Origin of the sequence: Bacillus sp. RC242, assembly GCF_044908245.1 — a bacterium.
Lineage (GTDB): Bacteria > Bacillota > Bacilli > Bacillales > Bacillaceae_G > Bacillus_A > Bacillus_A mycoides.
In genome coordinates, this window is record NZ_JBIYCZ010000002.1 from 230687 (window position 1) to 288357 (window position 57671).

Consider the following 57671-nt stretch of genomic DNA (forward strand, 5'->3'; position numbering starts at 1 on the left):
ATGATAACTTTGTATGATCATCAATAATATTATGAAGTTCCTTCTTTAATTCTAAACCCGTTTTTCCTATTGCGTTATTATAATATGTATCATCATAGCTTTTTACAGTAATCTCTTGTGGTGATGCAGAAGCTACTTCACCGTGTATGATATCTGTGAATGATAGAGATGCAGTACCTAAAATAAAAAATGAAGATAGTGTAACCATAGCAAGCTTTGTATTTCGAAACTTCATATACCCATTTCCCCTTTAAAATATAATTTGAAGCTATTAACTAAAAAATGCTTTCTAACCCCCAAAAACTTTTAGAAAGCCATACCCATCCTTTTCTTTTTATTTAATACAAAACTCTATTGATTCTGTATTATTTCCACACTTTTTGTTTATCTACTTTTCACAAGGAATATCCTTCTCTAGTAAAGATTATTAAAATATTCTTTACAATTAAAAAGTAGTTTAATGTTAACTTATAAATTTCAATTTTTTTATGCAATTATGCATATTTGATAAATCGTTCGACTTTTCTTTTTTCTATAACTGTCTTTATTTTTTGGTGTAAAACCCTTCTTCCTCTGAAAAATAAGTACAAAAATAGATTGGATACCATGTAAGGAACCAATCTATTTTAATTAAAGAAATTTTGGTAATTCTGAGTTCACAACACATTGTGCAGTAATGATAACATTTTTATATTGAGACAGAACTACTACTATTTATTTGGTATCGAATCTATATACTTTTTAACTACTTCATATACATATTCTTGATTTGCCGCCGCTGTATTTGGATTGTATTTTCCGCCGTTTGTTTTATTGTTAGATAATACGCGAATCCCTAAAAATGGTACGTCATAAGATTTTGCAATTTGCGCCGCTGCAGCACCTTCCATTTCTTCTACAGATGTACCGTATTTTGTATGGAACCACTTAATTCTATCAACTTCATTATTCCAAACGTCTGCTGAACCTATAGTACCTTCCACCACTTTACCTTTTGTATATTTATCTTTCACTGCATTAGCTGCTGCAAGTAAATCCTTATCTCCCTCATAGTATCGGATTTTCTCAGCATTTGGATCTTCTCCTGCACTTCCTTCAGAAGCCATTAAGTCCATAGATATCCATTTTGCCGGTTCAATCCCTTGGTTCTCATCCATATTTGTTGTTTTTAATGACCCTATATTCGCGACTTGTTTTCCTAAAACAATATCAAATACGTTTAAATTAGGATCATGTCCACCTGATGTTCCTTGGTTAATAATCGCTATAGGCTTATATTTTTCAATAGCCACTGCTGTAGCGGCTGCTGTATTTTCCATTCCTTTACCTGTTTTCGCAACGATTACAGGATAATTGTCTACAGTTCCTTTATAAAATACGAAACTCCCAGATTTTTCTTCTTTCACATTTTTTAACCTTTTTGCAAATTTTTCAGCTTCTATTGGCATTGGGCCTTGAATTAAAATAGGGTTTTGATTACTTTTTGCCTCAGCTACTTGTTTTGGACTAGCATTACATCCTGCAAGTATTGCGAATGACAATGCGATAGTAGTTGCTAGGGCACCATATTTTTTTAACAGATTTTTCTTCATAAATAATCTCTCCTCTTTCTCTTGTTGTTTTCTATACTCGAGGTTTTGGTCCAAAGAAAAAAGCTCTAGAAATTGTAGAAGAATCTCTACTTTCTAGAACTACGGTAGTCAAAGTTAATTAAGCAAAAGATGAGGCCATTGCTAAATTATAGATCGGTAGCGTCTCAATACACCGAACGACCGAATACTTTAACCCGTAGTCCAGTTCTTTCATTGGGAACTAGGTAGAAACGCTCGGACCATATTACCGAGTATATACGAGTGATGTTATTTAAAATTATTATATTGGTAATATAACAAACTATTAGTGTATACGCAATCTGAAAGTTAACATTTTTAATAAAAATAATAAGAATGTTCGCTTTTACAACTTAGATAGTTAGGATTTATCATCCCTAAATGGATAACGACGCTAAAAAACTCATAACCCATATACTAAACTAGATTAACCTACAACAACCGATCTTTTACAGACAATTACTCTCCCTTCCAACTTCCTCACCTTCGCCTAATATTGAGCTGAGAGTCTTACTGCCCGCATATTGCGAGATAAAACGCGCATCTATCCAATTCACAATTATTTCTTCCAACTCTGGATGAAGCAGCTTATCTGCACTTTCCGCATAAATCTTTTTAAATTCTAACGCTTTAAAATCACCTTCAAAATATTTTAAGGTATGATCCATATTTTTTATTACATGTACTTCGGAATCACCTTTAACATAATCACCAATTCGCTTCGCTTTTTCAGGATCTGTCTGAAAGTCTTTATCACCAGCAATTGCTAGTACTGGACATTTTACTTTCATTAAATCTTTATAAATGTCATGCTGAAAATGCTCTCTAAGCCATTTTGCATTCATTGGCTTAAAACCAATTTTAACAATATCTTTTTTGGAGTTTATCATTTTCTCTGTTGCTTTTTGCGCCTGCTTTTCTCCCCGTTTCTCAATATTGAGAAGACGCATTAACTTTCCTTTTATTCCTTTTTGCTCTTTTAACTCTTTATAAATAATCTCTCTTTGTCTTTTAGTAGCTTCTTCTAACGATTCCGCAGCTCCTGTAAGAAGTATGAGTCCATTAACTGGTGTTCTTGCGTTTACTACAGTCGCTAACATACACCCTTCACTATGACCAGCTAAAATGATATTTTCCGGATCAACAAATGGTTGCTCTTTCAAATACGCAATAACAGCTTCTATATCGGATACTAAATCCCACATCCCAGCTTTCATAAATTCACCCCTACTTGCTCCAACACCACGTTTATCAAAACGTAATGTAACTACTCCGAGGTTTGTAATTAGATGTGCCAAGTCTTTATACATATTCCCTTTCATATTCAGTGGCACTATCGTTCCATCACGATCAACTTCTCCAGATCCAGCGATAATGACAACAGCAGCATACTTCCCGTCAGCTTTCGGTTTAGTAATCGTACCGCGCAAAGTAAATTCACTATTTATCGCTACTTCATATTCATCAAAAGTCATTATATTTATCCTCCCTCTATTCTTTTATATCCAATTTAAACTTCAAACTCGCTATTATATTTTTGTACTCTCTTACATCTTTCATCGATGCGAAAATCGGGTTCTCTGCAATACCTTGTAGCATGCTTCGCTTTATAATATCCTCATTTCTAACCGTTTTAGCGCCAAGCGGAAATTCTGCAAACCATCCATCAATCGCATCAAAATATGAATCGCCGTGTAAATGCAGGCTATTTACTGTAAAGCTATCCGCACAAACTGCTGCATACTTCCGTAGCATTTCTAATGAACCTTCAAAATTTTCTTGCATGCAATATACTTGTGCAGCAGCATAGTATACTTTTAAAGTCATATTAGGATGTAGTTTTTCTATTTCATACATGTCTATTAACATGAAAGCTCTATTTAAAATTACCTCTACCTTTTCAGCGTTTGAGGCATTTACTACTACATAATTCGGTATTGTCGCAACGAGTTGTATTAAATGTTGATACATACTAATTTGCATCATTTCATTCGCCTTCTCAGTATTTCCAAGCATTTGATACGCCTTCGCGATTAGATCTTCCTCTGGAAAGTTAGGACGTATCGTTTCGCCAAGTAATTGAAGCACCTCATTTGGTCTATTGAGTATAAGATAGCAAGTTGCTTGAAACGATACCGCCTCTTTCACAAGAGAAACATCTTCACTTTCTTCCTGCACTCGGCTAAAGAGATACATTGCCTCTTCTAAAATTTCAGTTCTTTTATCCGTATCCTCTGTTAACATATGGTGGTTAATAAAAAGTAGCCCCATTTGAAGTAATAATGGAAAACAAGAATAATATTTTTTAATCATTTCTCTGCACTCCATCATTACTTCATCAAACGGTTCTTCACTAAAAGCTTCCGCTAGTCTATGATATAAATTTTTAATATCTTCCTGTTCCATTTGTGGTGTATAACAGATTAATTCATCTATACTTATGTTAAAGTACGATGCTAACAGTGGTAAAAATGTAATATCCGGATAACTCTGCCCCGTCTCCCATTTGGAGACAGATGCCTTCGTAATACCGATATACGTCGCTAACTCTTCCTGTGTAATTCCCTTTTCTTTTCTCTTATCCGCAATGATTTTATGAATATGAATCTCTCTCACTGTATCACCTCATACTTTTATTATATGTTCTTTATTCCACATAAAATATGGATTTAGAGTCGACTTTCGTTAACAAAATCAACTGTTAGGAAACATCTCTCTAACATAAAAAGAAGCTCCAAATTTTATTATATTTAGGTCATAGATGTTAAACTTAATAAAATCAAAGGCAGGAACATATTTGATATGTTCCTGCCTTTGATTTGTGAGGTACCGACACATAGCCATCTAGCTAAGATTTTGAAGTGCTTCAAAATCAAAAATTTCATCTCACCACAGTTTTCTATGAGAATCCAGTGAACAGCTTATTTACATAATTTTCGAAAGTGGAAGTTATTTTTCTTAAATAATAATATGTTTTTCTTGAAAATTAGAAGTAAAGCCTCCTACGTGAACATCTGTAATATTATTAAAATCAGTTGATACATTTACAATAATCTCTGAAGGCTGATCCATTACATATCCTTGCTCAAAAGTGAAGGTATTATGTTTTTTAAAATTTTTATTTTGTTTTATTAAATAACATGCTAGTGCTGCATTTGATGTACCAGTGGCACTTTCTTCTGGAACATTAAACAAAGGTGCAAAGTTTCTGCAATGAGCTGTAGAATTATATAGTGTTTCCAGTGTAAATACATGATAACCAATTACATTATATTTCTTACTTATTTCAGCAATCCTCTTCATATCAGGAATAATCTTTAACAAGTCTGAAAGTTTTCTGACAGGTATAATAATATCGTGTAAACCTGTAGATACGATTTGAATAGGCATATCAGGTATTAGTTGTTCTTCATCTAGATTTAAAGATTCAATAATTTCTTTACAAGGAAGTGTTGTAAGAAAATCAGGGAGATTTTGTTGTAAAGATATCATTTTATTTTCGTCAATTTTTACGTTAAGCATCCCCGCTTTAGTCTTTATTGTATACACTTTTGAATTTATTTCTTTCATTTGGGCTAATAAGGAAAAAGTGGCAATTGTAGCATGTCCACATATGGCAACTTCTTCATTTGGTGTAAAATATTTAATTTCGTAATCTGAATTTACAGAAGGAAGTACAAAGGCAGTTTCGGAGAAATTTAGTTTGTTTGCAATAGCTTGCATATCTTTTGTTGTAAGATCCTTTGTGTCTAAAACAACCCCAGCTGGATTCCCACCTTTTGTATTTTTAGTGAAGGCGTTTAACATATATGTTTTAATCTTCAATCCAATCACTTCTTTCCCTTTTTTCCCAGTATATCATGTTGTAGATATAAAAAGTGACATGTACATTCCATACATCCCTAATTAACATAACGTCCTATTATCGGGACTCAATGTATTTAGAAAATTATTAAAAGTCCTTCAGATTGTTTAACTGGAGGACTTAAGTGATTTTGAGTTGCAAGAGGTTTTATTTTTTCTCACTAATTTTAAGCCGTTTTGCATTTATGAAAAATGCGCTTCCAATTGTGAATATAACGGAAGAGATATACATTGTTATCCCTGAGTATTTATTATCAAACATTGTAATATTAAGTAAATTAATGAACATCATCAATATAAGTGATATGTACAATCCATTAATATATTTCACTTATGCCCCTCCTTTACTTTTTTTCTTTTTCATCTCTTTTTTTCGGTAACCTCTATGTGATAAATAGTGGTTTCTAAAGGTATTATTTAGAATACACTTCCCTTATTTTACCATTTAAGAGAGATGATATGTTGTTTGATTTTAGTTGCATATTGTATACATGATCAGTTAACGTAACGTCTCATTATCGGTAGCAAGGAAAAAGGAGAACCCTGCACTCACAAGGGAACCTTCTTTTTTAGTTCTATGAATCTATACATTTTTTTATACATTCCTATCCTGGCACGGTTTTAGGGCTCTTGTTTGTTACTGGATTAGCCAAAAAACTGTATAAAATCTTGCATGATTTTAGTTAGCGTAGGGTTTTTCCAAAATACTGGCATCCCCCAATATGTGCTTTCTTATGGGTATTTCTTGAACCCTCATTAAAACACTCTCCCGTCCTTTGTCTATCTTTAAAAGTAACTCTGCTTGTTTATTTAAAGTCCTTGCAACGAGGCATTGTACTCCTCCTAGAGCCAAACAAATGATTAAAATTACACATCCATATTATACTGATTAAACTAAAAATTCAATCTCTTTTCATTTCATTCATTATGTAAATAAAAAAGGATAATCCGCCCTCATAATGGACTAACTATCCTATAAATTATTATCTGAATTTAATAAAACTAGAACTTCTTCCTCTATGTATATTTACTTCGTTACCTCACCAAACTGCGCTCTCGTCACTTTCGCCAAGTCATCAACTTTCAGCTCAATTTGTATACCGATTTTCCCGCCGCTTACTATCATCGTTTCAAGTATTTGTGCGCTCTCATCAATGCATGTAGAAAATAACTTCTTCATTCCGACCGGTGAACAACCGCCGCGAATATACCCTGAAACTTTCGTAATATCTTTAACAGGAATCATTTCAATCTTCTTTTCACTTACTGCTTTTGCGGCTGCTTTTAAATTTAGTTCCTCATCTACTGGAATGATAAAAACATGATAATTTTTACTATTCCCTTGAGCGATTAACGTTTTATATACTTCTCTCACTTCTCGTCCAATTTTCTCGGCAACTGATACGCCATCAATTTTCCCATCGTCCGGATCATATGACATCATGGAATATTCAATTTTTTCTTTATCTAATATTCGCATCGCATTTGTTTTATCTTTTTTCATAGTGTTCTCCTTAAAAAGTTATTTCATATTATTAAGTTTTCTTTTATTATACACTCTTTTCAATTTCTCCTACATAACTTCACGTATTCTCCAAAACTGAAAATATTGATATTTCTAAATTCATCTGATATAATTTGGAAAAACTTATGTTAAGGAGAGATTTGTAATGCGAACTTTTAATACTTCTTTCCAACTTCATCATCATACGTAACGCCGTGTATCCGAAGAAAAATTTTTCTTCGTGGGTACAGGGCTATTCCTGTTGACCCACGAAGCGTTCATAAAGCTATGTGGGTATTTTTATACCTGCATAGCTTTTTTTAATTTAAAAGAGGAGTGATTATAGTGGAAATGAAAAATGTAAAAGGAACAAAAGACTATTTACCAGAGGAACAAGTACTGCGAAATAAAATTAAAAGAGCATGTGAAGATACGTTTGAGCGATATGGATGTAAACCTTTAGAAACTCCAACGTTAAATATGTATGAACTTATGTCATACAAGTACGGCGGTGGTGATGAGATTTTAAAAGAAATATATACGCTTAAGGATCAAGGAAAACGCGACCTTGCCTTACGTTACGATTTAACAATTCCATTCGCAAAAGTTGTCGCGATGAACCCAAATATCCGCCTTCCTTTTAAACGATATGAAATTGGAAAAGTATTTCGAGATGGGCCAATTAAACAAGGAAGATTCCGTGAGTTCATTCAATGTGACGTTGATATAGTCGGTGTAGAATCAGTCATGGCGGAAGCTGAACTCATGAGCATGGCGTTTGAACTATTCCGAACGTTAAACTTAGAAGTAACGATTCAATATAATAATCGAAAATTATTAAATGGTATTCTCCAGTCTATTAACATCCCTACCGAATTAACGAGTGACGTAATTTTATCATTGGATAAAATCGAAAAGATTGGGATTGATGGTGTACGAAAAGATGTATTGGAGCGCGGGATTACTGTAGAAATGGCCGATACCATATGTAATACTGTTTTATCTTGCCTAAAGCTCCCTATTGCCGACTTTAAAGACACTTTCAATAATACACTTGTCGCCGATGGAGTAGAGGAGCTACAACAACTACAGCAATACTTACTCGCTCTCGGAATAAATGAAAATACGATATTCAATCCGTTTTTAGCAAGAGGACTCACAATGTATACAGGCACTGTGTATGAAATCTTTCTAAAAGACGCTAGCATTACATCTAGCATCGGTAGCGGTGGTCGATACGATAATATCATCGGAGCATTCCGTGGTGATAATATGAACTATCCAACAGTCGGTATTTCATTCGGATTAGATGTCATTTATACAGCTCTATCACAGAAAGCAACAACATCATCTACAGCAGATCTTTTTATCATTCCACTCGGGACAGAATTACAATGTTTACAAATCGCCCAGCAATTGCGTTCTACTACTTCCTTAAAAATCGAACTTGAACTAGCCGGACGTAAATTGAAACGTGCCCTTAATTATGCCAATAAAGAAAATATCCCGTATGTACTAATAATTGGTGAAGAGGAACTATCTACAGAAACAGTTGTATTGCGTAATATGAAGGAAGGTACTGAAGTGAAGATTCCCCTCTCTTCCTTGGAAAATAACACATTTAATAACTATATATAATAAGCGCCACCCTCATTTGGGTGGTTTTTCTAGTGAAGAAATAAAGTGAAGGCTTTTACTGCCCACAAATAGCGGGATTAAAAACCATTTAGTTTACATAATATAATTATCGATTGATATAAATATGATTTTCAACCATATAAAAAAAAGAGGGCAAATATGCATCTCCCTCTTTTTGTCTAACTCTTTTTATTATTATTCTTGTTCTTGCTCGTCCATAATCTTCTCGAACGCCGCAGATACTTTTTCAAATTCCTCGTCATTCTCTATGTATGAGAATTCATTATCTTCTTCTATTTTTAAAAAGAAGATATCAATGTCTTCCTCAGTTTCTGTTTGAATGTCTTCTACAAAGGCAACCGCAATGTATTCTGCACCTTCGACATCCATCGCTCCAAGCACTTCAACTTCCTGTTCTTCATTATTCTCATCGGTAAGACTAAAAATTTCGCCTACTTCAATTGCTTCCATATTCATTCTCCTCCTATCATACTCTAAAAAATAAAACGTTCAAATTGCACACTTACTAACATATCTTTCCATAAAAAAGTTGAATTCATACAGAAAGAACAACAAATTCTTGCTGATTCAGCAAAAGTATTCAACTATAAGGATATCATTTATGAATAGGAATGAACATATTTTAAATGAGATAATTGGATTAATTAATTTAAAATCCTTCTTTAGATTTCCGAAAGACCTCCATGTCCCATAATGATTCTTTCATATAGGCAGATGGAATGCCACCTTTCAATCTGTAAGTAAATACTAAAATAGCACCTCCTATCCTGATTCCTTTCCGTACGTTTTTAGGATGAGAGATAAATCCTTCTATATAAACTAAAGAGACTTATGCAGCAATTCCAATACATCTTTCATCGCAAAAGGACCGTCTTTTTTTACATGCTCAGCGAATTCAGAAACGAGACGTAACGTTTTCACACTTTCGATTGGATGATCTCCTGACGCACTTTCAGCAGAAAGCATAACAGCATTCGTCCCGTCCCATACAGCTTGAAATACATCTGTCACCTCAGCTCTTGTAGGAATAGAATGATCTACCATAGATTGAAGCATTTGTGTCGCTGTAATGACATATGTATTCGTTCGATTGCACTCACGAATCATCATTTTTTGTAACAGTGGAATAAATTGATACGGCAATTCCACACCTAAATCTCCCCTTGCAATCATAATGCCATCCGCTTCTTTGCATATGTCTTGAAAATTCTCGATTGCTTCCAGCGTTTCTATTTTTGCAATTAAATTTGGGGAAGTTTCTTTATGTTCATGTATAAAACTTCGTATTTCCTTTATATGACTAGGTTTTCGAACGAAAGAACACGCAATAAAATCAACTTCCTCTTCTAGAAGAAATTGAATATCTTTTTTATCTTTCTCCGTAATAGCTGGCAAACTAACAATTGTACCTGGTAAGTTCACCCCTTTATGAGAGGAAATATTGCCACCTGTTTTTATTCTTGTTTCTATTTTTTCCGAACTTATCTTTTCAACGATTAACTCAACTTCTCCATCATTAATAAGAATTCTACTTCCAACTTTTACGTCATTCGCAATCCCCACATAATCAACACTTGCTTCTTCTTTATTCCCTTGCACTGGATTGGTATATAAAGTAAATAACTCCCCTGCTTCAAGTGTAATTTGTTCTTCTTTCATTTCACCCAATCTTATTTTAGGACCTTGTACATCCCCTAGAATTTTAATAGAATCGTCTAACGATTTTACTAAACGAATGATGTCTTTATGACTTTCATGCGTACCATGTGATAAATTTAACCGAACAATTTTCATACCATTGTTTATTAACTGCGCTAACGTTTCATCATTATTACTCGCTGGCCCAATTGTACAAACTCGATCAATTGTCATGTCCCCACCATCCTTTTTTAAATGTTTCCCATAAAATAAAGAGAAGATTCTTTTTATAGGAAAGACCGTGTAACTAAGGGTGCAAAGAGGTTTTATTTGAAGAGAATATTTTGCTGAAGAAATAGCTTTAATTTAACTTTTTGTGCCCAACATTTTGACTCAATCGTTATTGTTAGTTTCGTTGCAATGGGGTACTACTAATAATAAATCTTGTTTACATACGAACGTTAGATTGGGATATCGAAAACGACCTATGGAGGAACCACAATGACTACTCTTCGAAAAAAAATAATGGGACTAACATTAGCGGGAACGGTAGCACTATTTACATTAGCAACAGGAATCATAATGAACGATAATGAGGTAAAAGCTGAGGTAAAAAAAGCAGGAAAGCAACCTAAAAATGTGATTTTCATGGTTATAGATGGGACAAGTTCTTCTGCTACAACATTAGCCCGGTGGTACAAAGGTTCACCTCTTGCGCTAGATCAAATTGTATCCGGAGGTGTTCGTACATACTCAGCAGAATCGGCTATTACGGACTCTGCACCAGCAGCCACAGCTTTAGCGACAGGAAATAAATCAAATTCAGGCTACGTGGGCGTATTACCTTCTGTTGTGAATTCACCTGGCTTAGAACCAGTGAAAGAAGAATGCAAGTTTCGTCCAGTTGCCAACGTCTTAGAAGGCGCAAAACGTTCCGGCCGCGCGACAGGAATCATTGCTACATCAGAAATTCAACATGCTACTCCGGCTAGTTTCTCTGCCCACCACGTTAACCGTAAAGATTTCGAAGTACTTGGTGAACAGCAAGTGTATCAAAATATAGAAGTTGTATTAGGTGGTGGAAAAGCAGCACTTCAGCCTACGACAAGCAACGGAATTCGTAAAGACAACGAAGATTTAGTAAAAGTGATACAAGACAAAGGGTACGACTTTGTCGAAACAAAAGATGCGTTATTAAACTCCAAATCAAATAAAATCTGGGGTTCTTTCTCTAATACTGCCCTTGCGTTCGATATGGATCGTAGAATAACCAATCCTAAGCAGCCAACTCTTTCCCAGATGACGAGAAAAGCAATTCAAACATTATCAAAAGATAAAGATGGTTTCTTCTTATTTGTAGAAGGTAGTAAGGCAGATTGGGCAGCACATGCAAATGATCCAATCGGGATGATTAGCGATGTATTGGCATTTGATGATGCAGTTACAGAAGCATTAGAATTTGCGAAGAAAGACGGTAACACTATGGTCATTGCTTTAGCGGATCATGGTAATAGCGGTATTTCCATTGGTAACAGCAATACCACAAAAGGCTATGATACTACACCAGTATCAGCTTACATTGCCCCACTGAAAAAGGCGAAAATGACACTTGAAGGTGCTACAAATAAACTAAAAGATGATTTATCTAATATAAAAGAGGTCGCTGCTCTTTACGGTTTAGACGACCTAACTGAGGATGAAAGAGAAAAGTTAAACGCTGCACATAAGAAAGCTGATGTAGGTCCAATCCTTACTAAATTATTGGCCAACCGTGCGAACATCGGTTTTACAACTGGTGGTCATACGGGTGAAGATGTATTCTTATACTCTTACGGTCCTCAAAAGCCATACGGTTTAGTCCAAAATACAGACGTTGCGAAAATAATGGCCAAAGCAATGGGCTTTCAATTAGGAGAATTATCTAAGAAATTATTCTTAGATGCTGAAACATCCTTTAAACAAATTGGTGCAACTGTAACGATTGACAAAAAAGATGTACGAAACCCGGTGCTTGTAGTAAAACGCAATAATACGGCGGCCAAATTGTTTGTTAATAAAAACATTATCTATATTGGTGGGAAAGATTATGAATTAGGAGGCATCGTTGTAGAAAGCAACGGGAAATTCTATGTCCCTGAAAAAGCAATTCAACTATTCACAAAGCATTCTCGCTAAATTTAAAAACAGACATAAAAAAACGCTATCCTTTCTATAGAAAGGGTAGCGTTTTTTTCGTTATATGGATACAAATTTATCTTATTAAATCCATTCAACAATAGTATCCATAGTTTGTCTTGTTTTATTAAATTTTGGTTCTCCTTTACGGTATCCGAATGCAACCATAACTGATACCTCAAGATTATCATCTTTTAAAATTCCTTCTTGACGAAGTAAAGAATCTACTTTTTCTTTATCGAATCCTTCCATTGGACAAGAATCAATACCGATTTGAGCTGCACTAGTCATCATATTAGCTAAAACAATATAAGATTGCTTTGATGACCAATCAAATACAGCACGTTCGGAGTCTAACAATTTAAAATCCGATTCTTGGAATTTTTTGAAGAATTCATATCTCATTTGTTGGGCTTCTTCAGGCAATCCAATAATATCTTTCATCATGTGCTGAATATACTCTGCATCATAGTGCATATCTTTGATGTTTCTTGAAAGAACAATGACAAAATGACTTGCTGTTGAAAGTTGCCCACCTGCTCCCCATGAATATGGTAATAGTTTTTCTCTTAATTCTTTATTTTGTACCACAATAAATTTCCAAGGCTCATATCCAAAAGAAGAAGGAGATAATCTTCCTGTTTCTAAAATAAATTTAAAATCATCTTCTGAAATTTTCTTCATAGGATCAAATTCTTTACATGCATGTCTAAAGTTAAAAGCTTCTATAATTTTTTGTTTTGTGTTAGTCATAAAAAATCCTCTTTTCATTAATTTATTACTCAACTAAATTATATTTTTTAAGTATCAACGTTACAAGTACGCACATTTATGTGCTATAGTATCAAAAAAGATACTATTGTTAAGGGAGAGTCTTTTTATGATTAGTTCAAAAGAAGATGATGTAAATTATCCATTTTTAAATAAATATTCTTGTCCAGTAGAAGCTATGGTCGAGGTTATTGGCGGAAAATGGAAAGGTGTTATTCTTTATCATTTATTAGATGGTAAGAAACGATTTAATGAATTAAAAAGATTAAAACCTAATATCACCCAAAGAATGTTAACACTTCAACTTAGAGAACTTGAAGCAGATGGCATCGTACATCGGGAGGTATATCGTGAAGTGCCCCCTAAAGTAGAATATTCGTTAACTGAACTTGGCGAGTCATTACGTCCAATTATCCTTTTAATGATGGAATGGGCGACTAATAATATGGAGCAGGTTTTGGAAAGTAGAGATAACAATAAATAGTATTTAAAACCTGTAATTAGCCATTACAAACAACTCAAAAAAGATTGCCTCTTAGTATACAGGCGATTTTTTTTGAGTAAAAGGATTATTTTATTTAACTTTTTGTCAATATGTTGCGTTATTTGTAAATTATTGCTTACTTTTGTAAAACATAATATTTATCTATTAATCTATTCACCTTAATTGGTTGTTATGTGTTTGAGAGCAAATCTCAATTAAAAACCATAAGGAGTGTTTGTCTTGAAAAAATTCTTAGCTATCCCTGTAATTGCTGCATCTCTTATCGGCTTAGGTCAAACTTCAACATTCGCGGCAACCGAAGAAACAAAGGTAAGTCCTGCAAGTACTGAGTCTAATCAAGTGCAACTTCCACCAGTTCAATATGCTTTAGAGGCTAATGAAGAATTCGCTTTTTACGGTTCAGGAATTTACAAATTTCACCATGAAGGCGGGAAGGATCTAAGAGTTTTCCTTAAAAATATTGGTAATGAAACTTTCAGTTATGATTTATATAATTCTAAAGGTGGATGGTTATCAAACGGAAAGTTAACACCTGGACAACAAACTATTAATGAATTTAGTACTGAGTGGTCTGATTGGCTTCCTAATGGTAAATACCAGATTGTATTTAAAAATAACAGTGGTGCATTTTCTAAAGTCAAAATTGCTGCAAGAGCACTAGACGAGTTTGAAAAATAGTACTTTTGGAATAATATTACCGATTGGAGCAGTTAGCTTTTGCTAGCTGCTCTTCTATTCTTTTCGTATTGTTGCTGCCATAAAGTATGGAGGACCATTCTTTCCATATTTCATTACCTCGTCAATATCCTGCAATTGTTGGATACCTTCCTCATCGTTACGATCACCAGGAATAATAATTGATGTGCAATATAATGGTGTAACTGACTCCTCATCATATGGCGACTCTTCAGCGAGATAAAACTGAGCTACCATTGGAAGTTCTTCTCTTTTACAGATTTCAAGAATCTGCTGCATTAACGGTGCAATTTCTTCATCATAAACTTCCTCTTTATCGTACATATCAATCCATTCCCCTTTTCTACAAAATGAAATTTTTGTAGAAAATAATGAACTTTAAAAACTACTAAATTGCAAATATAAATACAAGGGAGCGTTTTATATGACTTCCTATCAAAAAATATCTTTAATAGTTATCACTCTTTTTTATCATTGTGATGTTCCTTTTAAATGAAGTCTTTATTTCTTAACACCCAACGAGAATGTACAACAAACTAAAAAGGCCTACTCACACGAGTAGGCTTTTGAAACTATGAAAGCTTCGTTAATAATTGATTTAAATCTTTTTTCGTTTTCGTCGTTAATGACTTCATTTTATTAATATCGATCTTTTCTTTCTCCGCTCCTACAATTAACGGATACATACTTTGGCCAATTGTTTTATATTCAGTCGGATGTGATGCTTCTAACTCTTTTTCAATGACATCCCACTTCTCATTAATTTGTTTTCCAAGTTTATTAACTGTTTCTAATTTAGGATTTGCAGCTAATTGCTTGTCCAAGCTTTCAATTAATGTAACGACTTCTTTTACATTTGTTTTCACAGCGACGCTTTTCTTCGGATCTTTCGTTGTTTTTCCGTTATTGTTTGTACTTGTACTTTGATCTGTTGTTTTTCCGTTGTTGTTTGTACTTGTACTTTGATCTGTTGTTTTTCCGCTAGTAGTTTGATCATTCGTTTTTCCTGTCGTTTCTTTTTCTTTTGTTGTTTTGCCGTTACTTTCTGTTCCTGATGATTCCTTTGTATTTTTTGCATCCTTATCTGTTTTTTCATTCGAAGAAGTATTTGTGTCTTTTTCAGTATCTTTCGTTGTTTTTGACGCTTCATCTGCACTTGTCGTTTTCGATTGCTCTTCATTTTGTGCAGTTGCCTGATCCTTCTTCGCTGCATCTTTATCTGTGGAGGTACTACAAGCTGCCATTGTAAGCATTGTACCAATTGCTACTGATGCGATAGCGACCTTTTTCATTTTCATAAAAATCCCCCTATGTTTACAATTTTATCCTTCTCTTTACGATTCTATTTCCCCTTAAAAAATCCCTTTTCATACGAATCACCATCTTTCCGACAGTAATCTTCATAATAATACGTACAAAAAACGATAAATTCATTTTAATATTCGAGTTTTTTCTACTACATTTTCCTCCTCTGTAGCAAAAGAAAAAGAGTATGTTGTCACATGAAGATTTACAATCTACAAATGACAACATACTCCCCTATCAATTTTTTATCTTTCTTGACATTTTATTTATACAAAAAACAAAATAATTACTAATTTTTTTATTTCTCAACAATTGTTAACATAATATTTTTATGAATAACCACCGTTCGAATGAATGACTTGCCCAGTAACCCACTTCGCTTCTTCACTTACTAAAAAAGCAATTAAGCGTGCCGCATCCACCGGTTCTCCAACTCTTCCTTGCGGGAATTTCCATACTAAATGATGCTGTAATTCCTCTGTAATCCATCCTGTATTCGTCGGTCCTGGATCAACAGCATTGACTGTAATCCCCTTCTCCATAGCAACTGGTGCAACTGACTTTGTAAATGCTTCTATTGCTCCTTTCGTTGCTACGTATGCTAGTTCATCTGGCATCGGGCCTAATGACTGCCCAGAAGTAAGATTTATAATACTTCCACTCGTTTTAAGTGAAAAATGTTTAATAAATAATGAACTTAATAGCATAGGAGCACGAACATTAACCGTATAATGTTTATCTAGCTGTTCTACATCTAACTCTTCAATTTTCGTATGAGTAGAATACGCCGCATTATTAATAAGAATAGATGGATCCCCTAAACGTTCTGATACCATATACAATACACGATTAGGCGAATAAGACTGCGATAAGTTTATTTCTGCCATTTCACATCGAACGCCGTAACTTTCAATTTCCTTTTTCAACAAAAAGGGCTCTTGATCATTCATTCTCCATGGCATCGCTTTATCATACCGAGGCCAGTACGTGAAAAAAATGTCTATCCCATTTTGAGCAAGCACCTTGCATACAGCTGCACCAATTCCATTCAGACGAGTTGCCCCTGTTACAATTGCTATTTTCTTCACCTTTTCTCCTCCATCTATGGATAAATCCCCTGCACGAATACAGAGGATCTACCTTTTTAATTAATATTTGACAATATACGCTCAGCGCCTAATTTTAAAATTTTAATAAAGATATAATTTACAATCGTAAACATTACAAATAAAACGATAAACATAATCCAAAGTCCTACTTGAAGGAAGAAGTATAATACACTTACACCCGCTACAATAACTAAAGCTATTAAAATATTAGCTAAAAAATTCCACAAAGTTGTATATCGACTTTTAAATAATTTCTGTTCTGTATCCCAATGAATATCTGCAGTTTGTGCATCCCAGCGTGTACCGATTAAATTAATTAACAATAAACCGTTCGCACTTAGTAAGAACCAAAGTATCATGAAGACTGGCGAAATACCTGCTACAACTGCCATTGTAATACCGAATACTCCTAAAATGACTACATTAATTAACCAGGCCGTTATCGCTTTCGCAAAAAAGATATCCGAAGCCTTTACTGGTAAGTAACGATTCACAAACCAAGAGCTTCCATCTCGTGAGAATGACGTTGTTGCAATAACGTTACTCCCCATTAAAAATAAGGATGCACAAAGGCCCACACCAATTGCGAAACCTGCTGATTCTGGATTATCAATATACCCTGTAATCCATTTTAAATTTCCATCTTGTACAAACAAAACAAAGAACAGCATAATTGGCATAACGAAAGTTTGCACAATACAATTTAAGAAAAATTGTGGCGTACGGAATAACGTTTTAAATTCTTTTTTCACATATGCTTTTAAATGAGAACTTTGTACTGTTGATTTCTGTAAACCTTCTGCTGAAATTACCTCTTTCTTTGCTGTACTCGTTGAAAGTCCAATAACCCCTTTTAAATATGTACGCTCTGCAATGTAATAAAACAAACCGAAAAATGCGATAGAAATAAGAATGTATATTAGTACGTATAATATTCCCTTCCACGATGCATTTTCTACTAATCCCATTGCACCAAAATATGTAGTTGGAAAATAATTTGTCATTTGTATGAAAAGGGAGGATTGATTATTTGTAAGATAATTCGCAACTGAATCTCCAGCTCCAGATACTGCACTTTTATTTCTCCATTGCATAAATACATTGATTCCGACGATAAATAGTATACTTACGATTCCAATAAATATACTTCCTCGATCTTTATTTTTCGCTATATTCGTATACCTCATAATAATTGTCATAATTAACGAAGCTAAAACTAGCGGAATGATCGGGAAGAATAAGTAAATGACAATCATATAAATGTAATATGTAATGAAAGCACCACTCTTTAAACCGTAAGTAATAAAGATAGGCAATAAAATAAACGAGCTCATTACGTATTGTGTAATTAACACTGTAAAGAACTTTGCCGAAATAATTTGCGCTGGTTTTAACGGTAACGGTAGCAACATTTCAACATCATTACTATAGTAAAACACTGTTAAAATGTTCATAATACTCATCAAAAATACCCATATACTAGCAACTGCTAATCCCATCGCAATAACAATTCCTGGATCCTGTCCGAGGTGTATCATTCCTGCATATATTCCATGGGTCATCGAACCGAATATTAAAAAACCTACAAATAAAATGGCTGCAAATGAAAATAAATACGCCCATCTTTTCTTTTTATCTGTTATGAAATCTGCATAATTTAATTTCAATAATACTTTCGTTAACGTCCAAATTTTACTCATTGCCCGTCATCTCCAAGAACATTTTTTCAAGTGATTCATTGGATTCAAAATGATCTCTCATTTCATTTAAATTCCCTTTAAACTGAAGATTTCCCTTATTAATAATCGCGACGCGGTCACATATTTTTTCAGCTACTTCTAATACGTGTGTCGAGAAAAATACAATCTTCCCTTTATCAGCATGTTCTCTCATCATTTCTTTTAAAATATATGCAGATTTCGGATCAAGACCTGTTAACGGTTCATCTAAAATCCACACATCTGGTTCATGTACAAGCACACCGATAATAACAATCTTTTGTCTCATACCGTGTGAATAACTTTGAATTTGATCAGATAAAGCATTGTACAGATCAAACTTCTTCGCTAATGACTCTATTCGTTCTTGTCTTACTTCCTTCGGTACTTCATACATATCAGCCATAAAGTTTAAATATTCAATCCCTTTTAATCGTAAAAACATATCCGGGCTATCTGGAACATAGCCAAATGTTTTCTTCGCTTCCATCGGATTTTTCATAATATCTTTACCGTTGATTGTAATGGTTCCTTTGTCCACCCCATGAATACCAGTAATCATCTTAATTGTCGTTGATTTACCCGCACCATTCGGTCCTAAAAACCCAAAGATTTCTCCGCTCGGTACAGATAAACTTAAATCTTTTACTGCATAGTTAGATCCATTATAACTTTTTGACACATTCAAAATTTCGATCATTACATCCAATCCTTTCCTTAATTACCAATTAACTATATTAACATTATAGCATACTTATATTTTTAGATTTTTATATTTTTCAGTTTTTTCAACCTTTAAAATAAATATAAATTCCTAATCCAACGATTAAAACAACGGCTAGTATTATATAAATCATCGTAAGTCGTTTAATATTTCCTGTTGTCGCTTTACTATAATTCGCATCACCATTTCGCCCAATTAACACCGTTCCAATTACAGTAATAACTACAAGTAATATAACAATCATTATCCCAGTTAACATTTCTTCCTCCCCCTCCTTACATCCATTTTACGATATTTCCCTTTTTATTTTACAGAATATTTAACCTTTTTTACTATTATTATGAAATAAATCGTAAAACTATTATTACTATGAATTTCCATATGTGATATATTTATAACATATAGTGATTTATCCCGCATTAACTGACAGTAAGACTCCCACCTCAAAATTCGGCTGGAGCAAAGAAGTTAGGTGGGAGCCCTGCTGCCCGTAAACGCCCGATTGGTGAAGGCTAATAATCAGTGGGGGATGAACACCCCCCACTGATTAAAGTTTCACTTTATTTCTAACATCGAAAGGAGAATCTATCATAAAAACGACTTGGATAAAATATTTAGGATTTCTCGGTTTCTTTGGGTTTCTCGGATTTTTTTATGAAAAAGGATTGTTTACTATGTTTTGTTTTTTCTCCTTTTTCACGACGTATAGAAAAGTTCATCACGATGAGCTTTTTGAACAAATTGTCAATAAATCTTGCCGCAACGCCTTTATCGTTACGTTATTAACTACCGCTATCATTATGTTTATTGAAATGTTATTTCCGAATCCTACACTACAAGAGATTGATATTGCTCTTATTTTCAGCACACTCATTCTTACATTCGGATTCTCTATCTTCTTTTACGATAAACCAGTTGATGAAATGGAAGATGCACCATGGCGTTCGTAACGAAGATAAAAGAATATCGTGCCAAAGTACATATGACGCAGGAAGATTTAGCGAAAAAGGTTGGTGTACGTCGTGAAACGATTAGCCATCTTGAAAAAGGAAAGTATAACCCTTCCTTACAGCTTGCTCACGATATAGCGAGGGCACTACATAGTACGATTGATGAGGTTTTTATTTTTGAAGATTAATAAAGAGCACCAAGTTTAATATATAAGACTGAATCTACAGTAATAAAAGGTATACTACACGATGACGCATGTTGTTTAACAATGTAGTTTTAAGGTGTATCAACACTTTGCTTGATACGCCTATTTTTATGGTTTTTATCACTACATTCATCAAAGTGACCAGTATGTTGCAACGAAAATACCGTACTTTTTCCAGAACCACATAAAAAATACCAGTATTCTTTCCATGAAGAATACCGGTACTTCTCATTTATCCCACTATTTACGGGCAATAAGACCCCCACTGATTAAAGTTTCACTTTATCACCCATACAAAACCGCATGAAATACGCCTAACAGTAAGTATTGATCCTCTATATAATCCTCATCATATACATTCATCTCGATGTAATACATATCTTCCTCAAGACGAATATTCCAATCTGCGATTACATAGCCCTTTCGTAATAGCTTTCCAATCCCAAGTGAATTTTTGTGAACAACATATTCTTCTGTCTTATATGTAAAAGTAAATAAGAAATTTGCATCCAATAACTTTCCGTCACATACAAGTATTTCATGCTCTGCATCATTATTATCGATGTACGTTACTAAAATCCTTCTTTGACGCTGCCTACTTACATCCTTTGCAATGACGCGAATATTGTTCTTACTATCCTTTATTTCATAAATGATATTACTACCGACTTTCGGAATGAAGTCTAGCACTTTCATCAACGTATTTTTATAATAGCCCCGTACTGCGCCTACTCCTTCGCTTCCATTGTAAACCTCTATCGAAGTCGTATCCGCTTTACTATCACACAGTCGTTTATAAGAAAGCTGCATCATTCGCTCTCCTCTTAAGTACTGATCAAATGTCACAGGATATTCTATCACACGCAGTTCCTTATTTAGTTCATACAAATAGCGTTGAACGCTCTCTACTAATGTTGTAGTTGATATACGCTCTTGAAGTTCAAATTGCTGCCAACTGGAAAAAACTCTCCACTGATCTTCCTCTTCATATACGAATCCGAGAATTACTTCCTCACGGTCACTCGTTTCATAATTCAATTGTTCTTTCTGCCCATGTTGAACTTGTTCCATCCACTGTCCTAAATAAATGCCAAGCTCTGCAACCTTCATGCATGACTTCTGAAAAAATACGCTGTCACCCACACAAATCGTTAAATCCCCTTCGATAAAGCCATTTGCATAAGCAACATACCGTGCCTCATCCTTCTTTGGAATAGCCTTGTCTAACTCAAATAAAAACGTTAACATCCTTCACTCACCTCTAGTTGTTACACAGCTCATACATGACATCGCATCACTCTGAGAAACTATGTATATATGAATATTTAATTATCGAATTATAACACGTGAAAGACCTTAGTATAGTAGCGCTATTTTTGCTTCGCGAACTCCCTCATAATAGAATAACTATCCTTTTATTATTTTTTTCTTGACTTAGAGTTCACTCTAATTATTATAATCAACTCATAGTTCATTCACAATAAAATCAATTGGATAAAATTCAGGAGGGATCGGAAAAGCTAAAATCAAAAGTGGCTGACATTAACGCAGACCTGAATGTTGTCATTCGAACCTTTGATTTATCTGTTAATACAATTGTACATTAAGGTACTAATCAAATAAAAACCTACGATTTCCTGTACGTTAAGAAGTCAGTGATTCTTGCCTTATTTTACTTTCTCTTAATAGTCGTAAAGCTTCTATAATTTATTTAGTACATATAAAAAAGACGGAATCATAAAATCAGCAAATTAGAAAATAAAACAGGATGGGAGTCAGTTATTATGGAGCAATCAAATAAAGCATTTAGCCAGGCATTAGTAAAATCTTTAAGAGGAGAACGAGGACATCTTCCCATCAAGAATGCTTTGTCGGATATAGACGTGGCGCTTGCGGGAAAACGCAGAGAGGAACTGCCTTATTCTATTTATCAATTAGTGAAACACATGACCTATTGGCAAGATTTTCTCTTATTATCCGCTCAGGGGAAGAAGCCTGCATTGCCTGCCCATGTAAAAGAGAGCTGGCCTGAAGAAGAATGCCCTGGCAGTGAGGAAGAGTGGCAACAGATTATTCAGTATTTTCTTCAAGGGATTGAACAGGCATGCACGATCGCCCAAACTGTTCAATTGGACAAAACATTGGAGGAATGGCCTGGTGAAACCCCTGGCGGTGTTCTACGGAATATTGCATCTCATAACTCCTACCATTTAGGAGAAATTGTGCTGATTCGCAGATTATTTAGTGCTTGGCCACCGCCAACAGGCGGATATCCGGTCTAAACAAGGAAAGGGTTCCACCCCATGCCCATTAACTTAAGATTTTGAATTACACCCAAAACGAAATTTTTACCACTTTACAGTTATTTATGAGAATTAAATTCATTTTTTTCATTACTGGGGAACAAACATTTTTTAAACTTGATGGAGATAGGGTATAAAAATACAAATTTCATCTCCGAAAAAAATAAAAAAACGATTGCTTGGATCCTAAGAGGCAATCGTTTCTTTTTAGCTGTTTGTAATGACCAATTACAAACAGCTAAATATATTATTTAGTGTTATTTTTGTTTTTTTTCAGTAAAATTTTTTTGACTTGATACCATCTTTTTTTGTTCCATATCATAGTATATGAACTTATATGAACGATTTTTCAAATATATCTACCGTAACTTAATATATATCAACTAATCGAAAAATCTTAACTCTATTAAAATGAAACTACCTTTTCTTCCGCCACTTCCGCAATTTCTAAAATTTGTAGCAGGTTCTCCACTTCATAGGTCGGCTTAACGCCTGCCGTATTTTCTTTCAGACTCGGATTATACCAACACGTATCAATACCGTAATCTTCTCCGCCTTTCATATCAGAAGTTAGCGAGTCTCCAACCATTAGTACACTTGATTTATCAGTAATCCCAAGCTTTTCAAACGCATAATCAAAAATCTCACGCACTGGTTTTTGATGGCCGACTTCTTCAGAAATAATAATATAATCAAAGAAGTTACATAAAGGCGAATTTCCAATTCTAGATTGTTGCACTTTTGTATATCCATTCGTAATGATACCTAACTTGCAGTCTTGAAGGTTCTCACATAATTGCACTGCACCATCTATAAGATGTACTTCTTTTCCTAAGTTTTCAAGGTATACGTCACTAAAATGCTGCGCGTCTACTTCTATATTATGAAGAGCAAATAATTGTCTAAATCGATCTACCGCTAATTCACTTAGCGTAATCATTTTATTCTCTAAATCTCTCCATAATCCATTACTAATCTCTTTATAACTTGCAAGATAATTATTATACCCTGTAGGCATGCCAAATTGTACAAACGCGTTATGTAATGCGTTTCTTTCTGTTTCAGGGAAATCTAATAATGTATCGTCTACGTCGAATAGTATTACTTTGTATTTCATGATGTTCGCCTCAATTCCTATATTCTCATAGCTTAATTATAGCAACAATAATAAAAGGAGCCTAATCCAATCAGCCTCCCTCCTCATTATTTATCCCGCATTAACGCCCGATTGGTGAAGGCTAATAATCAGTGGGGATGCCCCCCCACTGATTAAAGTTTCACTTTATCTTCTAGCAATAACACTTTCATTTCCTCTAACGATTCTTTCGTAAAGCCAAGAGCTTTTTCAGCGTATGCTTCCACTGATCCATATTGCTTTTTAACTTCATCAATCGCAGCTTGTAAATACTCAGCACGTGCTTCAAACATTGCACCTAATATTGCTCTACTTTCGTCGTTCTGTAATTTCGCACCTAAAAAGGCCATCATTTTTTCATTTAACTTTTCACGGAAACCGTTACTTAGTAAGTAGTCTTCCATTACTGTTTTTTCCGGTACACCTAGTAAAAGTAATAATAATGCTGAGCCAAATCCTGTACGGTCTTTTCCAGCTGTACAGTGGTTTACTAACGGTAAGTTTTCCGGGTTTTGCGCTAAGTTTAAGAAGCTCACGAATGCTTCATTACCACTTACGAAATCTTGATTCATTTTCACAAGATACTCGCCTGGTTTCCCTAACATAGAAAGGTCACCAACTTGGAAAAATTCATTTATATTCAAGTCTTTCGCCAAGTCTTGCATAACTGGTAAGCATACTTGGCGAGCGCCTGTAATATCTGGATTTGGCTTATGTTTCACTTCAAAATCTGTACGGTAATCACAAATTAACTTTAAGCCCGACTTCTGTAAATACTCGATATCCCATTCTGTTAATCCTGCTAATTCTTCAGAACGATACAATTTACCCCATTTTACTTTACGGCCTTCAGTCGTTTCATATCCTCCCATATCACGGAAGTTAAACGCACCTTGTAATGGCAATCTACGCTCAGCTACTGTCACTGCTTGTCCATTACTTCCTACTAGTCTAAAATATGGACGCTCATTTTCACTCGGGTTTTCAATTGTACATGCTGAATCCCCACTTACTGTTACAAGTAATTCTCCATTTTCTTCAATATGATTTGGTGAAGTACTCCAATAAATACGAACTTCTTCTATATTATTTTCCCACTTTATATGTAACGTATTATCTTCATTTCGTTCTACAGTTGCTTGTAGCCAATTTCTTTGTTGCTTCATACTTTCACCAACGCTTTCTTCGTATAGTCTAATCCTTCTCTATTGTATTATAGGAACGCTTACTTTGTCGTTTCGATTTTTCTTTTTATCTTACAAACATGCAAAAAGTTCTTTTACTTGTTCATAAGTTGTACACGGATTCCCGCTAAATGAGTTCGAGAGAGTAAGCCATCCATCCTTCTAAAACCTTCTCACATATCGCTCAGTAGAGCTCAGCTGCTGACATCCGTTCTTTTCAAAGACATCCTTCATCCACTCGTTTTGTACATTTGTCTCGCCAATATAATAAGATGCGCCTATTTCTTTTAAGACAAACATTGCCCCTGTAAAGAATGCTGCTTCATACCCTTTATTTCGCATATTTGGAGCGACTGCGAAATACATAAGTTTTCCTTCTTCTAACGTACCTCTTTCAATATGCGGGATTACAATTCCTATTGGCTCTTCATCGATACTTGCTGTTAAACAATGTTCTTTCCATTGCCCACCTATTTCTTGTAGCATCGTATTTACAAATTGATCATAATCGATTTGTTCTCCCGTCACTTCATTCCACAGTGAATAAAAAGCGTCTTCGCCCATCTCTTCAATAAGCTTAAAATCAATATCACTTTTTATATCTTCCACTTCATATATATCCTTAAATACAATCATGTTTTCAGTAATATATTCAAATGAATACGTTTCGAAACATTTCTTATACACATCATAATTTGGGCTTTTTGAAGAAATCTCAAATTGAAATTCTTCTATTCCATCTTTTTCAGCTTCAGCAACGCAATATTGCATTATCTCTTCTAATTGCTCTTCTGTAAAAACCTCTGCATCATTTTCTTTTATCATTATAGAAGAAGCATTTTTTCTTATTTTAAAATGTTTTTCTAACTGTTCTATAGTCATCATATACTTCCCTCATCTATGTCATACTCGAATTTCTACTTGTTCTCCTTGCATGAGCAGGATTGTCCTTGAATATATAGAATACTAGAAAACATCGCATCTTTAAAGTGCGGAGGAGGTTCTCCATTGGATATTACAGCGCTGCAACAACAGTTAGAGCTTATACAACAAAATGACTATACGCAACTGCAACATATAGATATTAATGAGTTAACGCTCAATATGCTTCAGTATATCGGAACAACTGATAGTTACGTTCGTTACCAACTTATATATAAATGTTTTGCACATTTCATTCATCATGAATTCCTTATGGATGATCAGTTGAAATTACTTCTACAAACTTGTTTAAGTGATGAGTATTTATATTGTGACATTCACTCCCCACTTACAGATGGGGTTTTCACTCGTTCTTATACTGTTTCGTTACTTGCATTAATACTCCAATTCGCTAACTCGCACTACTTTTTTACAGAGGAGGATATCGAAGAAATAAAAAACAAACTCATTACATACACAAACTTAGAAATGGATTTTCGAGGCTATATTGAAAATAAAGGATGGGCTCATTGTCTTGCCCACGTATCTGATGCCTTTTCTGAAATTGTTCACAATTCCTATACGACCTTTGAATGGTACGAGGAATTAATTCATTGTTTATTAAATAAAATTTTCATCCCATCGGATCTTTTTCATAATAATGAAGATGAACGAATTGTTACACCGTTACTATCTATGCTATATCATGACTTCCCACAAGATGAGTTAATTTCAATTATTTATAAAAAAATAAAAAGGCTTCCTCAAATTAGAAAACGCCTTTCCCTTAATGAGTATTGTATTTTATGCGCAAACATTAAAATCTTTTTACGCACATTATTTTTTAGAACAAAAGATGATCATAACTTAGCATTTACAGCACGTAAAACAGAAAAAATTTTAAAAGAACTGCCTAATTATTATTAAATATAAGGAGAAGAAATATGGGCTATATTGAAGACATGAGAAATCTAGTAGGAAATCATCCACTCATTTTAATCGGATCACACGCCATTATATTGAATGAGAAAAATGAAATATTATTGCAGCTCCGTACAGATTTTAATCGCTGGGGCATTATTGGTGGCGCCTTAGAATATAACGAAACGTTAGAAGACGCTTTACAACGAGAAGTATATGAAGAAACTGGACTTATCATTAAAAATCCAGAACTATTCCGTACATACTCAGGACCTGATTTCTTTCAAATCTATCCAAACGGCGATCAAGTACATGGTGTACTCGTTGTTTATATTTGCCGCGAATTCAATGGTGAACTTGTATGCGACCAAACGGAATCGAAAGAACTACGCTTCTTTCCGCTAGATGAGTTACCTAGTAATCTTCCTCCTGTTATTGAGAAGATTATTACTGACTTTCGGAAGTCGAATTGAACTATTAATATAGCCAAGATGGAATTCATCTTGACTATATTTTTATTTATTATCCTTATTTAACTCTTGTACAATATCCCTTTTTCCTATTTTATTAGCAAAAGGGATAAAAATAATAAGGACTATTCCGAACATCCCCGCTATTACCGTTACGATAAGTTTGAAATCAAAAAATAAAGGTGTACGATCTATTATACTTACCATATAGGTTAATAATATTCCTATAACAACCCCTAGTATGATTCCAATAAGTACATATAAATTAACTTGCGTCAAAATAATTTGTACAATACCCTTTTTATTAACTGTTATTGCTCGTAAAATAGCAAACTCTTTTCTTTTAGATTGAATATTATTTATAAGTGTATTACACACCCCTAATGTTACACTAAGCAAAATTACTACAATAACAACGATGAAGATGGACCACCTTTGCTGAAACATTAAATTAGATTGTTTTAACGATTGAGTATAACTATTTATTTTTAATTGTGGATATTGACCTTTCAATTTCTTTAATTGTTCCAACGTCTCTCTCTCATTATTTGAGCTAATAAATGCACGCTCAAAAACTGTATAATCTTGTTTATATGTTACATTACTCCAATCCATGAGTACCGAAGGAGAATTCGGTAGCTCGTTAACAATTAACCCAACTTCTACCTTACTAGTCGCTCTAACTTTTTGTTCCTGTTCTGAAAATAGACCTAATTGAACGATATCGCCTACATGAAGTTTATACCGTCCCGCTAACTCTTCTGTAACAATTATACTATTCTCCAAATTTGCAGGTACTTCTGGCAGTAATCCTTGCTTTTCCATTTCCTTTAAATCACCTAAATTATAGTCAAAAGTAATATAATTTTTACCTTGCTTTAATTCTGCCAGTGAATTCGTACTAATTGTACTAGCTCCTTTTATACTACTTATTTCTTTAAATATATTTTGTATATGAGGTGAGGTAATGGTTAAATCATTATTCAAACGATTTTCCACAACAATATGTGTTGGAAATTCTCGTTTTAAATATCTTTCATTATTTTTCTGCATTGTTTTAAAAATAGTGGAACCAAAGACAACTATCACCATCATCGTACTTATCATTAAGATAACAAATGTATTTTTCCTTACTTGCGGAATTACATTTTTAATAGCAACAAATGTGTTCCTTCCAAATATTTTTTTCATCATAGGTAGGCATAATTCTAATATCGAAGAAAGATAAATAGGAAATAAAACATACACTCCTAAAACAAGAAATATAGATCCTATTACTATCACTATCGCCTGCATATCTCCAGTATTTGCTACAAATCCACCTAAAACAGTTAAAAATATGCTACTAATTAAAAGGAATTTCCCCATAATACTGCGTGTTTTTTTATTAGAAAAGTCGGATTCTTCATTTTCACGCATAAGCTTTACTGGCAATATTGTCGAACTTCTGTATGACGGATATAACATAAACAGTTCGATGAAAAAGATACTACAAATCATTGTTACAATTGCTATTTTAAAGTCAAAACTCATCGAATTAATTTGAAAATCAAATAAATGCTCTAGCCAACTTTGTAAAAAACGGGTACTTATTACAGCTAGTAACAAACCAAATATTCCACCAAAGAAATTAATTACACTACATTGAATAAATATAACTTTAAACATTTGTTTCGTTGTTGCTCCCATTGATCGCATAATAGCAAATTGGCTTTTATATTTATATAAAAACACTTCAAAATTAGACATTAATAATAACGAAGTAATAATAAGTATTAATACAGATAAAACAACTATAAAAATATGTAATGACGCTAAGTTACTTTTTAAAAACTCGTCTTCCTCCGCAATATCGATTCTTAATTCTTTGTCTATTTTATGAATTTGACTAGACAATGCTAGCACATCTGCATTCGCTTTTGCTTTTATCAACACATAAGTAGCCTCATTGTATTTACCCGTTTTTTCATATACGTGCTGTTTCACTGCACCTTCCGATAAAACAAGTATATCTGGAGCTGAACCTCCAGCTTCTATATCAGGTAAAACTTCTTTTACTACATAAGATTTATTTTCTATTTCAATCTTTTCTCCAACTTTTACTTGTAAAGTTTCCGCTAATCCATGATTTAATGTTACTTCCTCATTCGATAGATTTTTAGAGAAGTGATATCGACTTTTAGATAACGAATCATTTTGAACACCTACTGTATAAATAGCTGTATTCAATTTATTCACTTGCAAATGATTTACTAATACTTTTGACATGTATTCAATATTTTCTTGTTCCTTAATATTTTGTAGTAAAGATTTATCCATCAATTTATTTTGATCAGGGTTATATCCAACAGATAAATCCATATCTCCATATAATTTTTTAACTTCATTTATAACAGACTGTTTCGCATGGCTCGAAAATACAATCATCGTAACAATTAGAGAAACAGTCAACATAACGCTAACTATAGAGGAGATAGCAGTAAATTTATTCGTCTTAAAAAAGCGTAAACCTAATCCTCGTACTGATTTTATCATTTTGATTTCTCCATTAATCTTTTAAATTTATCTAAAATGATATTTATATCATTTACTCCATGAGAACACGTATAATCATCAACAACTTCTCCATCATGAAAGAAAAGAACCCGATCTGCATACGTAGCAATGTGAGGATCATGAGTAACAAGAATCATACTTTGATTGAATCTTTGTTTCATATCGACCAGTACTCGTAAAATATCATTAGACGTATTGAAATCTAAATTTCCCGTAGGCTCATCTGCAAGAACAATTGGAGGAGATGTTATTAACGCCCTACCAATTGCAACACGTTGTTGTTGCCCCCCAGAAAGCTGAACTGGTCGATGATTTCTCCAATTTACTAAACCAAGAACATCTAATATTTTATTTGTTTTTTCTCGTATCTCCTCTTCTGAATCAGCTGATAATATGAGGGGTAACGCAATATTATCTTCTACAGATAAATCCTTTAATAAATGAAATGCCTGAAATATGAATCCTATGTTATCCCGCCTGTACTCCGTCGCATATGGTTCAACAAACATATTTTTAGGACCTTCACCATTTACATATACGACTCCCTCATCAGGCTTGTCTAAAGCACCAAGTATATTAAGTAATGTACTCTTCCCAGACCCACTCGTCCCCATTACGGCAAGAAGTTCTCCTTTATTTAACTCCAAAGATACATTTTGTAAGGCTCTAACATTTGTATCTACACTCTCATAAGTCTTACTTAAACCTTGAACTGCTAACACAATTTCACTCATCTTTATTCACCTCAACATTATTAAATGCTATTTCCTCCATTAGATTAACTTGAATTAAAATTTTTTCTTTTAGATTACTAGGTGGTATAATTTCTGTTCCTATTTGAAATAACAACATTTTTAATTCGAGAATTGCATCCATTTCTATCCCTCCCTTAATCTATATTGGTAACAAATTTAAATTTCGTTCGATTTTTTTATAAAAAAATAAGGGAACGCTTAACGTTCCCTCTCAAATCCAATCCGTTTTTTTATTTCTGCTAAATTTACCTTCGCGATTTCTCTTGCCCGCTCAGCACCTTTTTCTAACGCTTCGTATAATAAATTTGGCTCATTCATATACATCTCATATTTTTCCCGAGGTCCGGCTAATTCACGGTCTACAACGCGAAACAACTCTTTTTTCACATCGCCCCATCCAATGCCAGTTTCATACTTTTCACGCATTGACTGCATTTCATTTTCTGCCGCAAACTCTTTATAAATCATAAATAACGTTTCCAATTCTTTCGGTTCATTTGGAAGTGAAGAATCGGTTTTGATTTTAAATATTAACTTTCGTAGCTTTTCTTGCTCTGCAAATAACGGGATCACATTTCCGTAACTTTTACTCATTTTTCTTCCATCAAGACCAGGTAATATTGCACCTTCTTCTTGTATGACATACTCCGGAAGTGTAAATGTCGTGCCGAATGTATGATTAAAATACGTCGCAATATCACGCGCAATTTCAATATGCTGAATTTGATCTTTTCCAACTGGTACATGAGTAGCTTGAAATAGTAATATGTCAGCTGCCATTAAAATCGGATACGTATATAATCCCATATTCACACCTGCATCAATTTCTAATCCCGTTTCTTTATTTTGCTCTACCTTCGCCTTATAAGCATGGGCACGGTTCATAAGCCCTTTCGGAGTTAGACAAGCTAATATCCAAGCTAATTCTAGAATTTCCGGCACTTCCGTTTGTCAGTAAAAAATAACATCTTCTCCAAGCCCAAGTGATAACCAAGTAGCTGCTACCTCTTTCGTATAACTACTGAACTTTGCTGGATCATGCACAGCATTTAACGCATGATAATCAGCTATAAAGTACAATGCTTTTCCTTCATTATTTTTTGACATTTGCAATGCAGGTTTAATTGCACCAATATAATTTCCTAAATGCGGATAACCTGTCGGCTTAATTCCTGTTAACATAATTTTCTCGCTCATCCTAACTCCTCCTTTCTCAAAATAAAAAGAGCCCCTCATCCTAAAAAAAGGACGAGAGACTCCCGCGGTACCACCTTAATTAGCTATATTATAGCTCACTTCAACTTCTTAACGTGAAGTAACCGTCTTCGCCTACTCATTTCAGCTAGAAGCTCCAGAGCCCATTCCATATTCATCACTTACTGATTCCCACCAAATATCAGCTCTCTGAAAAGTTGTGAATATGTACTCTTCTCTTTCATTGCTTTTTAGTTATTTTTTACAGTTTATCACATTCCCTTTCCAATTAAACCCTAATTTTCTGTTTTATATAGCAGGAATTTTCACCTTGATTGTCTAATAATATATAGGTTTGCAGAAATACTCGAAACAACTTTGGAGGTTTTTTCATGGTAAAATATATATCCATTTTAGGTTCAACAGGATCCATTGGCACATCTGCATTAGATGTCGTTTCCGCTCATCCTGAACATTTTAAAATCGTCGGTTTAACCGCAAATTATAATATCGATCTTCTCGAAAAGCAAATCGAATCGTTTCAGCCTCGTATTGTAAGCGTAGCGACAAAAGAATTAGCGGACACATTACGTTCTCGTATTTCAACAAATACAAAAATTACATATGGAACTGATGGTTTAATTGAAGTATCTACCCATCCTGATACAAATCTTGTATTAAGTTCAGTTGTCGGTGTTTCAGGTTTACTCCCAACAATTGAAGCATTAAAGGCGAAGAAAGATATCGCTATCGCTAACAAAGAAACTTTAGTTGCAGCTGGACATATTGTCACCGAACTAGCGAAACAAAACGGATGCCGCCTAATTCCAGTTGATAGTGAACATTCAGCCATTTTCCAATGTTTAAATGGGGAAAATAATAAGGAAATCGAAAAATTAATTGTTACAGCTTCTGGCGGCGCTTTTCGTGATAAAACACGTGAAGAAATGAAAACATTACAAGCGAAGGATGCTTTAAAACACCCAAACTGGTTAATGGGCGCAAAACTAACGATAGATTCTGCCACGTTAATGAATAAAGGGTTTGAAGTGATGGAAGCTAAGTGGCTATTCGATATTCCTTATGAAAAAATTGATGTTATGATTCATAAAGAAAGTATCATTCACTCTTTAGTGGAATTTATTGATGGATCAGTCATGGCACAACTCGGTGCTCCTGATATGAGAATGCCGATTCAATATGCGTTTCACTACCCTACTCGACTACCTTCATCCTATGAAAAATTAAATTTATTAGAAATTGGTAGTTTGCATTTTGAAAAACCAAATTTAGAGAAGTTCCCCTGTCTACAATATGCATTTGAATGTGGAAAAATTGGCGGTACAACTCCAGCCGTATTAAATGCAGCGAACGAAATTGCAAATGCACTATTTCTTAAAAATGAAATTGCATTTTTCGATATCGAAAAAACAATTTACAATACAGTTGAAGCTCATCATAACGTAAAAGATCCTTCACTCGATGATATATTAGAAGCTGATCAATGGGCACGCCAATACGCAAATCAATTGTTAATGAAAAAGAGCTAAAACAGGTTTCTCTGTTTTAGCTCTTTTTTCACGTATTCAACTTCACAAATCTATAACCGTGCGTAACTAAAACTTTTAATATCGCATATCCTGGAATTGCTAAAATAATCCCCATAATTCCAAATAAATTTCCCGCAGTTAAAATGATAAATATAATAGTAATCGGGTGTATATCTAACTTTTTCCCCATGACTTGCGGAGAAATAAATTTACCTTCTGCTAATTGTACAATCATCATAACGATAATTACTTTTAACACCATTGATGGCGAGTCGATAAATGCGATAATTAAAGCTGGTGTAATTGCAATGATTGGTCCTACGTACGGAACGATATTTACAATCATCGCTAAAATAGCAAGTAGTACCGCATATTTAATACCAATAATAAGATAACCGATTAATAGCATAATACCGATAAATAAACTAACAATAATTTGTCCTCTAATATACGAACTAATCGCATAATGCATATCATCTAGTATTCTCTTCGCAGCTGGTTGTCTTTGCTCTGAAATAAACTTCAAAAAGTGATTCGGTAATTGCTCACCATCTTTTAAAAGATAGAACAATATAAACGGAACCATGACAAATGTTAAAACAACTTCTGTAAGTGTACTTAAAAATCCAGTTACATTTCCTGTTACTGATGATAATGATTTTGTAAAGTTCATTGTAGAATCTTTTACGATATTAGCAAAATCAATATTTAAACTTTCCTGCATTCTACCAATTACATTACTTTCTCCAAATTTACGTGCTGCCCTTTCGATTTCATGCCCGAAATATGGCAAGTTATCTATTAAAGCATTTACTTGATCTTTAATAATTGGAATAACCGTGACCGCAAGAAAAACAAATAATCCAAGAACAATTATATATATCGAGGCAATTGACACAATTCTCGACACACCTTTTCTTTCTAAAAGAGAAACGAATGGATGCAATATATAAAATAGTACTCCCGCTAATAATACTGGGAAAAAGATTGTTTTTAAAAATACGACGAACGGTGTAAAGACGAATGATATTTTTGTAAGTAATAATATATTTACAAACAGCAACGCGAATCCAAGTAGTACAGCTAAATAATTTTGTTCTTTAAAAAACTTTTTCAACTTATCTCTTTTTCTTATATTTACTTTCTCCAAGTGTACCACCTCTCTAATTAGGAAAAGCCCTAAAAGGGCTTTATAAAACAATCAGTAATAGCCTTTATTTTCTTGCAGCTTTTACTACAAATGATACAATAAGAATTAACACAATTGCACCTAATAATGCTGGTACGACATGAATCCCACCAAACGATGGCCCAAAAGATCCAAATAATCTACTACCTAACCAAGCTCCTAGTAAACCAGCAATTATATTTCCAAACATACCAGCTGGAAAATTTTTACCCGTTATAGAACTAGCAATTATACCTATAATAGCACCAACTATTAATGTGATAATCCATCCCATTTCTAGTCCTCCATTTCTATTATAGTTTGTATGATCAAATACAAGAGTAGCAAAACTCTTATATAAGATTTCAAATTCGTTTACACTAACCATATCCTACTATAGAAATAAACGTAAGAATAATATATGTATGGAGATACATATATTATATGCAAAAAAGAAAAATATTGTCAAACTTACCCAAAAATCAATTATGTTAATATACCATATTCAAAGGAGGCTTCCTTATCTATGATTCATAAGTTACTTTCCAGTTCTCATGAGGTAGCAGTATCTATTTTACAAGTTCAAATTCCAGCTTATAAAGTTGAAGCAGACTACTTAAATAGTACTGCCATACCCCGTTTATATGATACTGTAAACGATATTCAAAGTTGCGCTGAAACATTCTATGGATATTTTTCTGAAAATAGACTTGTCGGTTTTATTTCTTTTGTACAAGAAGAACAACTAATGGATATCCACAGGCTAGTTGTATCGCCCGATTTTTTTCAAAAAGGAATTGCAACGAAACTCCTAAGTTATATATTTAACATGTTCCCTTCTTCCATGACATACATTGTACAAACGGGTAAAGCGAATACCCCTGCTATTGCATTATATAAAAAACACGGATTCATTGAAGTAACAAATACAGAACTCCCTGATGGTCTAGTTCTTACAAAACTTAAAAAAACAGAAAAAATAAAACAGTTTGACTTATCTGTTTATTTATGTTATTTTTTACTTTATAAAACCTTTTGCTGAGTCCAAATTTTGGAGCGGGGGAACCATTTTTGTAGCAATGCTACTTGGGGCGAATCTTTTTTAAGTAGGGAAACTCTCACTTCCCGAGTCCGACAGCTAACCTCGTAAGCGTAATGGGAGAGGAAGGTGCTTTTTGCCTATGTTACACAGTATGCCTCCTTAACTATAAAATGTGGAATCGATATCATTTTAGAGACCTATATTTATAGAAAAGGAGAGATGTATTATGTTACGTTTATCTGATCACGCAATAAAAATGATGGAGCAAAGACTTCGACTCGAACAACATCGCACATATCAAGCAAATAAAGTTGTAGATAACTTACATCACAAATACTTTTTCCAACATATTTTTCAACCAAAAAGATAAAGAAATTGTTCATTTAACATCCAAAACACAAGGTGTGTCTAAAAAGACATCCCTTGTGTTTTTATATTTCCTGTGCTTTTTATAATATCCTCACTACATTTAAACTTGCCGTAATTGTCCCTGCTATAGTGGTCACATGCCCAACAGCTAATGGGCCATTTTGTAATACAAACGTTGAATTTGCACTCGCTACATTCACAAGAAGTGTATTTGAAATGGCTGGCTCTAGTACTACAGTTGATGTCGTTACATTTTGTATAAAACTCCCTGTTACTTGTGTTCCATTTAATAGTAATCTTACAGATACTACTTCATTCCCACCATTTGCACTTCCTTGAAAATAGTAGCTTACTAAATAGATTCCTGGCGTCGATACTGTAACAGTTGTAGCACTAGTTAAAGATACGCCAGCTCCATATACAGTTGATCCCGAATTAATTGGAATGTTGGCATTTGCCGCAATTGTGCTTGTTGATGTAGAAAAGAAGTACCCACCACCTGTTGATATAGCAGATGATCCAGTTGCTCCAGTTATCCCTTGTATTCCTTGGATTCCAGTCGGTCCAGTTGCACCAGTCACTCCCGTCGGACCGGTTGCTCCTGTTGATCCGCTCACCCCTTGTGGACCTTGGATTCCTTGGATTCCTTGGATTCCTTGAGGACCGGTTGCTCCTGTTGGACCAGTTATCCCTTGTGGACCTTGGATTCCTTGGGGGCCTTGAAGACCCGTTTCTCCCGCCTGGCCGGTTGCTCCGGTTGGACCGGTTACTCCTTGTGGACCTTGAATTCCTTGTGGACCTTAAGGACCAGTTGCTCCCGTCGGACCGGTTTGACCTGTTGAACCACTATTACCAGTAGGACCCGTTTCTCCTATAAGCGGAAGAGGCAGTGCCACTCCAAATTTTTTGCACTTTCTATGATGACGCACAACAATCCCCCTTCCCCAAAATAATTACACCTTTTATATGAAATGCATTTTCATATGAAAAGTACACATCTGACCTCAATTTTTAAAAAATAAAGAAGCCTATCATTTCATCTGTTTGAAATGATAGGCTTCTTTTTATAAAACACTTTACTTTCTCACCTTAATAATAAAAGTAGTTGGCACTATTCTAGCTTTATATAAAGAATAATATTTCGTAGAAGGTTCAGCTATTTCTTCATCAAATGCACGAGACGGTTCAGGCTCTTCTATTCTCTCAATTGTAAATCCCGCTCTATTTAACTCATTTATGTATGTACTTATTTTTCTCTTATATAATGTCGCTTGCACATTTTCTCCTTTAAATGTTTCAAACGTAATAGGCGTTTCCTCATGATAAGAAGACTTTAAAGCAATTTCTTCTGTACCATACTGTAAGTTTGAATATACGGGATGCTCCCAGCTAAAAATAAAACTTCCTCCTGGCTTTAAGTATGAATAAATCAATTCCAACGTTTTTCCTAAATCTGAAGTCCAACCTAATGCATAAATGGAATATGCAATATCAAAATACCCTTTCGGAATATCTCCTTCTTCTTCCATTGCTCCGCATATTAACTTTAGATTCCAACTCTTTAACGTTTCTTTCGCTGTTTTAATTTGTTCACTTGAAAGATCAAGACCCCATACTTCCTCTGCCCCATGTTCTGCCATATATTGCAACGAATGCCCACTTCCACATCCAATATCAAGAACCTTTTTATTTCTGATTGAATCAAACAAATGAATCTCATCTTCAGACGCTGTATACGGACCATATTCCGGTAAACAATCCACTTGAAAGAAATAAGGTGCAACTGTATCCCAACACTTTTTATTTAAAGCTAACATTTGTGTACCTTTCATATTCTACATCCCCCCATCCAATTTTCTTCCCCTAATATAAATTACACATTATAACTTGATCTCCCTTTTCTTTTCGCTCGGTAGTTTTTCACTTTTGCGATCGTTCCGCACGCTCTTCCTCCTTCTTCTCCAGCATACATACCGCACCATCTTTTACTTCCATTACGCGAATGATCATAAAAGACCCAGTGGCAATCCGGACATGCTTTTAACCTTCCCCACAAATTTTCTTGAATCGCTATTAAAACAACGCTTAATATTTTTGTATACACATTCTCTTCGTGTATTGGTTCATATGTAATACCTTTCATATCTTCCTTTACATGTACTTGAAATGGGTATTTTTCTAACCACTTTTGCAACGATCCTTCCCCTTCAATTGTTAGCCGAATGTCTTCTCGAAAACGTTTCAATTCATCTATCGTATGAAAAAGAAACTCTTTATGAAAATGTTTTTTCATAAATTGCTTTATATCACCTTCTGTTTGCAACAAATCAATTGGCTCTCTCGTATCATTTGGTATTCTCCATGTATTTAAAAATCCCCGAATATATTCTAATTCATTTGGTGCGTTCTGATTCAATTCCATTCACCTTTTTCTTAAAATTTACTTTTTTCTAACTTTATGTATAATTATAATATAAAATCGTTAACCACTAATTAATTTTACTGGTTACAAAATTAGGAGGAGTTCTATGAAAATTTTCTCAATACCGATACGTTTCATGCTTATTGCTTCATTTTTCATGTCTTTTGGTTATTTTGCGGTATATGCCTTTTTAGCTATTTATCTATTAAATTTTCTCCACTTTTCAGCGATGCAAGTAGGAACAGTTTTAACAGTTATGACAATCACATCTCGAATTATCCCTTTATTCTCAGGGCTAATCGCGGATAAAACAGGTTATATCATTATGATGATAGCCGGATTATTTTTAAGAGGAATCGGATTTATAGCCTTAGGAATATGCTCTGATTTCTATACAATTTCTATTTCTTCCGCACTTATCGGTTTTGGGACTGCATTTTATGAACCTGCTGCTCGCGCCATATTCGGCTCACAACCAGCTCATATGAGAAAAAGTTTATTTACATACTTAAACCTTAGTTTTAATTGCGGTGCGATAATCGGACCAATTGCAGGAGGTTTCTTACTCTTACTCAATCCGATATATGCTTTCTCTCTAACAGGATCTCTTATGCTGTTATTCTCTCTTATCTTTTACTTGCTTAAAAATCACTTCCAAGTCTCTACTGAAAACACGTCTATTACATTAGGAATACAGGCAATCTTTCAAAATAAAACCTTTCTTTTATTTTCATTTATTATGATTTTCTTCTACATTATGTTTACTCAGCTTACTGTCGCACTTCCACTTCATATGAAAAACATTAGTCATAGCAACCAGCTCGCTACACTAGTTATTACGATAAATGCAATAACAGGCGTCATATTTATGGTATTATTCCGGAAACTCTTTCATAAATACAACACACTTTCTATTATTAAATACGGTGTTTTATTAATGGGTATTTCCTTTTTACTCATTCCTTTATTCCAACATCCATATTGGCTATTTATTTGTGTAATTTTATTTACAATCGGTGAAACGCTCGTATTACCTAACGCTGATATCGCTATTGCAAATTACAGTAACGAATCGTATACAGCTACTTATTTCGGATTTTATCAACTATCACTCGCATTTGGTTTTATCGTTGGTAATTATACCGGTACATCGTTTACATCGAACTTAAACGGAATGTATGCACCTTGGCTTATTTTCGGTACATTTGGACTTATCGGCTTTATTGCATTACATATTTTAAATACTAAAAAACTTATTTCTAAAAAACATGAATCCCTATGTAAAGATACAAAACACCTTTAAAAAATTACAATTTTCAAGAATTAGGAAATGCGAATTTACAATAATAAACGTATCTTTCAATACGATAAAAAACATAAAATCCTGAAGCTATCCCTTAAAGTAAATATACACCTGTTACATTTTACATATTATGGTATAATATTGTCAGATTAATAGCTATTTATCTATGTTCCACACTAACGGTCTAGGAATGACAAATCAAAAGGTTTTTAAATTAGGGGGGATCTTGTGAAAAAGATAAAAGGATTTAGCCTTCTTCTATTCATCCTAATCACATTATACGGATGTTCAACTATAGTAGAACAGTCTTTAGAAACTGGAAACGGCAGTATTGAATTATTAACACCCACGATTACAACAAAAGATAATAAATTAGAAATTAAGACCGAGGGCATTGATGAAAATAAAGTGACTTTTATTTATGTAGCCAATAAAAAAGTATTGGAACAAAAAATAAATAATGGTGAATCCTACAGACTTAACATTAAAGATATCGAACACGCTCATAGGACGGACTACAAGCCAAGAGTTCAACTTTTGCAAACGAAAGATGATAACGAAGATGGAGACATGACAACCTTTAAACAAGTTAGATATACAGTTGAAAAAAATTAATTTTATAATTATTTCATTTAAATGTAACGAACGTAAATATACTTTTAACAGAGGGTAAATATAAGAGGTGCTAATATGAAAAGACGATGGATTTTTTGGTGGATTGGTAACATATTTTGTATTACCATTTTTGGGATATTGGCAGCTATCATTTGGCTAAGAGAGGTTGATGGTACTGGTGTTACTCAAACACCCGAGCTGAAATTAGTAGCATTTATCGTTTTATTAATTGCATTTATATTACCGATAATTATTCAAGCTATATGGCTAATTGTTAATTTGAGAAAGAGCAATAAAAAATAATCATACATAACTTTAAATTTTTTTAGAATTATACGAGAAATTATTTTTTTAAAAAAGAGAGGAATCTTTTTTAAAATAGATTCCTCTCTTTTACATTTTCGTATTCATATAGGATTATGGTTATAAACTTATTTTAAGCCATACTACTCCCTTTTTCTTACGATGCATGTTCATCTTTCTTCTTCTTCAACAACGCTCTCTTCTTCATCGCCTTCGTTAAGTATCCACCTTTAAACGAACGAATTTCATAAGAAGACATAAACGCTTTCGGTGCGATTTCATTAATAATTTCCAAAAGTTCTTTCTCTCTAGAGCGCTTTGCAACGATATCTAAGCGATAACGTATAGAATTTATTCCTTCACCTTCAAATACCGTAACACCGAATCCAGAGTGACGTAATTCATCTACTAATTCATTACAACGGTCTAGTAAACTAACTTGATACGTAATATAACCAATTGCTAATTTATTCTCTATATAACCGCCTAATAAAAGTCCCGTACTAAAGCCAATGACATAGGCAACGATGTTCATCCAATTTGATAAATCTTGAAACACAATACCTAAACTGACAATGTAAATAGCTCCTTCTAACAATCCAACACCAGCAGCGGATCTTGTTTGATTCTTTACAAGCAAAATCGTACGGATTGTTAAAATTGGAACATAAATAATTTGAAGCACAAAAATAAGTAACGCTTGTAACATTGGTATCCACCTCTTTCAAAAAGTCTTTTGTCATGATAACATACATAAGCTTTAGAAATCGATGGGTTTTTAAATTTTTTTTAATTTTTTTTCATACTATTGAAATGCCTCAAAAATAAGCGTATTATGTTTGGCGTAAATTCGATAAGTACCAGTAATTCACTCGTATTATATCATTTATTTTTAAACCCAAAAAAGGAACCTGATTAGGTCCCTTTCCTCATAACCCTATGTTTTTCGAAGCTTGTTCTCTTTGCTTCTCTTCTTCTTTTACTAACTGCATATTTGCATAGGCTAAATTCGCAATCATTAAAAAGTGTCCACCTAATATTCCAGTACCAAATGCCCACATTTCCATTTCATGCTCAATTTCATACATAATGATAGCCCCTAATATTGCGGCTGCAAATCGGTTTAAAACTCCTAATCCAGGAGCCTTTTCTTTCATCACGATACTTCTTCCTAATTTCTCCACTCTGCGAGCTAATAGCCAAAGACAATATGCGCTAACTGCTAAACCAATACCGAATCCTGTCACTTGTTTCCCAAACGGAGTAACCGCCCACATTAGTAGTAAACCACTAAAGATCGTATACAATTGTAATCGATATACACGTAAGGCTACTTGAATCAAAATATCCGCTCCTAATTTCACATTTTATTATGTGTCAGAAGAAAAGCAGCAACTTACACAGTTGCTGCTTTCTCTTGTTCTTGTTCCATTTTTTGAATTTCAACACGTTTAATTTGATAAGCATCTTTTTCTAACACTTTAAATTCATAGCCTTCTGCTTCAACGTATTGTCCTTCTTCGATTTCATGATTTTGCATCATAATCCATCCACCGATTGTATCCACATCGTCTTCTTCAATGTGTAATCCAAACAAATCTTTTACTTCTGAGATAAGCACTTTTCCATCAACAATTTTATGATACTCGTTCACATGTTGAATTGGTGGTGCTTCATCTTCATCATATTCATCACGAATTTCGCCGACGATTTCCTCCAATATATCTTCAAGCGTTACAATTCCAGCTGTTCCTCCGTACTCATCATATAAAACAGCCATTGGAATTCGCTTCTTCTGCATTTGCAGTAATAAATCATGAATTGGAGTCGTTTCCATAACTTCAATAATCGGACGCATATACGTGCGAATCGATGATAAATCTTCTTGATCGTTGTTCATATATCGAATAAAGAAATCTTTTACGTTGACCATACCGATAATATCATCTTTATCTTCTCCAAAAATCGGATAACGTGTGTATCGTTCATTTTGGATTACTTTCATGTGTTCTTCTACTGAATCTTCAAGATAGAAACCAACGATTTCTGTACGCGGTACCATTATCTCTTTCGCGATGCGATTATCAAATTCAAAGATATTATTTACATACTTGTATTCAGCTTGATTAATTTCGCCACTTTCATAGCTATCCGAAAGAATAAGACGTAATTCTTCTTCTGTATGAGCTACTTCATGTTCAGAAGCTGGTTTCAAACCGAATAAACCAGTTATAACACGAGCTGAACCGTTCAATACCCAAATAAATGGATACATGATTTTATAGAACATCATTAACGGAGTTGCCAATAACAACGTTACTTTTTCAGCCTTTTGAATTGCCAGCGTTTTCGGAGCTAATTCCCCTACTACAACGTGTAAATATGTCATTAGCATAAAAGCAAGACCAAAAGTTAATACTGATGAAATAGAAGGATTTATGTTCCATTTCTCAAATAACGGGTGTAATAACTTTTCGATTGTCGGTTCACCTAACCAACCTAATCCCATCGCTGTAACTGTAATACCTAATTGACAAGCAGATAAATATTCATCTAAATTTGTTGTTACCTTTTTCGCTGCTAATGCGCCGCGTTTCCCTTCCGCAACAAGCTGATCAATGCGACTTGAACGTACCTTAACAATCGCAAACTCTGCTGCTACGAAAAATCCAGTAAATGCGATTAAAATCGCAACCATGACTAAATTAAATATTTCCAATGAATCCCCTTAGTTAAAAAACTAAGGTGTCCACCTCCTGTATACTATAATGTTTTCTTATTTGTTCGTTAGAAAACATAGCCCGATACAAAAATTAAAGAGGTCGGATTTCACTTATTCTATAATAATAGAGCAAGTGTCTGTATTAAAGCTGTCGTTTGACCAGATAAAGATTTCGATATTTTTTCACGTTGTGAATCAGTCAATTCATCTAAAAGAGGCTTTAACTCTGTTAGTTCTGCTTCTAATCTATGAATATGGTCTGTCACTTCATTCACATGTTTCGAAACGTGTTCATTGATACCGAGCAGCTTCTTCTCCTCGATCTTCTCTTTAATCTCACAAAGCGGCATATGCATTTCTTTGCACTTCTCAATAAATTGTAATGTCTCAAATGCTGTTTCGTCGTAATAGCGATAATTAGATTGAGATCGCTCCGCTTTTAAGATTCCTAGATTCGTATAATAATCAATCGTTCGTTTCGACACGTGAGCCATGAGAGCCAACTGTCCGATTCGATACACCTTCCCAACGATCTTCCCCCCTTGTTTATATTACTACCATCATACAATACATAAACTGTACAGTCAAACGTGACGGTTTATCATTCATAATTTATACAAAATTTATCGTCTCATCTTATACAATCTAATCTATTAATTTAATTATATAATAAAATACTTAAATTCAAAAAACCAAAACGAACGAAATATAACTATGAAATTTCCCGTTCCTTTCTAATTTAAGTACATATCATAATAACATCGATATCAAATTTTTTTTATAATTAGGAGGAAAAAATGAAAGCTGTTATTCTTGCAGGTGGATACGGAACAAGGATTGGGGAAGAAACTCATTTAAAACCAAAACCTATGATTGAAATTGGAACAAAGCCTATTCTATGGCACATTATGAGTTTGTATAGTCATTACGGCATTACTGAGTTTATTATTTGCTTAGGCTATAAAGGATATGCAATTAAAGAATTCTTTCTAAATTACAACTTACACATGTCCGATTTCACGATACATTTAAGCGACAATACAATTACTAACCATTCTCATCGTATAGAACCATGGACAATTACACTGATTGATACCGGTCTAAATACCGAAACAGGTGGACGAGTTAAGAAAATACAAAATTTCGTCGGGGACGAACCTTTCTGCCTCACTTATGGCGATGGATTAAGTAATATAAATATAAAAGAACTGATGGCATTTCATAAAAAACACAGCAAAATAGCTACTGTTACTGCCGTACAACCTCCAGGCAGATTTGGTTCTCTCGTATTAGATAAACAGTCTGTAACATCCTTTCAAGAGAAACCATTAGGTGATGGCGGATGGGTTAACGGTGGATTTTTCGTTTTAAATCCTGATATTTTCAATTACATTAGTGGAGATAAGTCTGTTTTTGAAACAGACACTTTAGTTCAGTTAGTAAACAAAAACGAATTGGCCGCATATCAACATACTGGTTTTTGGCATCCAATGGATACATTGCGCGATAAAAATAAATTAGTCGAGCTATGGGAAAGTAATAACGCTCCGTGGAAGGTTTGGTAATATGGCTTCATCATCTTTTTGGAATAAGAAAAAAGTATTTATTACAGGACATACTGGCTTTAAAGGCTCATGGCTTACTCTTTTTTTAACTTCATTAGGTGCAGAAGTAGTTGGCTATTCTTCTCACCCCCCATCCACCCCTAACCTTTTTGAACAATGTAACGTATCAAAAGAGTGCATAACAATTAAAGGCGATATTACAGATTACGATTCTTTATTCCATGCCCTGAAACAACATAACCCTGACATACTATTTCATTTAGCAGCTCAGCCAATCGTCACCACTTCATACAAAAATCCTATCGAAACATTTAAAACGAATGTTTTAGGTACTGTTCACGTATTAGAAGCGGCAAAGCATATAGAAAGTATACGTGGCATCATTAATGTTACAAGTGATAAATGCTATGAAAATGATGGGAGCGGTAACCGGGCATTCGTGGAAACTGACCGACTAGGAGGTTTCGACCCTTATAGTGCTAGTAAAGCTTGTGCTGAACTAGTTGCAACATCATATCAAAAATCATTCTTCCACACTAACACTCTGAAACTTGCCTCAGTAAGAGCAGGTAACGTCATCGGCGGCGGTGATTGGGCAGAAGACCGATTATTCCCAGATATCATTCGTGCATATTTACAAGATAATACATTAAATATTAGAAACAAAAACGCTATTCGCCCATGGCAACACGTATTAGATCCTTTACATGGCTATATTCTATTAGCTGAAAACCTTTCGAAAGACGCCGAATATGCAGCAGCTTGGAATTTCGGCCCGATGAATGAACTTAACAGAACCGTTCATGATGTCATTCAATCTATAATAAAATTATGGAATCAACCACTAACAATCCTTTCCCCTCATACAAATACTCTTTATGAATCACCTATTTTAACACTTGATAGTACAAAAGCAGTAAATAAACTCGGTTGGACTCCTAAATTATCAACAGATCATTCTATCGCTTGGACTGTTGATTGGTACAAAAAATATGCATCTGGTCAAAATATGGAATCTTTCACGCGACAACAAATCGATGCATTCAAAAATTTATAAGGGGGCTATAAAATGGAACAGAAAAAATGCCGTTTTTGCCACTCATTACTCACAAATACTTTTTTAGATTTAGGCGTTTCTCCTCTCGCTAACTCATTTGTAGCTCCAGAACACTCATATAAAATGGAGCCATTTTATCCGCTGCACACGTTTGTTTGTAACTCTTGTTTACTTGTACAATTAGATGAATTTGAATCTCCGCACAATATTTTTCATGACTATTTATACTTTAGCTCTTATTCCTCCAGTTGGCTACTACACGCTAAGCAATATGTAGAAATGGCGATTAAGCGTTTCAACTTAACAAACCATTCGAAAGTGATTGAAATCGCAAGTAACGATGGATACTTATTACAATACTTCCAAAAAGAAAACATCAATACTACTGGAATTGAACCAGCGAAAAACGTAGCAGAAATCGCTATCCAAAAAGGAATTCCTACTGAAGTGAATTTTTTCAGCAATGACTTAGCAAAAAAGTTACCACAAGCTGATTTAATCGTCGCAAATAACGTATTAGCACATGTTCCAAACTTGCATGATTTTGTCGCCGGTTTAAAAACGTTATTAAAGCAAGATGGCACGATAACAATTGAATTCCCTCACTTATTAAACCTCATATCCTTTAAACAGTTTGACACAATCTATCATGAGCACTTCTCTTACTTCTCTCTTATAAGTCTTCAAAAAGTTTTAGCTTATCATCATTTGAAAATTGTTGATGTAGAAGAGCTTTCAACGCACGGTGGTTCATTGCGTATTTTTGTAAACCATCACAGTGACTCATCCACTATCCATTCCAGTGTTACAAATATAATCCAAAAAGAAGTAGATCACGGGCTAGATACATTAGATTGCTATCTCCTTTTTTCTGAACGCATAGAACAATTGAAAATAAGTATTTTAAAGTTTTTTATCGAAGCAAAAGCTTTAGACAAACAAATTATCGGTTACGGCGCTCCTGCTAAAGGAAACACCCTTTTAAATTATTGCGGGATAGGAAAAGAGTTTCTAAATTATACAGTAGATAAAAACCCTCACAAACAAAATCTCCTTCTACCAGGAACCCGCATTCCAATACAATCTCCTGAAGAAATAAAACGTACAAAACCTAATTACATTCTCATACTTCCTTGGAATTTGAAAGACGAAATTATGAAAGAATGCTCTTTCATTCGTGAATGGGGCGGCAAATTTTTAGTAACGATTCCAGAAGTTGAGGTGATTGAGCCATGAAAAAAATCCTTGTAACAGGCGGTAGTGGATGGATTGGTAAATATGTTGTAAATTCCCTTATACAAAAGGGCTATGAAGTGCACGCCACCTACAATACAAATAAGCCTTCTCACCTTTCTTGCCATTGGCATAAAGTAAACTTACTTTGCGATGAAGAAGTAAAAAAACTCATTTACGACATGAAGCCTAGTCATCTCATTCATTTAGCTTGGGAAGCAGTGCCACCAGCGTGTTATGTATCTATTAATAATTACTATTGGCTTACATCCAGTATCTCATTAATTCAACACTTCACAACGTGCGGCGGAAAGCGAGTCATCGTTGCCGGTACTGGCGCAGAATATGAATGGTTTAACGGCGTATTATTTGAAGATTCACCGCTTCTTTCCTATAAAACCCCGTATTCATTATGTAAAAACGCACTACATTCCTGGCTACAATCATACGCTGGGCAAACCGGCCTCAGCATGTGTTGGAGCCGCATTTTTCATATGTATGGCCCTCACGAACAAGGGAATCGACTCGTTTCTAACATTATCACGTCCTTATTAAAAAATGAGGAAGCACTATGTACACATGGAAAACAATTAAGAGATTTCCTCCATGTGAGTGACGTCGCTGATGCTCTCGTAACAGTATTAGAACGCAATGTTACAGGCACAATCAATATCGCTTCTGGTCAATCTGTACAAATTAAAGAATTAGCTTCTATCATTGCTAAAAAAATAGGAAAAGAAAATTTAATTAAACTAGGTGCGATTCCTTTCTCTAAAGATGAACCTTTATTCGTCGGTGTTAATGTAGAACGTTTAAAAACTGAAGTAAACTGGAAACCGACGTACAATCTAAATACTGGAATCGAAGAAACAATTTTATGGTGGGAATCATTTATAAAAAAGCATAACGATACGCAGCACTAAAACGTAAATCCTTCGTCTCTCTCGCTAATTCCTTATACCATTCTTCTAATCTTTCAGGTGTAATAATGTGATGTGTCCCCATTCCTGCATGCTTACTACCTTCAGAAAGAGTCGGACCAATTTGTAATTTCCTCTTCCTCATCGCATCGTTCCACGGACTAAATCCAAACCATGCAATACAAGCAAGAGGTGGGTAATTCATAAATTCATGTGCAGTTAAATGCCTTCCAACAGTGTAGCTTCCATGTTCATTATTATGAATGAATCTACCTCTTCTCCATAATCTCCAATCTTCCGGTAAGTAACCGTGAAATCGCTGTTTCATTAAAGGTATTCCAAAGTTAAGTTCCGGATAATTATAGTTAAGATCATCGACCATAATAAGCCCTTCCAGCCAATACATCCTCTCTCCCAATTCATTTAGTGATTTCCAAAACTGATTTTTATCTTGCACACAAAGAAACTCAGTCGTATTTAAAATCATTTTCCAACCTTCTACTTCTTGTTCCACCCTCATCACTTCATGGTCTGTCGCTAATGCATCAAACTCTGGATTTGTAGAATCTCGCACTTCCCAATGCGGTGCGAATTTTTTGCAAATTTCGACTGAACGATCTGTAGAACCTTTATTAATTAAAATACCATGATCAAACAGTTTCGTATGATGCATAAGCCACCACGGTAATAAATACTCTTCATTGTAAAAATGAGAAATAACGGTTGTAGTTATAATAATCTCCTCCTCTTTCTCTATTAATCTACTTTTTCATCCTACTCTTAATATACTTATCAGTTATGTAATTGGTTTCTTTTATTTTTAAAATATGTTTTTCTACCATATACTATGCTTTCTTCGACAACCACCATTTTCTAAAGAATCAACTCCGTACAATTAACATCCCAATAAACTGAAAATTAAGTTATAATATCATTATAAAATTATGAAGGAGGAATGCGCTCATGTACTACAACACTTCATTCGAAAACGATCAACCTGTAGTCCGTCTATAATCTAAGACGGGCATTCATATAACTAGTGCACTATGCCTCGTCTTAGGGAATAAATCATAACCCTAAAAATAGACGGAGGTAATTCAAATGAAACAAACAATTTTAGGAGCTATATGTTTATCTCTAGCAGCAAGTATATGGGGCGGTATGTACGTCGTTAGTAAATACGTACTCGACTTTATCCCGCCACTTACACTCGTTTGGCTACGTTTTATTATCGCTTTTGTTGTTTTATATGTGATTTTGAAAATAACTGAAAAAAAGCAAAAGAAAAAAGTACCCATCCACAAAAAAGATTGGCTATTATTTGCTTGGATTGGATTCATCGGGTATTTCATTTCAATCACATGTCAATTTATCGGAACGAAATTATCCGATGCTCATACAGGCTCCTTAGTGACATCAGCTACACCTGCATTTATGGTTATATTTGCAGCGTTCATTTTAAAAGAGAAACTAACTACTCGTAGACTTTTATCAACTATAATAGCGACAATCGGTGTCATTATCGTTATCGGATGGGATATTGAAATCGGCTCCTATTTTATCGGTACAATCATTTTAGTTGGAGCCGCTATTACGTGGGCTTTACTGTCCATTTATGTAAAAATCGCTTCCGCTCGATTTTCATCTTTAATTATTACAACGTACGCAATATTCTTTTCACTCTTTTTCATTACACCTTTTATGGTATGGGAACTCCAATCAAGTCCTATTGAACATATAAACATGTACGTATTATTAGGCGTACTCTATTTAGGAATTGTCTCAACCGCAGGTGCATTTTTTCTTTGGAATAAAGGGTTAGAATTAATGGATGCTAGCATTGGCTCATTATTTTTCTTCTTTCAACCTATCGTCGGTTCAATACTTGGCTGGCTCCTATTAAATGAGACGTTAAGTAGTAACTTTTTCATTGGTGGTATCCTTATTATATGTAGCGTTATAATTACTACTTTTGAAAAGAGAACGTAGTATAAAAAACAGGTAGAGACTTAGTCTCTGCCTGTTCGCATAATTGGGTCTTGGTCGTGAAAACCAATGCAAATTGGTATATTACTTTGCAAACCACTACGTGCATTGATAAAACTACACACTGTTCTTGCGATTAAATATAGAGTAATACCTACAGCCTTTTTATCTGAATCAAAGCCATTTTCACCATAAATATCAGCTAGCTCTCCTAAAGATGGTCCTTCTATTTCATCCGTCCAATCACTGGCCCAATCATCATCCTCTACTTCAAGAAACATGTAATCGTCACAAACATAGAACTGACTATCCCACTCATTATCAAGATCATATTCAAAATAAATTGCTTTTACCTCTTCACTTGCAGTAATTTCTAAAGCTTCTTTCAAACCTATCCTCATACTTTCCCTGTATGAATCTAATGGAATCAATTTAATTCGCTCCGCATCCTCACTTGACGCTAGTGTGCGACAAATATCATAATACTTCGATTCTATTTGAGATACCGATAACGAAAATACGGCTTCCTGCATTTCCTCTAAATACTGAAAAATATCCAAACTATTTCACTCCATACTCTTTACGTAGTCCAATGAACTGGACGAGACAACACTTTCGGTAATTTCGTATATTTGTCCCCTTTCGCCGCATTAATTTGCACTTGCGTAAGAAAAATACTATTTGTAAAATCTGTCCCGCGAATATCTGCATCTCGCAAATCTGCTCCGATGAGATCCGCTCCCCTTAAATTTGCATCTCGTAAATTAGCCGCAATAAGATAAGCTCCTCTTAAATTTGCTCCTTGTAAATCCCTCTTTTTAAGGTTAGCTCCCATAAGATCTGCTCCGCGGTGACTGATTCGTTTTTTACGTGCAACATTCATTTCCTTCCATACTAATTCACTCGTCTCTAAAAGGAGAATGTTCACTTCTGCACGGTGTAATGGCACATTTACTTCCATTAACTCATCTGAACTTAAATTAGAAAGACGCTCTGTCTCTTCAATTGCTTCCTTCAGCTCTTTATGAATTGTCTGCGTCGCCTTTAATAGAATAGCTTCCTTCAAATACCAAAGCATTTCATGAAGCTGATGCATAACCGGAAAAGCATCATACATTTCTCTCGCATGCTCGGCATCTGTCCGCCAATCAATTCCTTTAAACGTAACTTGAGAAATCTTTTGTCCAGCACCGAAACATTCAAATACTGTACAACCTTTATAGCCTTTTCCTCTAAGATCTCTATGTATACTACATTTATAATCTGATTGTAGATTTGTACAAGGTTTACCACCATCTTTATTCACCGCAAAATCTACTGATGCTGCAAACGGTAATGCTACACAACATAATCCAAAACATTTTTCACAATCCGCTTTTAAACTATTGTAATTTACATCCTCTTCTACACGAAAATAGTCGTTATGATTAGTCAAAATATATACCCCCTGTTGTCTTTTGACTATTTCATAATATTCCAACTGCACTAAATAATCAATTTTAAAACAAATGGACCTATTTCATTTCAAACAACAACATAATCCGTCTATTTCTTTTCATTTAAAAAGGACACCCACTACAATATTAATTATAATTAAATTAAGAACTTTCAAATAACGAGGAGGATTACGATGGCATTAGAAATGAAAACAAACTGTCAAATTTGCGACCATTCCCTTCAGCCTGATTCTGAAGCATACATATGCGTGTATGAATGTACATTTTGTGCACCATGTACAGAGGAAAGACAAAACGTTTGCCCAAATTGTGGCGGCGAGTTAGTACGTAGACCGAAAAAGAAATAATAAAAAGGCAAAAACGAACAGGAATATGTTCATTTTCGCCTTTTTATTTAACCATTAAAATTACTTCTATTATTGATTTAAATGATTTTTAACTGCCCTTATAACCAACTCATGATCTACTTCTGGTGGTAATCCTGAGACGGTTATCATTCCAATAACCCCTACGTTTTTTATTTGGATAGGAAAACATCCACCAAACGCAGCATATTCCGAGCCATCTAAACGGTATTTTTCATGATATGGAATTCCGCTTATTTCACTTTCTATCTGCATATAATACGAACTATGATTATGCAGGGAAACGACCCGTTTTTTACGCTCAATCCATTTCGTATTTTCCTCAGTTGTCCCTGTCATCTTGAAATGAAATAATTGCACACCATTTTTGGTTATATCAACAGCAATCAACTTTCCCTCTCGCTTTGCTGTTTCAACGATAAATAAACCTAATTGCAAGGCATCTTCATTTGTAAAAGAGGAAAATTGAAGTGTTTCCTCCTCTATTAATATTTGTTTACTTATTTCACTCAAATTTGAAGTACTCATATCTTTAACCTCCCTAATTGTCTTATACCACATTGACATTTTTTAGAATTACCAGACTCTATAGTACCGTAACGCTTGTTTTCTTCTTACTGGTGCTATTATGAATTATATTTAACACATTAAAAATGTATGTTCTTTAAAGTGCTATAGATACTAAACATTTAGTACAAGAATTGTCTACTTCCTTGATTAATTAAAATATAGTAAGGTGTTTGCATTTTTACAGTGCTACAATGTCCTTGCGAAAAGATACTATATTTTACTCGTGTGAATACCGAAAAAGCCAAATTAATACACGCGAATTCATTACAAGAAATACAAAAAAGCAAAGCGCCCACGCTTTGCTTCCTACAAAATCCCTTTTAACTTTTCACAAATTAACTTCGCTAAATATTCATAACCTTGTGGTCCGAAGTGTAAACCGTCTTTTTCATCATCTTCTACAAATCTCTTATAATCCTTTTCTTGAATCATTTCAGCGTACAAATTGAGAAAATGACTTCCTGTTTCTTTCGCCACTTCCTCAACCACGTCTGCATATTGACCGAGTACTTCATTCGTTCTATTATGTTGCCTTGCTTCATCAACTGGTGCAGGACTAATAAGTAATACTTTTTCTGGTGAGATCGTATTTACAATTCCCTCTAAATTTTCTTTGTACGACTGTAATGGAACTGGATCAAATAATACCGAATCATTCGTACCGATAAAAACTGTTACAAAGTCTGGTTCATGCGATAATACATCCTCTTCAATCCTTTGTAGTACATCGAGCGTATTATCACCCGGAATACCTGCATTAACCACTTTCCAATTTGGAAACATCTCTTGCAAACGTGGTGTTAACCTCGGCGTTCCATCAAAAAATGTTTCATCAGCTGTAATACTATCGCCAAAGCATACTAACGTTTTCATTAATCTAGCACTCCTTTTACGTATGAAACAACTTTCCTTCTATCGCTTTCACATATCTTTCCGCAGAACGTTCAACTGCCTCATTTGCATTTTCTTTTACTACTCGGTGAAAGGCGTTATATAGACGATTAAATTGTAACGGCTTCACTCGATTCGCCATCTCTTCCACTTTCCTTGCTGGTAGTGGAATTAAGTTCGGATAACTATACATGAAACTCACCCACCGCCCATCCGCTACAACTTGAATAATATCACCTGTTAATAATATACCTTTCCCATCATTTCCTTCTTCCCAATGTAATACAGAACCGCCACTAAAATGCCCTCCGAGACGATGCACAGTAATTCCATCTGCTAATTGTAAAGACTCACCAGTCCAATAAATAATACGACTACTCGGGCGCATAACCCACTCTTTATCGTTTTCATGTATATAAATTGGTACATCGAACGTTTCTGCCCATTCTACTTGCGTTGAATAATAATGCGGATGCGACAGTGCAATCGCATCTAATCCGCCCCACTCTTTTATCTTCTCAATCGTCGTTTCATCTAAATAAGTAATACAATCCCACAGCAAACGATATGACTCTGTTTTTACTACAAATGCCGTCTGACCGATCGCAAATTCTGGTTTTGTCGTAATACTATAAAGCCCATTTTCTTCTTCTATAATTTCATTTTTATATGTATCACTCGTTTGCAAGTTTTCTAAAGTTGTCCATGACTGCCCTTTCGGATTAACATATTGTCTCTCCTCATCACAAATAACACAACTTACCGGTTCTTCCACACTCGCTGCATACTGTACTCCGCACGTTGTACAAACGAAATTATTCATAGTTATTCCCCTATCCCTTTAATTTTTTATTAAGCTGATATTTGTTGATCGTTTTCTGCTTTTTTATTTTCAAGTGATACGCTTATAAGAGTAATAAAGTAGACAACTGTAACCGCCATAGGAATTACAATAAATCCTTTTCCCGCAAAAAGAATCCCACATACTGACGTTACTAATACAGTTCCTACTGATAAAAAACCATAACTTTTACTTTCATAAATCCATACATATGGTAAAAAATGAACACCTATTAACATCGCTACTACAAAAGGTAACCACTCCGGAAATTGAAAATATGCAAGTAATACAAACGGGATATTCAATACATTTATCCCACCAATTACTCCAGCTAAAGTCCCTAGCGGGTTTCCTTTCGCAAACATGTCAATTTTTAATATAGCAGCTATCATTAAGCCGAAAGGAAACACACAGCCCATACCAATTAAATATACCCACACAACTTGCCTTTCTGAAAGAAGAACACCAGTTATGCTCGCTACAATCCAAAATAAAAGACCAGCTATTATAACAGGAAATCCCTTCTTCGTTTTTTGTGCTAAATCTCTTTTTGCTTCTGAAATGTTCATTTCACTATCTCCCCCTCCCAATATTTGTGCTATCAAGTCGTCTCAATTTCGCCCATCCAATAACGCCAAGCTTCTAAGTAATCTTCTAAATCTTTTGGGTGGTGTCTTAAGCATGTATCGATACGCAAATATAAACCTATTACTAGTTCTTCATATAAATCTCGGTCCCTTTTACGAAATACACATTGTTTCATCACATACTGAATGGTCTCTTTCGTCAAATCTTCTGGTGTTGAACAGAACGCGTAAATTAAATCGTATATAGGATCTCCTAGTACTGGTAATGGATCAATTACTCCATACAGCTCATTCTCTTGGAATATAAAATTATGAAATCCGAAATCACCATGTAATAAAAATGGCTGATTTATTCCAGTCCCCCTATTTGGACTATTCGCTAGTTTAAGAACAATTCTATACTCTTCCTCACTTATGTAACGTCTTACATTTTCATAAGCTTCCATCACATTTGCCGTTAAAAATTCATTCCAAGATTGAACCGGACTTTCTTTCCATCCCCAGCCTTCTGCCCCTGGAACCATTTTATACTTATTGACAACTTCTTTTACAAGTGTACGAAGCGTACTTCGTTTATATCCTTGTTTACACAAAGTATTACCTTCAAGGAAAGAATACACGAAATATGTATGTAAAGGTTCCTTATACAAAAGCTTTGAAAATAAACTATTCTCCTCATAAAATGAGAGAAAATTAGCTTCTTCACGTATTACTTCCGCTTCATTCAGCTTTACTACATATTTTTCGTCCAACAAATATACAGTACTTGTCGTTCCTCCGTTCAACGCTTTTACGCTATTTGGATCATGTGAAATAACTTTCTCCTTAACTAGTTGTGCAGCAATTATTGAAATGTCCATTCTCTCACCCTTTAATTCCGAAGATTCCCCCAATTCGAAAGACAACTTTACTATTATTTGACAATCGCAAGAGAATCCCTTCTAACATCTTAATATTGCAGAAATTAATTTTCATTTTATCAAAACGGCTTCCTTCAAGATTTCATCATATAATTCATTCCATTTATAATGATACGCTGCACTCTCTTCTACTCTAACAAACATCCTTTTATCGGATTCATACTCACCGTCAAACTTATGCACTTCATTAATCTCCATCCGGTAGAACGGCTGATACCCTACTTTTGGATACGGACTATTTTCATTCCAATTTGGATTATCACTATGGTCAACGATAATATATCCAAATAAAGTACATTCTCCTTTTACATAACCTTCTTCCCACGCTTCTCTTTTAAAACATTCTTCTGGTAGTTCCCCTTCTTCTATATGCCCACCAGGAAAGTCCCAACCACGCTGCTCATGGTCTATCAGTAAAACCTTATTATTATTATGAAAACAAAAACCGTGAACACTCGTGATTCTTTCGTATTCTGGCAATATACAATCTTTTTTCCACGTTAACCTCACTTTTGATTCCCCATAATTTGCGCATATAGTTACCATTTCCCTCACTCCAAATGCTCTTCATTTAATCTAATAATCTCTATTGCACGATCTCTTTCTTTTAACTTACGAGCCAAACTTCCTACACCAAATACTTCTGTAAATGTGTGGCTTCCTACAATCAAATTGATGCCTTTAAATTTCGCATGTTGCACTGTATATAATGTTTTTTCTCCCGTTATGTACGTATCACAACCTTTTTCTAGCGCACGCTCAATAAGGTTTGTATTGTTTCCTGCACCTGTTAATATCGCAATCCGTTTTACTGGCCTGTCATGATTTTTCCAGCTCTTCACTTTCTCTTCCATTCTCTCTTCAAGTTTTTCAACTAAATTTGAAAACGGAATCGCTTCTTTATATTCTCCTATTCCCGGTAGCTCTTCTTCCTCATACGTGGAATATTCCAGTATTGTATCTATCCCAATTTCATTAAATAACGACGTACACGTGCCAAACTTTACAAAATCTAACGGCAAATGAATCCAAAAATGATTCATTTCATATTCTTTTAATTTCTCAATACAAGCCTCTTCCATACCGAATAGAAAACTCCACGGTGCATGATGTGTAACTATCATATCGACACCATTTCTATACGCTTCTTCAATTGTTTCTAGCGTCAAATTTGTCGTGTAACCTATTTTGTGAAATTCCTCTTTACTAATGTGAGTGAAGCCATACTCGTCATCACCGTATTTATTAAGATGCTCTTCAAAAAGTGATGTAATATGTTCTTTGAACTGCGTTATATTCATTTTCATTTCTCCTTTCATTTACTTTTATATTTCAAAAATAAGGAAATACTATTTAACGACGTTACATACATATAGGAGGACAATATGAAACCTGAATTTTTAAAAGCTATACATGAAGCGATTGGAAATGTTGAGCATATTCATATAGAAGAAAGTGGTGCAGATAGTTTACTCATTCATCACGATGATGCACAGCAATTAAAACAAGTTGCTGAAACGTTAGAAAACAATAATTTCCGCTCTACTATTAGAACAGCTGGGGATGCTTCGTATATTGAAGTGTTGAACAGGTAAGAAGAAGTCCCGGTTATATACTGGGCTTCATTCTTTTATATTGAAATTTCAAACTCTTTCACATATACCGCTGTTCCAGCAATATCAATTTGTAAGTTATCATTTTCTACATCTTTCGTTACATAAACCATTACACGACCATCTTTATTTATTTCCTGTCCTTGCTCAACGATTAACTCCAGTTCATGGTCAAAATCTTTCTCCAAATACGTCGCATAATACGCTCCCATTACACCTGAAGCTGTTCCTGTCACTGGATCTTCAATCGTTCCAGAATGAGGTGATGAAATACGTTTATGTTCTTCATTTACCTATCT

The 57671-nt window shown here is 34.5% G+C and carries 63 protein-coding genes, 3 pseudogenes, 2 riboswitches and 1 other annotated feature (1 of these 69 cut by a window edge); of the genes and pseudogenes, 22 read left to right on the forward strand and 44 right to left on the reverse strand.

Annotated features, from left to right (window positions below; all coding sequences use genetic code 11):
* The 7 genes from ABH957_RS04910 to ybaK form a co-directional block, all read right to left on the reverse strand.
* On the reverse strand, window positions 1-235 hold the start of the coding sequence (locus tag ABH957_RS04910) for an endonuclease I family protein (RefSeq protein ID WP_016135002.1). It extends 593 nt beyond the left edge of the window; 235 of the gene's 828 nt are visible here — the first part of the coding sequence; it begins with the start codon at window positions 233-235; its stop codon lies beyond the left edge, outside the window.
* A 475-nt stretch (window positions 236-710) separates the two neighbouring features.
* Window positions 711-1592, reverse strand: coding sequence for a 5'-methylthioadenosine/S-adenosylhomocysteine nucleosidase (locus ABH957_RS04915; protein ID WP_404458296.1), 882 nt, complete (start codon window positions 1590-1592; stop codon window positions 711-713).
* Between the two features lie 177 nt (window positions 1593-1769).
* Window positions 1770-1873: riboswitch (purine riboswitch) on the reverse strand.
* 186 nt (window positions 1874-2059) lie between these two features.
* The gene (locus tag ABH957_RS04920) at window positions 2060-3085 is read right to left on the reverse strand and encodes an alpha/beta hydrolase family protein (RefSeq protein WP_404448561.1); all 1026 of its coding nucleotides are present in this window, start codon (window positions 3083-3085) and stop codon (window positions 2060-2062) included.
* 16 nt (window positions 3086-3101) lie between these two features.
* Window positions 3102-4226 (reverse strand): helix-turn-helix domain-containing protein, encoded by a 1125-nt coding sequence (locus tag ABH957_RS04925; RefSeq protein WP_404448559.1) that lies wholly within the window; start codon window positions 4224-4226, stop codon window positions 3102-3104.
* A 342-nt stretch (window positions 4227-4568) separates the two neighbouring features.
* The gene (locus ABH957_RS04930; RefSeq protein WP_404448557.1) at window positions 4569-5444 is read right to left on the reverse strand and encodes a PhzF family phenazine biosynthesis protein; all 876 of its coding nucleotides are present in this window, start codon (window positions 5442-5444) and stop codon (window positions 4569-4571) included.
* 178 nt (window positions 5445-5622) lie between these two features.
* Complete coding sequence (locus ABH957_RS04935; protein WP_000875167.1) at window positions 5623-5805, reverse strand: hypothetical protein; 183 nt, start codon at window positions 5803-5805, stop codon at window positions 5623-5625.
* A gap of 696 nt (window positions 5806-6501) precedes the next feature.
* Window positions 6502-6978 (reverse strand): Cys-tRNA(Pro) deacylase, encoded by a 477-nt coding sequence (gene ybaK, locus ABH957_RS04940; RefSeq protein ID WP_097833175.1) that lies wholly within the window; start codon window positions 6976-6978, stop codon window positions 6502-6504.
* Window positions 6979-7320: 342 nt separating this feature from the next.
* On the opposite strand from ybaK, the gene ABH957_RS04945 reads away from it, so the two are divergent.
* Window positions 7321-8616, forward strand: coding sequence for a histidine--tRNA ligase (locus tag ABH957_RS04945; RefSeq protein ID WP_404458305.1), 1296 nt, complete (start codon window positions 7321-7323; stop codon window positions 8614-8616).
* 195 nt (window positions 8617-8811) lie between these two features.
* On the opposite strand, the gene ABH957_RS04950 is transcribed toward ABH957_RS04945, so the two are convergent.
* Window positions 8812-9093, reverse strand: a complete 282-nt coding sequence (locus tag ABH957_RS04950; protein WP_003190466.1) for a DUF1292 domain-containing protein — start codon at window positions 9091-9093, stop codon at window positions 8812-8814.
* A 363-nt stretch (window positions 9094-9456) separates the two neighbouring features.
* Window positions 9457-10509, reverse strand: a complete 1053-nt coding sequence (locus ABH957_RS04955) for a pyruvate kinase (protein ID WP_404458290.1) — start codon at window positions 10507-10509, stop codon at window positions 9457-9459.
* 267 nt (window positions 10510-10776) lie between these two features.
* On the opposite strand from ABH957_RS04955, the gene ABH957_RS04960 reads away from it, so the two are divergent.
* Window positions 10777-12450, forward strand: coding sequence for an alkaline phosphatase (locus ABH957_RS04960; protein WP_404458287.1), 1674 nt, complete (start codon window positions 10777-10779; stop codon window positions 12448-12450).
* Window positions 12451-12534: 84 nt separating this feature from the next.
* On the opposite strand, the gene ABH957_RS04965 is transcribed toward ABH957_RS04960, so the two are convergent.
* Window positions 12535-13221: an NAD(P)H-dependent oxidoreductase gene (locus ABH957_RS04965; protein ID WP_404456829.1), complete on the reverse strand. Its 687-nt coding sequence runs from the start codon at window positions 13219-13221 to the stop codon at window positions 12535-12537.
* A gap of 109 nt (window positions 13222-13330) precedes the next feature.
* Here ABH957_RS04965 and ABH957_RS04970 point away from each other — a divergent pair, with 109 nt between their 5' ends.
* Together ABH957_RS04970 and ABH957_RS04975 are read left to right on the forward strand one after the other, a co-directional pair.
* Window positions 13331-13705, forward strand: coding sequence for a winged helix-turn-helix transcriptional regulator (locus ABH957_RS04970; RefSeq protein ID WP_016127314.1), 375 nt, complete (start codon window positions 13331-13333; stop codon window positions 13703-13705).
* A 240-nt stretch (window positions 13706-13945) separates the two neighbouring features.
* Entirely contained in the window at window positions 13946-14404 is a 459-nt protein-coding gene (locus tag ABH957_RS04975) for a hypothetical protein (protein ID WP_016096650.1), read from the forward strand.
* Between the two features lie 54 nt (window positions 14405-14458).
* On the opposite strand, the gene ABH957_RS04980 is transcribed toward ABH957_RS04975, so the two are convergent.
* The 6 genes from ABH957_RS04980 to ABH957_RS05005 form a co-directional block, all read right to left on the reverse strand.
* Window positions 14459-14746 (reverse strand): hypothetical protein, encoded by a 288-nt coding sequence (locus tag ABH957_RS04980; RefSeq protein WP_002013976.1) that lies wholly within the window; start codon window positions 14744-14746, stop codon window positions 14459-14461.
* A 248-nt stretch (window positions 14747-14994) separates the two neighbouring features.
* Entirely contained in the window at window positions 14995-15720 is a 726-nt protein-coding gene (locus ABH957_RS04985; RefSeq protein WP_002185367.1) for a hypothetical protein, read from the reverse strand.
* Between the two features lie 336 nt (window positions 15721-16056).
* Complete coding sequence (locus ABH957_RS04990) at window positions 16057-16815, reverse strand: SDR family oxidoreductase (protein WP_404456824.1); 759 nt, start codon at window positions 16813-16815, stop codon at window positions 16057-16059.
* A gap of 56 nt (window positions 16816-16871) precedes the next feature.
* The gene (locus tag ABH957_RS04995) at window positions 16872-18536 is read right to left on the reverse strand and encodes a putative ABC transporter permease subunit (protein ID WP_404456821.1); all 1665 of its coding nucleotides are present in this window, start codon (window positions 18534-18536) and stop codon (window positions 16872-16874) included.
* Window positions 18529-19254 carry an ABC transporter ATP-binding protein gene (locus ABH957_RS05000; RefSeq protein ID WP_002066081.1) on the reverse strand — a complete coding sequence of 242 codons (726 nt, stop codon included), beginning with the start codon at window positions 19252-19254 and terminating at the stop codon, window positions 18529-18531. The genes ABH957_RS04995 and ABH957_RS05000 overlap by 8 nt, the downstream gene beginning before the upstream one ends.
* An 88-nt stretch (window positions 19255-19342) precedes the next feature.
* The gene (locus ABH957_RS05005) at window positions 19343-19537 is read right to left on the reverse strand and encodes a hypothetical protein (RefSeq protein WP_002066080.1); all 195 of its coding nucleotides are present in this window, start codon (window positions 19535-19537) and stop codon (window positions 19343-19345) included.
* A 331-nt stretch (window positions 19538-19868) separates the two neighbouring features.
* On the opposite strand from ABH957_RS05005, the gene ABH957_RS05010 reads away from it, so the two are divergent.
* Both ABH957_RS05010 and ABH957_RS05015 read left to right on the forward strand, forming a co-directional pair.
* Window positions 19869-20228 (forward strand): DUF3796 domain-containing protein, encoded by a 360-nt coding sequence (locus ABH957_RS05010; protein WP_404456841.1) that lies wholly within the window; start codon window positions 19869-19871, stop codon window positions 20226-20228.
* The gene (locus ABH957_RS05015; RefSeq protein WP_002084410.1) at window positions 20216-20416 is read left to right on the forward strand and encodes a helix-turn-helix transcriptional regulator; all 201 of its coding nucleotides are present in this window, start codon (window positions 20216-20218) and stop codon (window positions 20414-20416) included. Before ABH957_RS05010 ends, ABH957_RS05015 begins: the two co-directional genes overlap by 13 nt.
* A 303-nt stretch (window positions 20417-20719) precedes the next feature.
* On the opposite strand, the gene ABH957_RS05020 is transcribed toward ABH957_RS05015, so the two are convergent.
* Window positions 20720-21682, reverse strand: a complete 963-nt coding sequence (locus ABH957_RS05020; RefSeq protein WP_404456816.1) for a tubby C-terminal domain-like protein — start codon at window positions 21680-21682, stop codon at window positions 20720-20722.
* A gap of 536 nt (window positions 21683-22218) precedes the next feature.
* On the opposite strand from ABH957_RS05020, the gene ABH957_RS05025 reads away from it, so the two are divergent.
* Complete coding sequence (locus ABH957_RS05025) at window positions 22219-22716, forward strand: DinB family protein (protein ID WP_002013992.1); 498 nt, start codon at window positions 22219-22221, stop codon at window positions 22714-22716.
* A gap of 427 nt (window positions 22717-23143) precedes the next feature.
* Here ABH957_RS05025 and ABH957_RS05030 read toward each other — a convergent pair whose 3' ends face one another.
* The 3 genes from ABH957_RS05030 to ABH957_RS05040 all read right to left on the reverse strand — a co-directional run bounded on the left by ABH957_RS05030 (window position 23144) and on the right by ABH957_RS05040 (window position 25941).
* Window positions 23144-23854 (reverse strand): YjjG family noncanonical pyrimidine nucleotidase, encoded by a 711-nt coding sequence (locus ABH957_RS05030; RefSeq protein ID WP_404456812.1) that lies wholly within the window; start codon window positions 23852-23854, stop codon window positions 23144-23146.
* Between the two features lie 152 nt (window positions 23855-24006).
* On the reverse strand, window positions 24007-25038 hold the full coding sequence (locus ABH957_RS05035) for a tyrosine-protein phosphatase (protein WP_404456810.1): 1032 nt from the start codon (window positions 25036-25038) through the stop codon (window positions 24007-24009).
* A 180-nt stretch (window positions 25039-25218) separates the two neighbouring features.
* Window positions 25219-25941, reverse strand: a complete 723-nt coding sequence (locus tag ABH957_RS05040; RefSeq protein ID WP_002128297.1) for a GNAT family N-acetyltransferase — start codon at window positions 25939-25941, stop codon at window positions 25219-25221.
* Between the two features lie 123 nt (window positions 25942-26064).
* On the opposite strand from ABH957_RS05040, the gene ABH957_RS05045 reads away from it, so the two are divergent.
* Both ABH957_RS05045 and ABH957_RS05050 read left to right on the forward strand, forming a co-directional pair.
* The gene (locus ABH957_RS05045; protein ID WP_404456808.1) at window positions 26065-26904 is read left to right on the forward strand and encodes a DUF2785 domain-containing protein; all 840 of its coding nucleotides are present in this window, start codon (window positions 26065-26067) and stop codon (window positions 26902-26904) included.
* A gap of 17 nt (window positions 26905-26921) precedes the next feature.
* Window positions 26922-27371, forward strand: coding sequence for an NUDIX hydrolase (locus ABH957_RS05050; protein WP_404456806.1), 450 nt, complete (start codon window positions 26922-26924; stop codon window positions 27369-27371).
* A 42-nt stretch (window positions 27372-27413) separates the two neighbouring features.
* On the opposite strand, the gene ABH957_RS05055 is transcribed toward ABH957_RS05050, so the two are convergent.
* The 4 genes and pseudogenes from ABH957_RS05055 to ABH957_RS05070 all read right to left on the reverse strand — a co-directional run bounded on the left by ABH957_RS05055 (window position 27414) and on the right by ABH957_RS05070 (window position 31876).
* Window positions 27414-29903 (reverse strand): FtsX-like permease family protein, encoded by a 2490-nt coding sequence (locus tag ABH957_RS05055; protein ID WP_404510696.1) that lies wholly within the window; start codon window positions 29901-29903, stop codon window positions 27414-27416.
* Window positions 29900-30658, reverse strand: coding sequence for an ABC transporter ATP-binding protein (locus ABH957_RS05060; protein ID WP_404510698.1), 759 nt, complete (start codon window positions 30656-30658; stop codon window positions 29900-29902). The genes ABH957_RS05055 and ABH957_RS05060 overlap by 4 nt, the downstream gene beginning before the upstream one ends.
* Window positions 30651-30800, reverse strand: a complete 150-nt coding sequence (locus ABH957_RS05065; RefSeq protein ID WP_002014003.1) for a hypothetical protein — start codon at window positions 30798-30800, stop codon at window positions 30651-30653. Before ABH957_RS05065 ends, ABH957_RS05060 begins: the two co-directional genes overlap by 8 nt.
* A 77-nt stretch (window positions 30801-30877) precedes the next feature.
* Window positions 30878-31876 (reverse strand): annotated as a pseudogene (locus tag ABH957_RS05070) (tryptophan--tRNA ligase).
* Between the two features lie 44 nt (window positions 31877-31920).
* Window positions 31921-32127, reverse strand: a binding site (T-box leader).
* A 138-nt stretch (window positions 32128-32265) separates the two neighbouring features.
* Between ABH957_RS05070 and ABH957_RS05075 the strand changes: the two are divergent.
* On the forward strand, window positions 32266-33423 hold the full coding sequence (locus tag ABH957_RS05075; RefSeq protein ID WP_404456800.1) for a 1-deoxy-D-xylulose-5-phosphate reductoisomerase: 1158 nt from the start codon (window positions 32266-32268) through the stop codon (window positions 33421-33423).
* A 28-nt stretch (window positions 33424-33451) separates the two neighbouring features.
* On the opposite strand, the gene ABH957_RS05080 is transcribed toward ABH957_RS05075, so the two are convergent.
* Together ABH957_RS05080 and ABH957_RS05085 are read right to left on the reverse strand one after the other, a co-directional pair.
* Window positions 33452-34573, reverse strand: coding sequence for an AI-2E family transporter (locus ABH957_RS05080; protein WP_404456798.1), 1122 nt, complete (start codon window positions 34571-34573; stop codon window positions 33452-33454).
* A 64-nt stretch (window positions 34574-34637) separates the two neighbouring features.
* Complete coding sequence (locus ABH957_RS05085; RefSeq protein ID WP_002033357.1) at window positions 34638-34886, reverse strand: GlsB/YeaQ/YmgE family stress response membrane protein; 249 nt, start codon at window positions 34884-34886, stop codon at window positions 34638-34640.
* Window positions 34887-35117: 231 nt separating this feature from the next.
* Here ABH957_RS05085 and ABH957_RS05090 point away from each other — a divergent pair, with 231 nt between their 5' ends.
* A complete protein-coding gene (locus tag ABH957_RS05090; protein ID WP_404490816.1) occupies window positions 35118-35633 on the forward strand; it encodes a GNAT family N-acetyltransferase in 516 nt (171 codons plus the stop codon).
* A riboswitch (cyclic di-AMP (ydaO/yuaA leader) is annotated at window positions 35618-35760 on the forward strand. It overlaps the preceding gene by 16 nt.
* 99 nt (window positions 35761-35859) lie before the next feature.
* Window positions 35860-36003 carry a hypothetical protein gene (locus ABH957_RS05095; RefSeq protein ID WP_000945246.1) on the forward strand — a complete coding sequence of 48 codons (144 nt, stop codon included), beginning with the start codon at window positions 35860-35862 and terminating at the stop codon, window positions 36001-36003.
* A gap of 79 nt (window positions 36004-36082) precedes the next feature.
* On the opposite strand, the pseudogene ABH957_RS05100 reads toward ABH957_RS05095, so the two are convergent.
* From ABH957_RS05100 to ABH957_RS05110, 3 genes and pseudogenes are all read right to left on the reverse strand, one after another.
* Window positions 36083-36901, reverse strand: a pseudogene (locus ABH957_RS05100) (collagen-like protein); the annotation flags it as partial.
* 177 nt (window positions 36902-37078) lie between these two features.
* On the reverse strand, window positions 37079-37834 hold the full coding sequence (locus tag ABH957_RS05105; RefSeq protein WP_404456794.1) for a class I SAM-dependent methyltransferase: 756 nt from the start codon (window positions 37832-37834) through the stop codon (window positions 37079-37081).
* Window positions 37835-37875: 41 nt separating this feature from the next.
* On the reverse strand, window positions 37876-38418 hold the full coding sequence (locus ABH957_RS05110; protein ID WP_078176842.1) for a CGNR zinc finger domain-containing protein: 543 nt from the start codon (window positions 38416-38418) through the stop codon (window positions 37876-37878).
* Window positions 38419-38530: 112 nt separating this feature from the next.
* On the opposite strand from ABH957_RS05110, the gene ABH957_RS05115 reads away from it, so the two are divergent.
* From ABH957_RS05115 to ABH957_RS05125, 3 genes are all read left to right on the forward strand, one after another.
* Window positions 38531-39727: an MDR family MFS transporter gene (locus ABH957_RS05115; RefSeq protein ID WP_404456792.1), complete on the forward strand. Its 1197-nt coding sequence runs from the start codon at window positions 38531-38533 to the stop codon at window positions 39725-39727.
* 228 nt (window positions 39728-39955) lie between these two features.
* The gene (locus ABH957_RS05120; RefSeq protein ID WP_404510700.1) at window positions 39956-40342 is read left to right on the forward strand and encodes a hypothetical protein; all 387 of its coding nucleotides are present in this window, start codon (window positions 39956-39958) and stop codon (window positions 40340-40342) included.
* A 75-nt stretch (window positions 40343-40417) separates the two neighbouring features.
* The gene (locus ABH957_RS05125) at window positions 40418-40645 is read left to right on the forward strand and encodes a DUF3923 family protein (RefSeq protein ID WP_404448513.1); all 228 of its coding nucleotides are present in this window, start codon (window positions 40418-40420) and stop codon (window positions 40643-40645) included.
* A gap of 157 nt (window positions 40646-40802) precedes the next feature.
* Here the strand turns inward: ABH957_RS05125 and ABH957_RS05130 are convergent, their stop codons facing one another.
* From ABH957_RS05130 to ABH957_RS05145, 4 genes are all read right to left on the reverse strand, one after another.
* Entirely contained in the window at window positions 40803-41354 is a 552-nt protein-coding gene (locus ABH957_RS05130; RefSeq protein WP_002190204.1) for a DUF2179 domain-containing protein, read from the reverse strand.
* Window positions 41355-41574: 220 nt separating this feature from the next.
* Complete coding sequence (locus tag ABH957_RS05135; RefSeq protein ID WP_002190205.1) at window positions 41575-41988, reverse strand: ATP synthase subunit I; 414 nt, start codon at window positions 41986-41988, stop codon at window positions 41575-41577.
* Between the two features lie 53 nt (window positions 41989-42041).
* Window positions 42042-43364, reverse strand: a complete 1323-nt coding sequence (locus tag ABH957_RS05140; protein ID WP_002137356.1) for a hemolysin family protein — start codon at window positions 43362-43364, stop codon at window positions 42042-42044.
* A gap of 119 nt (window positions 43365-43483) precedes the next feature.
* Entirely contained in the window at window positions 43484-43888 is a 405-nt protein-coding gene (locus ABH957_RS05145) for a MerR family transcriptional regulator (RefSeq protein WP_078178706.1), read from the reverse strand.
* Window positions 43889-44164: 276 nt separating this feature from the next.
* Between ABH957_RS05145 and rfbF the strand changes: the two genes are divergently transcribed.
* The 4 genes from rfbF to ABH957_RS05165 are packed head-to-tail and all read left to right on the forward strand — an operon-like array spanning window position 44165 to window position 48145.
* Window positions 44165-44932, forward strand: coding sequence for a glucose-1-phosphate cytidylyltransferase (gene rfbF / locus ABH957_RS05150; RefSeq protein WP_404456788.1), 768 nt, complete (start codon window positions 44165-44167; stop codon window positions 44930-44932).
* A gap of 1 nt (window position 44933) precedes the next feature.
* On the forward strand, window positions 44934-45989 hold the full coding sequence (gene rfbG, locus ABH957_RS05155) for a CDP-glucose 4,6-dehydratase (RefSeq protein ID WP_404448508.1): 1056 nt from the start codon (window positions 44934-44936) through the stop codon (window positions 45987-45989).
* Between the two features lie 12 nt (window positions 45990-46001).
* Entirely contained in the window at window positions 46002-47225 is a 1224-nt protein-coding gene (locus tag ABH957_RS05160; protein WP_404456785.1) for a methyltransferase domain-containing protein, read from the forward strand.
* Window positions 47222-48145, forward strand: a complete 924-nt coding sequence (locus ABH957_RS05165; protein ID WP_404456782.1) for an NAD-dependent epimerase/dehydratase family protein — start codon at window positions 47222-47224, stop codon at window positions 48143-48145. The genes ABH957_RS05160 and ABH957_RS05165 overlap by 4 nt, the downstream gene beginning before the upstream one ends.
* Here ABH957_RS05165 and ABH957_RS05170 read toward each other — a convergent pair.
* Complete coding sequence (locus ABH957_RS05170) at window positions 48114-48899, reverse strand: glycosyltransferase family 2 protein (protein WP_404448590.1); 786 nt, start codon at window positions 48897-48899, stop codon at window positions 48114-48116. The two genes, ABH957_RS05165 and ABH957_RS05170, sit on opposite strands and share 32 nt — an antisense overlap.
* A 344-nt stretch (window positions 48900-49243) precedes the next feature.
* Between ABH957_RS05170 and ABH957_RS05175 the strand changes: the two genes are divergently transcribed.
* Window positions 49244-50131, forward strand: a complete 888-nt coding sequence (locus ABH957_RS05175) for a DMT family transporter (protein WP_404448502.1) — start codon at window positions 49244-49246, stop codon at window positions 50129-50131.
* Window positions 50132-50151: 20 nt separating this feature from the next.
* On the opposite strand, the gene ABH957_RS05180 is transcribed toward ABH957_RS05175, so the two are convergent.
* Window positions 50152-50688, reverse strand: coding sequence for a hypothetical protein (locus ABH957_RS05180; protein WP_404490815.1), 537 nt, complete (start codon window positions 50686-50688; stop codon window positions 50152-50154).
* Between the two features lie 20 nt (window positions 50689-50708).
* On the reverse strand, window positions 50709-51563 hold the full coding sequence (locus ABH957_RS05185; protein ID WP_002185327.1) for a pentapeptide repeat-containing protein: 855 nt from the start codon (window positions 51561-51563) through the stop codon (window positions 50709-50711).
* 195 nt (window positions 51564-51758) lie between these two features.
* On the opposite strand from ABH957_RS05185, the gene ABH957_RS05190 reads away from it, so the two are divergent.
* The gene (locus ABH957_RS05190; protein ID WP_001162783.1) at window positions 51759-51932 is read left to right on the forward strand and encodes a DUF1272 domain-containing protein; all 174 of its coding nucleotides are present in this window, start codon (window positions 51759-51761) and stop codon (window positions 51930-51932) included.
* A 69-nt stretch (window positions 51933-52001) separates the two neighbouring features.
* On the opposite strand, the gene ABH957_RS05195 is transcribed toward ABH957_RS05190, so the two are convergent.
* The 7 genes from ABH957_RS05195 to ABH957_RS05225 all read right to left on the reverse strand — a co-directional run bounded on the left by ABH957_RS05195 (window position 52002) and on the right by ABH957_RS05225 (window position 57060).
* Entirely contained in the window at window positions 52002-52478 is a 477-nt protein-coding gene (locus ABH957_RS05195; protein WP_404456776.1) for a heme-degrading domain-containing protein, read from the reverse strand.
* A 348-nt stretch (window positions 52479-52826) separates the two neighbouring features.
* Window positions 52827-53393 carry an SGNH/GDSL hydrolase family protein gene (locus ABH957_RS05200; RefSeq protein ID WP_404510702.1) on the reverse strand — a complete coding sequence of 189 codons (567 nt, stop codon included), beginning with the start codon at window positions 53391-53393 and terminating at the stop codon, window positions 52827-52829.
* Window positions 53394-53409: 16 nt separating this feature from the next.
* Window positions 53410-54234 (reverse strand): MBL fold metallo-hydrolase, encoded by an 825-nt coding sequence (locus ABH957_RS05205; protein ID WP_404456770.1) that lies wholly within the window; start codon window positions 54232-54234, stop codon window positions 53410-53412.
* A 29-nt stretch (window positions 54235-54263) separates the two neighbouring features.
* The gene (locus ABH957_RS05210; protein WP_404456767.1) at window positions 54264-54821 is read right to left on the reverse strand and encodes a DUF7010 family protein; all 558 of its coding nucleotides are present in this window, start codon (window positions 54819-54821) and stop codon (window positions 54264-54266) included.
* A gap of 32 nt (window positions 54822-54853) precedes the next feature.
* Window positions 54854-55699: a phosphotransferase family protein gene (locus ABH957_RS05215; RefSeq protein ID WP_404456764.1), complete on the reverse strand. Its 846-nt coding sequence runs from the start codon at window positions 55697-55699 to the stop codon at window positions 54854-54856.
* A gap of 111 nt (window positions 55700-55810) precedes the next feature.
* A complete protein-coding gene (locus tag ABH957_RS05220) occupies window positions 55811-56305 on the reverse strand; it encodes an NUDIX hydrolase (RefSeq protein WP_215551955.1) in 495 nt (164 codons plus the stop codon).
* Between the two features lie 5 nt (window positions 56306-56310).
* The gene (locus tag ABH957_RS05225; RefSeq protein WP_098167798.1) at window positions 56311-57060 is read right to left on the reverse strand and encodes a Nif3-like dinuclear metal center hexameric protein; all 750 of its coding nucleotides are present in this window, start codon (window positions 57058-57060) and stop codon (window positions 56311-56313) included.
* An 84-nt stretch (window positions 57061-57144) separates the two neighbouring features.
* On the opposite strand from ABH957_RS05225, the gene ABH957_RS05230 reads away from it, so the two are divergent.
* Window positions 57145-57354 (forward strand): hypothetical protein, encoded by a 210-nt coding sequence (locus ABH957_RS05230; protein ID WP_000801639.1) that lies wholly within the window; start codon window positions 57145-57147, stop codon window positions 57352-57354.
* A gap of 35 nt (window positions 57355-57389) precedes the next feature.
* On the opposite strand, the pseudogene ABH957_RS05235 reads toward ABH957_RS05230, so the two are convergent.
* A pseudogene (locus ABH957_RS05235) lies at window positions 57390-57641 on the reverse strand (PhzF family phenazine biosynthesis protein); the annotation flags it as partial.
* Window positions 57642-57671 lie beyond the last annotated feature (30 nt).

Bases quoted from the DNA above. Each gene is read 5' to 3' on its own strand.
- ABH957_RS04995 (WP_404456821.1), bottom strand. From the start codon at position 18,536: ATGAGTAAAATTTGGACGTTAACGAAAGTATTATTGAAATTAAATTAT.
- ABH957_RS04920 (WP_404448561.1), bottom strand. From the start codon at position 3,085: ATGACTTTTGATGAATATGAAGTAGCGATAAATAGTGAATTTACTTTG.
- ABH957_RS05105 (WP_404456794.1), bottom strand. From the start codon at position 37,834: ATGAAAGGTACACAAATGTTAGCTTTAAATAAAAAGTGTTGGGATACA.
- ABH957_RS05175 (WP_404448502.1), top strand. From the start codon at position 49,244: ATGAAACAAACAATTTTAGGAGCTATATGTTTATCTCTAGCAGCAAGT.
- ABH957_RS05125 (WP_404448513.1), top strand. From the start codon at position 40,418: ATGAAAAGACGATGGATTTTTTGGTGGATTGGTAACATATTTTGTATT.
- ABH957_RS05160 (WP_404456785.1), top strand. From the start codon at position 46,002: ATGGAACAGAAAAAATGCCGTTTTTGCCACTCATTACTCACAAATACT.
- ABH957_RS05215 (WP_404456764.1), bottom strand. From the start codon at position 55,699: ATGGACATTTCAATAATTGCTGCACAACTAGTTAAGGAGAAAGTTATT.
- ABH957_RS04915 (WP_404458296.1), bottom strand. From the start codon at position 1,592: ATGAAGAAAAATCTGTTAAAAAAATATGGTGCCCTAGCAACTACTATC.
- ABH957_RS05190 (WP_001162783.1), top strand. From the start codon at position 51,759: ATGGCATTAGAAATGAAAACAAACTGTCAAATTTGCGACCATTCCCTT.
- ybaK (WP_097833175.1), bottom strand. From the start codon at position 6,978: ATGAAAAAAGATAAAACAAATGCGATGCGAATATTAGATAAAGAAAAA.
- ABH957_RS05055 (WP_404510696.1), bottom strand. From the start codon at position 29,903: ATGATAAAATCAGTACGAGGATTAGGTTTACGCTTTTTTAAGACGAAT.
- ABH957_RS05020 (WP_404456816.1), bottom strand. From the start codon at position 21,682: ATGTTAACGTTTTTATTTGAGTTAGACAAGGCTATTCCAAAGAAGGAT.
- ABH957_RS05050 (WP_404456806.1), top strand. From the start codon at position 26,922: ATGGGCTATATTGAAGACATGAGAAATCTAGTAGGAAATCATCCACTC.
- ABH957_RS05085 (WP_002033357.1), bottom strand. From the start codon at position 34,886: ATGGGATGGATTATCACATTAATAGTTGGTGCTATTATAGGTATAATT.
- ABH957_RS05090 (WP_404490816.1), top strand. From the start codon at position 35,118: ATGATTCATAAGTTACTTTCCAGTTCTCATGAGGTAGCAGTATCTATT.
- ABH957_RS04985 (WP_002185367.1), bottom strand. From the start codon at position 15,720: ATGAAAATGAAAAAGGTCGCTATCGCATCAGTAGCAATTGGTACAATG.
- ABH957_RS05205 (WP_404456770.1), bottom strand. From the start codon at position 54,234: ATGAATAATTTCGTTTGTACAACGTGCGGAGTACAGTATGCAGCGAGT.
- ABH957_RS05200 (WP_404510702.1), bottom strand. From the start codon at position 53,393: ATGAAAACGTTAGTATGCTTTGGCGATAGTATTACAGCTGATGAAACA.
- ABH957_RS05000 (WP_002066081.1), bottom strand. From the start codon at position 19,254: ATGATCGAAATTTTGAATGTGTCAAAAAGTTATAATGGATCTAACTAT.
- ABH957_RS05225 (WP_098167798.1), bottom strand. From the start codon at position 57,060: ATGAATATAACGCAGTTCAAAGAACATATTACATCACTTTTTGAAGAG.
- ABH957_RS05075 (WP_404456800.1), top strand. From the start codon at position 32,266: ATGGTAAAATATATATCCATTTTAGGTTCAACAGGATCCATTGGCACA.
- ABH957_RS05030 (WP_404456812.1), bottom strand. From the start codon at position 23,854: ATGAAATACAAAGTAATACTATTCGACGTAGACGATACATTATTAGAT.
- ABH957_RS04970 (WP_016127314.1), top strand. From the start codon at position 13,331: ATGATTAGTTCAAAAGAAGATGATGTAAATTATCCATTTTTAAATAAA.
- ABH957_RS05005 (WP_002066080.1), bottom strand. From the start codon at position 19,537: ATGTTAACTGGGATAATGATTGTTATATTACTTGTAGTTATTACTGTA.
- ABH957_RS04950 (WP_003190466.1), bottom strand. From the start codon at position 9,093: ATGAATATGGAAGCAATTGAAGTAGGCGAAATTTTTAGTCTTACCGAT.
- ABH957_RS04965 (WP_404456829.1), bottom strand. From the start codon at position 13,221: ATGAAAAGAGGATTTTTTATGACTAACACAAAACAAAAAATTATAGAA.
- rfbF (WP_404456788.1), top strand. From the start codon at position 44,165: ATGAAAGCTGTTATTCTTGCAGGTGGATACGGAACAAGGATTGGGGAA.
- ABH957_RS04960 (WP_404458287.1), top strand. From the start codon at position 10,777: ATGACTACTCTTCGAAAAAAAATAATGGGACTAACATTAGCGGGAACG.
- ABH957_RS05165 (WP_404456782.1), top strand. From the start codon at position 47,222: ATGAAAAAAATCCTTGTAACAGGCGGTAGTGGATGGATTGGTAAATAT.
- ABH957_RS05040 (WP_002128297.1), bottom strand. From the start codon at position 25,941: ATGATGACTATAGAACAGTTAGAAAAACATTTTAAAATAAGAAAAAAT.
- ABH957_RS05015 (WP_002084410.1), top strand. From the start codon at position 20,216: ATGGCGTTCGTAACGAAGATAAAAGAATATCGTGCCAAAGTACATATG.
- ABH957_RS05130 (WP_002190204.1), bottom strand. From the start codon at position 41,354: ATGTTACAAGCGTTACTTATTTTTGTGCTTCAAATTATTTATGTTCCA.
- rfbG (WP_404448508.1), top strand. From the start codon at position 44,934: ATGGCTTCATCATCTTTTTGGAATAAGAAAAAAGTATTTATTACAGGA.
- ABH957_RS05095 (WP_000945246.1), top strand. From the start codon at position 35,860: ATGTTACGTTTATCTGATCACGCAATAAAAATGATGGAGCAAAGACTT.
- ABH957_RS05065 (WP_002014003.1), bottom strand. From the start codon at position 30,800: ATGGATGCAATTCTCGAATTAAAAATGTTGTTATTTCAAATAGGAACA.
- ABH957_RS04980 (WP_002013976.1), bottom strand. From the start codon at position 14,746: ATGTACGATAAAGAGGAAGTTTATGATGAAGAAATTGCACCGTTAATG.
- ABH957_RS05060 (WP_404510698.1), bottom strand. From the start codon at position 30,658: ATGAGTGAAATTGTGTTAGCAGTTCAAGGTTTAAGTAAGACTTATGAG.
- ABH957_RS05115 (WP_404456792.1), top strand. From the start codon at position 38,531: ATGAAAATTTTCTCAATACCGATACGTTTCATGCTTATTGCTTCATTT.
- ABH957_RS05210 (WP_404456767.1), bottom strand. From the start codon at position 54,821: ATGAACATTTCAGAAGCAAAAAGAGATTTAGCACAAAAAACGAAGAAG.
- ABH957_RS04955 (WP_404458290.1), bottom strand. From the start codon at position 10,509: ATGACAATTGATCGAGTTTGTACAATTGGGCCAGCGAGTAATAATGAT.
- ABH957_RS05195 (WP_404456776.1), bottom strand. From the start codon at position 52,478: ATGAGTACTTCAAATTTGAGTGAAATAAGTAAACAAATATTAATAGAG.
- ABH957_RS05220 (WP_215551955.1), bottom strand. From the start codon at position 56,305: ATGGTAACTATATGCGCAAATTATGGGGAATCAAAAGTGAGGTTAACG.
- ABH957_RS05035 (WP_404456810.1), bottom strand. From the start codon at position 25,038: ATGAAGCAACAAAGAAATTGGCTACAAGCAACTGTAGAACGAAATGAA.
- ABH957_RS05230 (WP_000801639.1), top strand. From the start codon at position 57,145: ATGAAACCTGAATTTTTAAAAGCTATACATGAAGCGATTGGAAATGTT.
- ABH957_RS05025 (WP_002013992.1), top strand. From the start codon at position 22,219: ATGGAGCAATCAAATAAAGCATTTAGCCAGGCATTAGTAAAATCTTTA.